This is a genomic window from Pseudovibrio sp. FO-BEG1 (genome assembly GCF_000236645.1).
GTDB lineage: Bacteria > Pseudomonadota > Alphaproteobacteria > Rhizobiales > Stappiaceae > Pseudovibrio.
This window is the reverse complement of the sequence record NC_016642.1, coordinates 1,326,711-1,384,381: the sequence shown is the minus strand read 5'-3', so window position 1 is coordinate 1,384,381 and position 57,671 is coordinate 1,326,711. Positions and strand designations below refer to the sequence as shown.

Below are 57,671 nucleotides of genomic sequence, written 5' to 3'. Positions count from 1 at the left end.
GATGTGACGGCCTTCCAGTCAGCGGTTCAGTTGTTCCTAGGCAAGGAGTACGCAAAGCGCGGTTGGGTGATGCAGATGCACATTGGCGCGACACGGAACAACCGCAGTCGCATGTTTAAAGCACTGGGGCCTGACGTAGGCTGTGACGGCATCGATGACCGCGAACTTGCAAACCCGTTGAACCAGTTCCTTGATACGTTGGATCGTGAGAAAGCATTGCCACGCACTGTGCTTTACTCTCTTGATCCAACGAAGAACGAAGTTGTTGTGACGACTGCTGGGAACTTCCAGGATGGATCTGTTGGCGGTAAGGTTCAGGCCGGAACAGGCTGGTGGCACAATGATCAGCTGGACGGCATGGAACGCCAGATGACGCAATTAGCGCAGATGGGATTGCTTTCTCAGTTCCTCGGCATGTTGACAGACAGCAGATCGTTCCTATCTTTCCCACGACACGAGTATTTCCGTCGCTTGCTTTGCAAGATCGTTGGAGAGTGGATGGATAAAGGCCATATTCCGGGTGATTTTGAGCTAGCGGGAGGCATGATCAGGGACATTTGCTACAACAATGCAGCAAACTGGTTCCTTGATGAAAGTAGGTAGGCTTTAGCCCCTGCTTTATCCCTTGGAAGCCCCTTGGACCATGCCTCTGGACCAAGGGGTTTCTGACATCAGAAGCTACATTAAGCGTCGTGCTTGTAGATGTTTTCCAGCGCATCAGCGTGGTTGTTCAGTACCTTAGCACGACGGATCTTGAGGGTTGGTGTCAGCTCACCTGTCTGGATCGAGAAGCCGTCCGGCAGAATTTCAAACTTGCGGATACGTTCTACACGTGAGTGGCGTGCATTCACTTTGTTGATGCCTGCCTGAATGACACTGCGCAGCTGATCAGATTTCAGAACATCTTCCAGTTTGATGTTGTTTTCTATCGCAAATCGCTGTGCCATCACGCCATCGATTGTAATCAGAGCACTTAGGAAGGTCTGGTTGTTTCCTGCAACAACAGCGTATTCCACCATCGGCAGTTCCATGAGATCTTGCTCCAGCAATGCCGGGGAGATGTTCTTGCCGCCTGAGGTGATGATGATCTCTTTTTTGCGACCCGTGATGAACAGGTAGCCGTCTTTATCGAGATAACCGATATCGCCACTGTAGAGCCAACCGTCACGCAGCGCCTCATCGGTGGATGCTGGGTCGTGCGCATAGCCGGAGAAGTTTGTGCCTGCTTTACAGAGGATCTCACCATCTGCCGCAATCTTGATTGTAACGCCTTCCATCGGTTTACCGACAGAGCCCAGACGGGTTGAACCAATGATATTGATGGTCGCACCGCCACAGTTTTCTGATTGGCCGTAGACTTCACGGATTACGATGTCCAAACCGGTGAAGGCTTCCAAGACACGCTTGGAGACTGGTGCTCCCCCACTCACGAACATGCGCATCTTGTCGAGGCCAATTTTGTGCTTGATCTTATCAAGCACAAGGCGGTTCGCGACCTTCTTCTTGAGGTTAAGCATCAAGCCAGCAGATTTACCGTTGAGGGTCTGGCCGTACCAATCCTTACTGGTTTGCAGCGACCATTGGATGAGCTTACCCTTGAAGCCCTTTTCCTTGTTCAGCTGTTTCTCGACCTTCTCATGGATCTTCTCGAAAATCCGAGGAACACCGAAGGTTACAGTCGGGCGGACTTCCGGCAGGTGTTCGCCAAGGCTGGTGACCGACTTGGCGTAATAGACGGGATAGCCAGTGTCACATGCCTGAATGATGGTGCCACACTGTTCTGCAATGTGCGCCATTGGCAGATAGGAGATATAGCGGTCTGCCGGGGTTGGTTTGAAAGCCAAGTTCAGCGCATCAGATTCAGCTCGGATTGCACGGTGGCTGATCTGAACCGCTTTCGGTAGGCCAGTTGTGCCGGAAGTGTAGATCTGGAGCGCGATGTCTTCGGCTGCAATATCGTTGAGACGCTGGTCCAGCTCTGCATCCAGTCCCGGGCTGTTTTCACCCAGAGACATGAAGCTTGCCCAGGTGTACTGATCTGGGTTTTCTACGCGTCCATCCAGACGGATCACCTTGCGCAAATGGCGCATGTTCTCTGACTGCTCACCAATGCCTTTCAGCTGGGCTTTGGTTTCAGCAAGCAGGATGCGGCCTTGAGAGTGACGCAGGATGTAGTTGATTTCCGGTGCAGCTGCTGTCCAGTAGATGCCTGTAGGAACCGCCCCAATCATCATGGCAGCGACGTCCATGATCGTCCATTCAGGACGGTTGTAGCTCAGAATACAAACAGCATCGCCAGGGTTTACGCCCAGCGCTAGGAGAGCTTTTGCAGCATTGCGCACTTGCTCGCCATATTCGGTCCAACTCGTTGCGTCCCATCCAGTTTCACCGCGCACGAAATATGCCGGTTTATCGGCAAGGCGTTCGACGGATTCCATAAATGCTTTTGGAATGGATTTAAACGCGTCTTGAGCTTGTGTTTGAGCAACGGGCTGGGCCTGCGAACTCATGCTATTCTCTCTATTTTTATTATTTCCAGAGCTTTACATCCTCTGAATTTGCTGGTGTCAAATACAGATACTAAGAATACCCACCAAACCCACAAGAACTACAGGTGTTTTCTCTTATTTTCTTCTCTCTGGTTCATGAGCAGCGAATATTCATTTTTGATTTGACAGAGATTTTACTGAATCACTGATATATCTAATGTGGGAAATACTTTAATGCTTCTTAGAGGCATTAAAGATTATTGAGTTCATGATAGATCGTTGGGGATGCTTCTGATTTAGTCAGGCTGAATCTACAATTTAGCCGTAAACCGATCTAATAGATCTCTTATGGTAAGAGGGATTGAATTCTCGCAGTCGGGCAAGTTCGTTTATGCAGCAGTTTAGTGTTACACGCGGTCTCACACTTCCGGATCCTGTTCGCATCAGTCGCTATAAGCGTCTGCCGGAGCTTGGCCCTGCCCTGCTGTTCTTCAGTGGCGGAAGCGCACTTAATCCCACTGCCCGTGCTCTCAAGCAATACACGCATAACTCGATCCACTTGATGACACCGTTTGACAGCGGTGGGAGTTCTGCTGTTCTTCGCCATGCGTTTGGTATGCCCGCAATTGGTGATCTGCGCTCACGATTGATCGCACTGGCGGACGAGAGTGTGCTTGGGCAATCTGAGATCTATCGCCTTTTCACTCATCGCTTTCCAAAGACTGCCTCACTTGATGAGTTACATGGCGAACTGGTGGACCTTCTGGAAGGGCATGATCAGCTGATTGCGCGGGTGCCCAACCCTATGCGCCGTCTCATTCGGCATCAGCTGGCATTCTTCCATGATGCAATGCCGTCTGATTTTGATCTGCGTGGGGCAAGCATTGGCAACCTAATCCTTGCTGGCGGATATCTGAACAACAACCAGAAGCTTGATCCAATCATCTTTCTGTTCTCCAAGCTGGTGAATACGCTTGGCACAGTGCTGGCGACCGTGGACGCGCGTCTGCACCTCGCGGTGGAGCTGGATTCTGGCGAGATCATCGTCGGGCAGCACAATATGACTGGCAAGGAGACTGCTCCGATTGCCAGCAAGATCAAACGGACTTATCTGACGCGTTCCTTAGCTGGCGGCGATCCGGTGGAGATTGAGGTGTCGCCGAAAAAGCAGCATCTCATTGAGACTGCGGACATGATTTGCTATCCACCGGGCAGTTTTCACAGCAGCCTGATTGCGAACCTGCTGCCCAAGGGCGTGGGCAAGTCCATTGCTCGCAGCCCAAACCCAAAAGTTTATGTGCCCAACCTTGGCAATGATCCTGAGCAGTTTGGAATGAGCCCGAATGAGACGGTGGATGCGCTGCTAAAGCACCTACGTGCAGATGCAGGGGAAGACACACCGACAGACAAGCTGCTCAACTTTGTTGTCACGGATGAGAGGCATGCCGCCGAGTTTGACTGGGCGGAGCTGGAAGCGCAGGGAATTTCACTGATTGGGGCTGATCTGACGAGTACCCATTCGGTTCCTTATTACGATCCGGAAAAACTAGTTTGCATGCTCCTGAGTTTTCTCTGAGCGCATTTTCCAAAGTTTAACCTACTGCAGTGCTGAGTTTTATGGATTGGCCACGCTACACACAGTGTTAGCGAATGATTTGCGATGTCTTCCGCAGCCCTATCAAGGGTTGATATTTACACTTCTAATAGATCACGACCAATAATCTTATATACTTTACTTAAAAGCAGCCCAACGTAGCGCAATATTTTGTTTGCGACACCCTTTAATCAAGAAACTGAACATCAGTTGACGCAAGTATCTACATAGATATTAGGTAGCGGCAGCATGATTACATTCGACAAATAACTAAGCGGAAAAACAAATGTCGAAGTTCAAGTTTCCTACCGCGTTTACAATTCTATTTGCTCTCATCATTCTCGTTGCAATTGCAACCTGGTTCGTTCCCGCAGGCAAGTACGATCGTGTCATTAATCCAGTGCTTGATAAGGAAGTTCCGGTTCCCGGTACCTACCATCTGGTGGAAGCCAATCCGCAAGGTCCGGTTGAAGTTTTCATGGCACCGATTGCCGGATTGTATGACCCGGTTTCCTACACCGCGAATGCAATTGATGTGGCTGTTTTTGTTCTTGTGATCGGCGGCTTCCTGATGGTGGTCACGCGTACAGGGGCAATCGATGCAGGCATTGCCAAGATCATGACGGGATTAAAGGGACGAGAGAACCTTATGATCCCCATATTGATGGCTTTCTTCGCAGCTGGGGGCACGATTTATGGGATGGCGGAGGAAAGCCTGGCGTTCTATGCCCTCATCATTCCTGTGATGATCCGAGCTGGTTATGACTCGATGACCGGCGTTGCCGTGATCATGCTTGGTGCCGGGATTGGAACACTTGGGTCGACCATCAATCCGTTCGCAACAGTGATTGCCTCCAACGCAGCGGGTGTTCCGTTTACCGACGGTATTGGCCTGCGTTTCCTCATTCTCATCGTTGGCTGGCTGGTCTGTGTCGCCTGGGTGATGCGGTATGCCGCCAAGGTGAAAGCAGATCATTCTACTTCCCTCGTTGCCGAGATGAAGGAAGATAACGAAAAGCACTTCCTGCAGGGCGTTTCGACTGACGACATTCCCGAGTTCACCGCAAAGCACGGTTGGATCATGGCAATCTTTGTCATCACCTTTGGTCTGTTGATCTATGGTGTTGCAGTGCTTGGTTGGTGGATGGGTGAGATGGCCGCCCTGTTCCTCGCTGCTTCGATCCTCGTGGGTATTGTCGCACGGCAGGGTGAGCATGAGTTTGTCGACAACTTTCTTGATGGTGCACGTGATTTGCTTGGTGTTGCGCTGATCATCGGCGTGGCCCGCGGTATCGTGGTGGTGATGGATGCAGGGTCTATTACAGATACGATCCTTTACTGGTCTGAGCAGGCTGTCAGCGGCCTCAGCAAGGTTGCCTTCATCAACGTGATGTTCTGGCTGGAGCTGGTGCTCTCGTTCTTCGTACCTTCGTCTTCCGGCCTGGCTGTGCTTTCCATGCCAATCATGGCACCACTCGCAGGCTTCTCCAACGTGGGAGCTGAGTATGTGGTCACAGCCTTCCAGTCTGCCAGCGGTCTTCTGAACCTGTTCAACCCAACCTTTGCCGTTGTGATGGGTGGCCTGGCGATTGGACGCGTGCCTTACGACAAGTGGCTCAGGTTCGCCATTCCGCTCGTGATCATCCTGTTCATCCTGATCTCACTGGCACTGTCATTGGCCGTTTAGAACGACGGACTAACTGGAGGCGAGCATCCGCTTAGCTCGCCTCTACGACACAATACACCTCTGAACCAAACAACGAGATAGCTATCTCGCAAAACATAAGAATTCTGGAACGGAGTCTGCAACATGACTGAATTTGGTGTTCATTCGGAAGTTGGCAAATTGAAAGAAGTGATGGTTTGCCGTCCCGGGCTTGCGCACATGCGCCTTACGCCCGGCAACTGTCAGGAATTGTTGTTTGATGATGTGATCTGGGTTCGCGAGGCACAAAAGCACCACTACGATTTCTGCCTCAGAATGGAAGAACGCGGTGTGAATGTGCTGGAGATGCACAATCTCCTCAAAGAAACGCTTGAAGATCCGGAAGCCCGCAAGTGGGTGCTGGAGCGTCGGATCACCCATAACCGCGTTGGTTATGGCATGGCCGAAGATTTAAGGGCCTGGCTGTATGAGCAGCACGAGAAGTTTCTTGCCGACCACCTGATCGGCGGCATTGCACGTGGAGAATTAGGCTTCAAGCCAACCGGGGTGTTTGGCAGCTATCTGGATGCAAATGATTTTGTCATTCCACCTCTGCCCAACACGCTGTTCACTCGTGATACAACCTGCTGGATCTACAATGGCGTGACACTGAACCCAATGTTCTGGCAGGCTCGGCAGAATGAAACTCTTCTGACCACTGCGATCTACAAGTTCCATCCTCACTTCAAAGGCAAGGTGAATTTCTGGTGGGGTGATCCGGATGAGAACTTCCATGAATCTACCGTAGAAGGCGGTGACGTTATGCCGATTGGCAACGGGGTTGTTTTGATCGGCATGGGTGAACGTACGACACCGCAGGCTGTGGGTCAGGTGGCCCGAGCTCTCTTCCGCAACCATGCGGCTACCCGCGTCATTGCCTGTCAGATGCCAAAGAGCCGTGCAGCGATGCATCTGGATACGGTGTTCACTCTTCTGGACCGCGATAAAGCAACTGCTTTCTCTGGTGTTTGCGATGAAATCATCTGCTTCTCCATCCGTCCAGGCGATAAGCCAGAGAACGTTGATTACCGGCAGGATGAAGGTCATCTGTTCGATGTCGTCGCTAATGCGCTTGGCATTCAGAAGCTGCATGTGGTGACTACAGGTGGCAACGCTTATGACCAGGAACGCGAGCAATGGGATGATGGCAACAACGTTGTCTGCATCGAGCCCGGCGTTGTGGTTGGTTATCGCCGGAACACCTACACAAACTCCAAGCTTCAAAGAGCGGGTGTGGAGGTGATTGCCATTGATGGTTCAGAGTTGGGTCGCGGTCGCGGTGGTGGCCACTGCATGACCTGTCCGACCATTCGAGAACCCGTGGACTTCTAGAGTTTTCAATCTCCGTTGAACAATAAAAACATCCAAGAGATGGAGCGTAAGGAAAATGGCTTTCAATCTGAAAGGTCGCAGTTACCTCAAGCTAAAGGACTTCAGCCAACGCGAAGTGCTTTACATGTTGGATCTTGCCCGGGATCTCAAGCGAGCCAAATACTCCGGAACTGAACGGCAGACCCTTGTGGGCAAAAACATCTGCCTGATCTTTGAAAAAACCTCGACCCGAACCCGCTGTGCATTTGAAGTTGCCGCACATGATCAGGGCGCACACGTCACCTATCTTGATCCATCGGGTTCGCAGATCGGGCATAAGGAGTCCATGAAGGACACTGCTCGGGTGCTAGGGCGTATGTTTGATGCGATCGAGTTTCGCGGTTCTGGCCAAAAGGCTGTTGAGACACTGGCAGACTATGCTGGTGTACCTGTCTACAACGGTTTGACCGACGACTGGCACCCAACGCAGATGCTGGCAGACATGCTGACGATGACCGAGCATACATCCAAGTCTCTGCATGAAATCTCATTTGCTTACATGGGCGATGCCCGCAACAACATGGGCAATTCCCTGCTGATGCTTGGCGCTCTGTGTGGATGCGATGTCCGTATTATCGCTCCGAAAGAGCTGTATCCTGAGCCACATGTTGTGAAGGCCGCTGAGGCCAACGCAAAGCGGTATGGTGCACGCATTACCATCACAGATGATCCGAAGGCTGGTACTGAAGGTGTCGACTTCATCCATACCGATGTTTGGGTTTCCATGGGTGAGCCACCTGATGTTTGGGAAAGCCGGATCAAATTGCTCCGCGATTATCAAGTCAACAAGGCTCTGATTGAAGGTACAGGTAACGCCAACACCTTCTTCATGCATTGTCTGCCAGCGTTCCACAATCGCGAGACCAAGGTTGGCGAAGAAATCTTCCAGAAGTTCGGTATCTCGGAAATGGAAGTGACTGAAGACGTCTTTGAATCCGATCGCAATCTAGCCTTTGAGCAAGCAGAAAACCGGCTTCACACCATTAAGGCCATCATGGTTGCGACGATTGGAGGTCGATAATGCGTGTTGTCGTCGCTCTTGGTGGGAATGCGCTTCTCCGGCGTGGAGAAGCAATGACTGCCGAAAACCAACGTAAAAATGCGCGTATTGCCGCTGAAGCTCTGGCACCGCTTTATGATGATGGTCATGAAGTGGTGATCACACACGGCAACGGCCCTCAGGTTGGCTTATTGGCCCTGCAGGGTGCCGCTTACGAGCATGTAGAACCCTATCCGCTTGATGTGTTGGGCGCAGAAACAGTTGGGATGATTGGTTACATGATTGAGCAGGAACTGGGAAACCTTCTGCCATTTGAAAAACCATTCGCTACCATTCTCACACAGGTTGAGGTCGATCCAAACGATCCAGCCTTCAAAGACCCGACCAAACCCATTGGTCCGCTCTACTCCAAGGAGGACGCTGAGAAGCTTGCCGAGGAGAAAGGCTGGTCTATTCGTGAGGACGGCGATAAGTGGCGTCGTGTCGTGCCTAGCCCGTTGCCGAAGCACATCTTCGAGATCCGACCCATCAAGTGGTTGCTGGATCATGACGTGCTTGTCATTGCCGCTGGCGGTGGTGGCATTCCGACTATGTACAACGAGGAGAAAAAGCTCGTTGGCGTGGAATGCGTGATCGACAAAGATCGCTGTTCTGGCTTGCTTGCCAAGGAGATCGAAGCAGACGTCTACATTATGGCGACAGATGCCGACGCGGTTTATCTGGATTGGGGTACTCCCAGCCAGCGTGCAATCAAATCTGCTTCTCCTGATGCCTTGGATGCCTATGGCTTTGCAGCAGGTTCTATGGGACCGAAAGTGGAAGCAGCGCAGACATTTGCTCGCCAAACCGGCAAGAAAGCAGTGATCTGCACTCTTTCTGAAGTTCCACAAGCGATTGCTGGCAACAAAGGAACCTCAATCAGCGTGGATGCTGGTGACACCAAGTTTTATTGAGACCTGAGCCCCGGAGCGGCATAAGCTTCGGGGTTCGTTTGCCATTGAACTCATTTGATTGTCCTTGGGCGTGATTGTGCCCGTAAGAAAAACAAGAACACAAAGGACGAACAGCTTATGGCCAATGCGCCAGCTCCATATTCCAGAAAAATGTCTCTCATCGGAGCGATCATTCCCGTTGCCTCGCTCATTGTTCTGCTAGCGTTGTCCTACTACCTGTTTGGAGACGAGGCCTCTTCCGGCCCAAACCAGATTGCCCTGCTGTTTTGTGCGTTAATCGCAACGTTTGTTGCGCTGTTTCATGGGTTCAGTTTTGATGAACTGAAGGATGCTGTTGTTGAGAGTGTCAGCACAGGTCTTCATGCGATTTTTATTCTGTTCGCGGTGGGATCGCTGATTGGAACTTGGGCGATGTCCGGTACCATCATGGCGATGGTTTATTATGGGCTGCAGCTGCTTAGCCCAAACTATTTTTACTTCACCACAGTCATCATCTGTGCACTTGTTTCCGTCAGTATTGGTAGTTCGTGGACTGTTGCAGGCACTATTGGCATCGGCCTGATGGGCATCTCAACGAAGATGGGCCTTGATCCTGCAATTACCGCCGGGGCCATCCTTTCTGGTGCTTATTTTGGCGATAAATCCTCGCCCCTTTCCGATGCCACTAACCTCGCTACGGCTGCGGCAGGATCTAACCTTTACATTCACATCAAGGAAAACCTCTGGACCTCTGTTCCTGCCCTGACCATTGCACTTGCGTTGTTCTGGTGGTTGGGGGAGCCCGGAGACTTTGTTGCGCAAGGCACTCTATCCAGTATTGAGCAGCACTATGACATCACGCTGCTCAACTTCTTACCTCTGGTATTGGTGCTGGGACTGGCGATGATCCGGTATCCGCCGTTTACAACCATCTTCATCGGTGCTCTTGCCGGTGGCCTTTTTGCCGTGATCATGGACCCGGGCAAAGTGGTGAGTCTGGCCTCATCTGTGGACCTTCCTTATTGGCTGGTCATGATCAAAGGCGTCTGGATTGCCATGTCCAACGGCTATGTGAGTGTGACGGGTGATCCCTCGATTGATGCCTTGTTGAGCCGTGGTGGGATGGGCAACATGCTGACGACCATCTGGTTGATCATGACGGCTCTCGCCTTTGGCGGAGTGGTTGAGAAAGCTGGTATTCTGGACCGTATTATCGGGCCAATCCTACATGCAGCAAAAACCACGGGAGCGCTGGTATTGTCCTTGGTCACAACAGCCATTGCAACGAACATTCTGGCAGCAGATCAGTACATTGCGATTGTGATCCCAGGCCGGATGTATCGCAAATCCTTCCGACAACGGCGCCTGCGTCCTGAGGTTCTTTCCCGAGCTGTCGGGGACAGTGCGACGGTGACCTCTGCGCTCATTCCGTGGAACAGCTGCGGAGCCTACATGGCTGCCACTCTCGGGGTACCGACACTAGCGTTTGCCGGGTTTGCCTTCTTCAACATTGTCAGCCCGATCCTGACAATTGTGTTTGCCGTGATGGGGTGGCGCATGTTGACGATGACAGACCAGAAACCTGAGCGTATTGTGCTGCCTGATGAAGAGCAAAAAGACTGATTAAAGAGATTTACAGCGCACATGAAGAATTACAGCTGGCACACGATGACGGAAGATGATCTGCCCGAAATTGATCAGATCATGCAGCAGACCTATCCGCATCTGCCTGAGGATATCGACTGCATTCGGGAGCGTGTGCGGCTGTTTCCGCAGGGCTGTTACGTGCTGAGGCGGAATGAGCAAGACGCCATACTGGGCTACATCATCTCGCATCCGTGGGAGAACCGCAGTATTCCGCCGCTCTCCAGTTTGCTGGGTTCTCTGCCCTTTTCAGCGGAAGTCTATTACATCCACGATATAGCACTACTGCCTGCGGCGCAGGGTATAGGAGCTGCACGAGCTATTCTGGCGCAGCTTAGTCAGGTGGCGCGCAGCCTTTACATCAACAAGTTCGCACTAGTGGCGTTGGATACGGCCAACGAGTTCTGGCAGGCGCGTGATTTCAGAGCCATCTATGAGGACGCACTTAAAGAAAAGCTGATGGCCTATGGGCCCGGAGCCAACTACATGCAGCGCAGTGTTGACTAGAACGGGCGATCTTTGACCTGTTCCATGCAAACAAACGTAGAAGTCTGCGCAACATAAGGCATTTCGGAGAGTTTCTCACCAAGGATACGACGGTAGCTTCCGATATCTCTGGTGCGAACCTTCAGGAGATAATCGAACCCACTTGCAATCATGTGGCATTCTTCGATTTCCGGGATTTCACGCGCGGCCGCATTAAAGGCTTCCAGCGACCTTGAGCGGGTGTCATTGAGCTTGACCTGCACAAATGCGATATGCCCTGCCCCCAATTTGGTGTGATCCACCTCTGCCCGATACCCCAGAATATACCCTGCATCCTCCAATTTCTTCATGCGGATCTGGCAGGGGGTTTTGGATAGCCCTACCTTTTTCGCAAGGTCAGTAACGGTGATGCGACCGCATTTCTGTAATTCTTCCAGAATTTTACGATCAAAATCGTCCAATTTCTCCATGATATGCCATTTTTATATTCATAACGACCATGACGACTGAATATCAAAGTCAAATAGTCTTTACCATCAAAAAATACAGGAAACATCCCTATAGGTATTTTGCTAATGTCAGCCCAATAGGTATTTAATAGTAGGGAGCACGGCATGGGTTCAGAGACTGCGCCGGAGAACATCCGCAACAAAATCAGAGATAACTATCTTCCTGATGAAAATCAGGTGGTCCAGGAGCTCATTTCTTCGCTGGAAATGGATGAAGCTGCACGTAAGCGCGCTTCTGACAAAGCAGCAGATTTGATCTCGGATTTGCGTGCGAATACATCTCCAACCATCATGGAGAGTTTCCTCGGCGAGTATGGCCTCTCAACCCAGGAAGGCATTGCACTGATGTGCCTCGCCGAAGCGCTGCTTCGTGTTCCTGACGCTCAGACCATTGATGCTCTGATTGCAGACAAGATCACTCCGAGTGCCTGGGGAGAGCACTTGGGTCAGTCTGCTTCCACTCTGATCAATGCATCCACCTGGGCGCTGCTGTTGACTGGTAAGGTTCTTGCTCCAGATGATCAGGGGCTTGTCGGCACCATTCGCGGTGTTGTGAAGCGCCTTGGCGAGCCTGTGGTTCGTACCGCTGTTGCACAGGCGATGAAGGAACTGGGGCGCCAGTTCGTTCTGGGCCGCACCATTCGTGAAGCCATGCGCAATGCGCGTGCTGAAGAAGGTCAGGGCTTCACGTACTCCTACGATATGCTTGGAGAGGCAGCCCGAACTGAAGCCGATGCCAAGCGTTACCACCTGTCTTACTCCAAGGCGATTTCTGCGCTGGCAAGCAACTGCGTGCATTCCAGCATTCGCGACAATCCGGGCATCTCCGTCAAGCTCTCTGCTCTGCATCCTCGCTATGAGTTTGCGAAGCGTGAGCGCGTAATGAAGGAACTGGTTCCTCGCACGCTTTCTCTGATTATGCTGGCGAAGTCCTCCAATATGGGCTTCAACATTGATGCGGAAGAAGCTGACCGTCTGGACATTTCTCTCGACGTGATTGAGGCGCTGCTGGCTGATCCGGCAACTGAAGGCTGGGATGGTTTCGGCGTCGTAGTACAGGCATTCGGCCCGCGTGCAATTCACGTCATCGAATGGCTCTACGCAGTTGCAGAGAAGTATGATCGTAAAATCATGGTTCGTCTGGTGAAGGGTGCTTACTGGGACAGCGAGATCAAACGCGCTCAGACCCTTGGTATTGACGGCTACCCGGTCTTCACTCGTAAGGTTTCGACTGACATCTCCTACACTGCTTGTGCTGAGAAACTGCTGGGCATGACTGACCGGATCTATCCGCAGTTTGCGACCCACAACGCGCACAGTGTTGCGACTATTCTGGAACTGGCGAAGAACCTGCCGCTGAGCTCCTATGAGTTCCAGCGTCTGCATGGTATGGGCGAAGCGCTGCATGAGCGCACCATGAAGAAGCACGGTTCCAACTGCCGCATCTATGCTCCAGTTGGTGCGCACAAAGACCTACTGGCTTATCTGGTGCGTCGTCTGCTGGAAAACGGTGCGAACAGCTCCTTCGTTCACCAGATCCGCGATGAAAACGTGACACCACAGGCGATTGCGCAGGATCCACTGGCGCATATCGAGAAGTTTGGTGAAGACGTTGCCAACTCCAAGATCCCTCTGCCGCCAGCGCTATTTGGTGTTGGACGTAAGAACGCGAAGGGTTGGGATCTGAGTGATCCACGTCAGGAAGCTGAGTATGTTGAAAGCCTGAAGTCATTCTCCGCGACCAAGTGGGAAGGTCATCCGGTTATTGCCACTTCTGTCAAGAATGCTGAGGCTGTGCAGGTCAAGAACCCGTCTGATCTACGCGACATCGTTGGTAGTGTGGCAACTGCGACCCCTGAACAGATTGAAGCGGCTCTGACAACAGCCCATCATGGCTGTGCCGAATGGTCAGACAAAAGTGCGGGTGATCGTGCGGTTATTCTGCGTAAAGCAGCAGATCTGTTCGAAGAGAACGCCTCTGAGATTTTCGCTCTGCTGACCCGTGAAGCTGGCAAAACCTACATGGATGCCATCAACGAGCTGCGCGAAGCCGTTGACTTTGCTCGCTATTACGCGAATGAAGCAATCCGTTTGGATGAGCGTGATGGTAAAGGACAGCAACGCGGTCCGATCACCTGTATCTCTCCGTGGAACTTCCCGCTGGCGATCTTCTCTGGCCAGATCTTTGCGGCTCTTGCAGCTGGCAACCCGGTTCTGGCAAAGCCAGCGCCACAGACACCGCTGATCGCGACCTTTGCTGTTGGCCTGATGCATAAAGCAGGTATTCCTGTAGAGGCCCTTCAGCTTCTGCCAGGTGCTGGAGAAGTGGGTGCAGCGCTGACATCCGACAGCCGTGTGGCTGGTGTTTGCTTTACCGGTTCCACCGGCACAGCGCAGCACATCAACCGTTCCATGGCGAAAGCGCTTGCTCCGTCTGCGCCACTGATTGCTGAGACTGGTGGTTTGAACGCGATGATCGTGGACTCCACTGCTCTGCCAGAGCAGGCGGTTCGTGATGTGATTGCTTCCAGTTTCCAGAGTGCTGGTCAGCGTTGTTCTGCTCTGCGTATGCTCTACGTGCAGGAAGACATCTTTGATGATTTCAAAGAAATGCTGTTCGGTGCGATGGCTGAGCTGGAAGTTGGTAACCCAATCGCACTGTCGACTGACGTTGGTCCTGTGATCGACGCTGCTGCGCAGAAGAAGATTGCTGATCACTGTAAGAAATGGGCTGAAAAAGGCCGTGTTCTCAAAGAGCTGAAGGTTCCAGCAAAAGGTCACTTCGTTGCACCAACTCTGATCAAGCTGGAAGGCATTGAAGAGCTAGATGAAGAGATCTTCGGTCCTGTTCTGCATATCGCGACTTTCAAGGCGGAAGAGATCGATCAGACTATTGATGCAATCAACTCCAAGGGCTTTGGCCTTACCTTTGGTCTGCACACCCGCGTTGATAGTCGTGTTCAGCACATCGTTGAGCGTGTGAAGGTGGGCAACCTTTATGTAAACCGAAACCAGATTGGTGCGATTGTTGGGTCTCAGCCGTTTGGTGGTGAAGGTCTTTCCGGCACTGGCCCGAAAGCGGGTGGTCCTCACTATGTGGCACGTTTCCGTCTTGCTGACACCTCAGCAGCGGCCAGCGTGGACCTGAACAAGACTGTTACTGCCGAGGATATCTTCAAGGCGAGAGGGGCATTACGCACCAGCACCTGGGAAGGCAACTTTGGTCGTTACACCGAGCTGGCAACCTTGTTTGAGAAGGAAACAGGCCTACTGAACCGGATTGCAGCCGATCATGCACACGACATGCCTGGACCGACCGGTGAATCCAACCGCCTTTACTCTGCTCCACGTGGCATCGTGCTGTGCCTTGGGCCAGACACTGAAAGCCTGAAGCATCAGGTGGTTCTGGCACTGGCAGCTGGCAACGGGGTGATTGCTGTTGGACAAGGTGCAGAAAAACTGGCTGTGAAGCTGCGTTCACTTTCTGCTCCAATCGTCGCGCTGGAAGGCAATCTGGCTGTGGGCGCTCTGAAGGAGCTTCAGTGTGTTGATGCCATTGCAGCAAACCACTCTGACCAAGAGCTGAAAGAGATGAAAGCTGAGCTGGCTGAGCGTGAAGGTGCCTTGATGCAGCTGATCATGGAACGCAACCAGCCTGAGCGCTATCAGCTGGAGCGTCATCTGTGTATCGACACAACAGCTTCTGGCGGAAACGCGAGCCTGTTGGCGGCGACCGAAGACTAAGTAACTACAAAGACAATAAAAAAGCCGCCTCAATCTGAGGCGGCTTTTTTCGTTTTATGTTCTCATCAGTGACTGTGACGTGGCAGTCCTTTTTGCGCGATGCGCTGGTATTTGACTGCTGGCTTCAACACCATGCCTTCATCAAACTGATCCACGATCCCGCGCTGAATTTCCTGCCAAGGTGTCTGGTGCTCAGGGAACTCATAGCCACCGCTTTCAGCAAGCTCCTGCTTGCGCGTCGCAAGTTCCTCATCAGAGATCAGCACGTTCGCTTCACCCTTCTTCAGATCTAGCCGCACAATGTCGCCGTTACGCAACAATGCGAGGCCGCCCATGACAGCTGCTTCCGGGGATGCATTGAGGATAGATGGTGAGCCGGAGGTGCCGGACTGACGGCCATCCCCGATACATGGCAGTGCATCAATGCCTTGCTTCAGAAGCTCATCCGGCGGCTGCATGTTCACCACTTCAGCACCGCCCGGATAGCCAACCGGACCGGTTCCGCGGATTACGAGGATGGTGTTGGCGTCAATGCCAAGGGCCTCATTGTTGATGTTGTGGTGATAGTCCTCAGGACCATCAAACACCACGACCTTACCTTCAAACGCTTCCGGATCATCCGGATTAGACAAGTAACGCGCTCTGAAGTCCGCTGAAATTACAGAGGTTTTCATGATCGCGGACCTGAAGAGATTGCCCGTGAGGTTGAGGAAACCTGCGTCCTTCATCATCGGTTTGTCATAGGGATAGATCACGTCGTAATCTTTGACGGAGCTGTTTCCATAAATCTCATCGGTGGTTTTGCCAGAAACCGTGATCGCATCCTTGTGGATGTGGTCGTGTTTCATAAGCTCAGAGAAGATGCCCGGAATACCACCTGCACGGTGGAATTCTTCCGACAGATAAGCGCCTGCTGGCTGAACGTTTGCGAGTAGTGGGATTTTGTGTCCGTGGTTCTGCCAGTCATCATTGTGCAGCTCAACGCCGATGTGGCGTGCGATTGCGTTGATATGTATTGGTGCGTTGGTTGAGCCACCAATAGCGGAGTTCACTGCAATTGCGTTTTCAAAGGCTTTGCGGGTGAGAACATCTGAAGGCTTCTGATCTTCATGCACCATCTGCACGATACGCTTGCCGGTCTCATAAGAGATCTGACCGCGCTCGCGATATGGCGCGGGGATAGAGGCGCAACCCGGCAGGCTCATACCCAGTGCTTCAGCCAGTGAGTTCATGGTTGAGGCTGTGCCCATGGTGTTGCAGTAACCAACGGACGGCGCGGAGTCCGCAGCCATGTTCATGAACTCTTTGTAGTCGATCTCTCCGGTCGCCAACATCTTGCGGGCTTTCCAGATAACCGTGCCAGAGCCCACACGTTCGCCGTTGTGGTAGCCGTTGAGCATTGGGCCAACCGTCAGGCAGATCGCCGGGATGTTCACTGTGGCCGCCGCCATGAGCAATGCTGGCGTGGTCTTGTCGCAGCCGATGGTCAGCACGACGCCGTCGAGCGGATAACCGTAGAGGGTTTCGACTAGCCCAAGGTAGGCCAGATTGCGGTCGAGAGCTGCAGTTGGGCGCTTACCGGTCTCCTGAATAGGATGGACCGGGAACTCAAAGCAGATGCCGCCCATTTCGCGGATGCCTTCGCGCACACGCTCTGCCAGCACCAGGTGGTGGCGGTTGCACGGGGATAGATCGGACCCCGTCTGGGCAATACCGATGATCGGGCGGCCTGACTGAAGCTCTTCACGCGTTATGCCGTAGTTCAGGTAGCGCTCCAGATAAAGTGCGGTCATATCCGGATTGTCTGGCGAGTCAAACCACTCTTGTGAGCGGAGTTTTGTTTTTGGAGCTTCAGTCATAGCTCTTCAGTTCCTTCCCGAACCAGAGCCACCCCAGCGGGAGGCAGCTCCAATCCATCCAATTCCGCTGCATCAGCAAGACGCAGCGCTTTCAAATTCATCTTATTTTTCGAATAGTTATAATAGAAAGTGCCAATGGACGTTTTGCTTCTTCTCAATCCGTTTGGCAATTCCACCTTATCTATTTTTGCAGCCTTGAAGACCTCATCCAGAATGGCGCTCATCAGAGCTGGGTCTGCCCATGCGGAAACGTAGTAGATGTTGTTTTCGCCCGTAAAGACCGGATGGTCGTTGGTATCTTCGAACAGGATCGGTAGGCCAGTGGTGACCTCTTCTTGCCAGACGTAGGCTTTGCCGCGTTCCTGATCAGCGAGGTCTGAGACGGTGGTTGCGAACTCTTTCGGGCTTGTACCAACGCGCAAAACCTCAATGGCCTCAAAGGGTTTTGGCAGGTTCAAAGTCTTTTGTGAGATCTGATAGTTTTTGTCTTTTTGCGCGAGGCGAGGACCGCCGAGGACGACGCCGCCGAATTCGACATAGGCGGCGAGGTTTTCGGATAGTTCTTCGCTCATTGCGTACAGGGCGGGGACAATCACCAGCTTGTAGGGGGATAAGTCTTGTGAGGCTGGCCTGATGATCTCTACATCAACGCCCTTCTGCCTGAGCGCGCGATAGTAGGCGAGAACGAGCCGGAAGTAGCTAAAGTCTTGACCTTGCTGCTGAGTTTCATGTGCCCAGTGGCTTTCGTAGTCTACGACAAGAGCAACGGGAGCTTCAGAGGGTGTGAATGCACCGAGCTCCTCGATTTCACGGGCAACCTGCGCGGCTTCTACATAGGCCTGTGCTGGTTTGTTATCGGTCTGCTTGAGCCCTGCATGCATTTGCTCTTGCGCGAATGGCGCTTGACGCCAGCGGAAATAGCTTGTGGTTTCAGCACCATGGGCGAAAGCTTCCCAGCTCCACAGGCGCACCATGCCCTTCAGCGGGATCGGATTATAAGGTGCCCAATTCACGGGGCCGGGTTGCAACTCCATGATCCAGAGGCGGCCGTGGCCTGCTTGTCTGTAGAGGTCGTGATGGAAGGCCTGATAATCTGGATCACCTTGCTGGAAGTAATCTTCCCAGTAGCCTTCTGGTGTGCCCAGAGGGTTTTCCATCTGATATTGACTATGGAAACCAATGGGATAGCAATCCCAACTGGAGATATCGAGCTGGTCTCCGATCTTGTAGTGGTCGAAGGAGAACGTGTTACCCATGAAGTTATGGATGATTGGGCGGCCCGGGGAGAGCTTGCGCAGGATATCAACCTGCTCTCCGTTGAACTCGGCGACTTGATCCGATGAAAAGCGTTTGAAATCAAGCCTGTGAGATGGGTTACTCTCTGTCACGGTCAGGTTCGGCAGATCGACCTGCTCGAAGCTGTTGTATTCCATGGACCAGAACACATTGCCCCAAGCTTCGTTCAAGGCTTTGATATTGCCGTACTTTTGCGCCAGCCAGAGCTGGAAGGCTTTGTGTGCAGACGCAGACCATGAGCGGACTGTCTCATGGCAACCGTACTCGTTGTCGGTTTGCCAGGCGACGATGGACTGGTGATTACCGTATCGCTCGGCGAGGATTTCCGTGATCCGGCGAGATTCCCAGCGGTAGCCTTCGTGGGAGAAGCAGTAGTGGCGGCGGCTGCCGAACTTTCGGGGGTGGCCGTTTTCGTCTACGGCGAGCATGTCCGGGTGCTTATCCACCATCCAGCGTGGTGGAGTAGCGGTTGGGGTACACATGACGATCTTGAGACCCTCACTTGCGAGAGTCTCAATGGCGCTGTCCAACCAGTCCCATGAGAAGTGTCCGGGTTCTGGCTCAATGCGGGACCATGCAAACTCAGCGATACGCACATAGGTAATGCCCAGCGCGGCCATTTCTTTGGCATCTTGCTGCCATAAGTCCTCTGACCAGTGTTCTGGGTAGTAACAGATACCTAAGTGTTTCTTATCGCTCATGAGATCACATTTGTAGTTCTGGGTCTGGCAGACCTGGAGTATCAATAGAGACCGCAAAAACCGAACCAGCAAGCGGCTCTCTCGCCAGCTGTTCCTCGCTCAGGTTTTCGCGAGCCGTGGTAATAAACAGCGTTTTGTAGTCAGCCCCACCAAACGCAGGACAAGAAGCCTGACTTGCGTCAATCTCAATAATGCGATCCACCATTCCGTCAGGTTTGTAGCGGACGACTCTGTATCCGCCCCATTGAGCGTTCCAGAGATATCCCTCAGCATCAACCACGGAACCGTCGGGGCCAAATCCTGTCCCGGAGATATCGGCAAATACCTCCGCGGGCCCTTCTGGCAGGCCACTTTGCGCATTTAGTGACCATTTGATGATCTGAGATGTCACCGTGTCTGAAAAGTACGCAGTGCTCCCATCTGGTGAAAAACAAAGGGAATTCGGGATTGTGATGTCGCTGGCGACCTGTGCTAATTCCCCTTTAAAAAAGCGATAAAGGCTGCCTGCGCCTTTTTCTGCTTTTCGGCCCATGGAGGAAATCCAGAAACCGCCGGTGCGGTCGGTGCGGGCGTCGTTGGAGCGGGTGACGGGGTTTTGGTCCTCGACAGGGAGGATAAGGTTGCGGGTATGTGTGCCCGGAGACCAGCGATACAGACCTGTTGCAGAGGATAACATGAAGTCATCACTGTCTGGGATCTGTGCAAAAGCGGAGACCGGCTCGTCGAACTTCCATGTTTCGAGGTCGCCGGTTATGCCCTTCTTCAGCACCAGATGGTTGTTGATGTCCACCCAGAACAGAGCATCGTGGCGGGCACTCCAAAGAGGGCCCTCCCCTAAGCTGCATTCTGTTTTGGCAAAAACATAGGGCTCACTCATGCACTCTCTCCGAGTTTGAGCGCATCATAGGCTGCTACCATTTCCTTCGCATTTTCAGCAACCTGCGCGGCGGTGTGCCCCGGCTTGTACAGGTTGCTTGCCATGCCGAAGCCCTGACAGCCTGCGTCCACGTACTGGGCGAACTCGGCAGGGCCGACACCGCCAACCGCATAGACCAGCGTCTCTTTTGGCAGCACGGCGCGTACGGCCTGAATGCCCTTTACGCCCACTTGGAACGCCGGGAATATCTTGAGTGCATCAGCGCCAGCCTTCAACGCTGCAAAGCATTCGGTTGGGGTGAGAACACCCGGGTAGGATGCCATGCCTTCTGCTTTGGTGGTGCGGATAACGTCTTCATCGTAATTGGGTGAGACGATGAAGGTTCCGCCTGCTGCACGGACCTGTTTGACCTGCTCTGCGGTGAGAACTGTCCCCGCGCCGATGGCGGATAACTTGCCGAACTTGTCCTGCGCCATGGTGATAGATTTGAGGGCGTCTGGTGAGTTGAGTGGCACCTCGATCTGTGAAAAGCCAGCTTCTATAAGTACTTCCACAATATCCAGAATCTCATGTGGCTGCACTCCGCGGAGGATAGCCATGAGGTTGCGCTCTGGTGTTTGTTTAGCTGTTGTCATTGAGTGCCCCTTGTCTGACGGCGGAAAGTCCTTTGAGCGCGGCTTTGTCTGCATCGTGGAGGATTGGCGTGATGCCGAGATGTTGCAGGGCCAGCGCGTAATTTTGAGCGAGTTTGCTGCCACCGACCAGGTGGACTTGCTTGGGTGGATTGTCCCCGCACTTGGCGAGCATGTCGAGAAGCTCTGTTCCGATAACAAGTGCGGAGAGTTTGGAAGCGCCAGCTTGCAGGCTGGTGTCGTTCAGCAGCTGTCCGGCGCGCAGGCCAAACAGGTTGCCGAGCAATGTAGCTTCCTGATTTTTTAGCTGATCCAGCGTGGCGAGGAAGACGTCTTTGTCCAACTCTGCCTCTGTGTCCAATGAGTGACGCAGAATGGACTGCTTGGCGATGAGGGCGAACAACTCACCGCTTAAGAAGGTAGAAGTCCGGGCAACTGTCCCCTCTTCCATCTCCACCCATTTGCTGTGGGTGCCGGGCAGGCAGAAGACGCCGGATTTGTCGGATAACTCGTCCAGAATGCCGAGCAGCAGGGTTTCCTCACCGCGCATAACATCCGGGTGCTGCTCTGATTTTTGGCAGAGACCGGGCACTATGAACGGCAGGATGCGGGCATTACCTGTTTGGGGCGAAACCAGATGCTGGTGCAGTTCTGCCAGTTTGGTTGGCACAGGCACATATTCTGCCTCCAGCCAGCCCTGACGACTGCCAGCCATGCCGCAAATGAACACTTGCGTTGGTTTTGCGTTGCTATGTAACCAGTCCCCGATCAGGTCCAGCAAAACTCCTTCAAATTCAGAAGGTTGCAGCGTTCCAGCGCCTTGCGTTGATTTTGCGCTGTTTTGCGTTGCTCCGTTTTCGTCAATCAGCCATGCCCGAAGACTGGAGGTCCCCCAATCCACGGCGACCCAGCTGCCTGCAGTTGTGATCTGACGGAGGTCGTTATTTGGCGATGCCACTTGGTTCACTTATGCCCCCTGTTCCCTTTTATGTTTATTATTAGCTTCAGGCACTTTTTCTGGCGCCTTTGGCATTGATGGATGTTTTGGAAGCAGGGTTGCTTGGGGCAAACCTGCTTCCGGTATTTGGTTAGCCCTTGGTCGCCCCCAGCGTTAGCCCTGCAATGAAGTGCTTTTGCATGAGAAAGAACATGATGACCGGTGGCATGGCTGCAACGACGGACCCGGCGGAGACCAGATGCCATTGCGCGACCCATTGGCCATTGAGCGAGATGATACCACCGGTGACTGGCATGGCGTGTGTGCCCTGCACCAGAACGGTGGCCCAGAAGAAGTCGTTCCAGATGAACGTGAAGATGAGCACAGACAGTGCCGCGATGGCTGGGCGCATAAGCGGTAGCACCACGTACCAGAAGATCCGCAATTCTGAGACGCCTTCGACACGAGCTGCTTCAATCAGCTCACTTGGCAGGGCCTTGATGAAGTTGCGCATGAACAGCGTGCAGAAACCTGTCTGGAAGGCCACGTGGAAGAGCACCAGACCTGTCACCGTATCGTAAAGGCCCATCTTCAGTGTGAGATCACGAACCGGGACCATGAGGATCTGGAAAGGTACGAAGTTGCCGGCCACGAACATGAAGAACAGCCAGAGATTGGCTTTGAACTTGTAGGTCGCCAGCGCATAGCCAGTCAGGCACGACAGAGCGATGGCGCCGATCACTGTTGGAATGGTGACCTTGAACGAGTTCAGGATGAACAGGCCCATGGGCGTGTTCTGGAAAACGGTCAGATAGTTGCCGAGCTCAAACGAGGACGGCACGCCGAAGTAGTTGCCCATGGCCAAATCTGAGCCGGGGCGAATAGAGGTGACCATGACGCCGATCAGTGGCAGGAGCCAGACCAGTAGTGAGACTGGCAAAGCCACCTTGTAGGCAACACGGGTTGGTGCGGATGCATTTGCGACGGGAGTTGGAAACATCTTAGTAGCCCTCCCTTTCGTCTTTCAGCATTCGCACGATGAAGAGCGTGATGAACACCATCATGATGGCGAAGAGTACAACGGCGATGGACGCGCCGTAGCCCATGCGGAAGCCATACTCGGACAGCGCTTGCTCATACATGTAATAGGAGAGCACGCGGCTTGACCCATAGGGGCCACCGCTGGTCATGATGGAGACCAGATCAAACGAGCGCAGCGCGCCGATGATGGTCACGACAACAGCGATGAAGGTGGCTGGGCGCAGCTGCGGGATGATGACGTACCACAGCATCTTCCAGCCTTTGGCGCCGTCCAGCCGCGCCGCTTCAATCTGATCCGGCGAGACATTGTTGAGGCCGGTGAGATACAGGATCATGCAGTACGCGATCTGCGGCCACAGGCCAGCAGCAATGATGCCGTAGGTGACGAAGCGCTCATCAGCAAGGACAGCGATGCCCTCAAAGCCGAGGAACTCCAGCAGCTTGGTGAACAGGCCGAAATTGGGGGCATAGAACCATGAAAAAATGAGGCCCACCACAATCTGACTGATCACAAACGGGAAGAAGAACAAAGACTTGTAGATGCGAATGCCGGTGACTGTCTGATTGAGGAAAATCGCAATCATCAGCCCTGCGGGCACTGCCAGCATGTAAAGCACAAGCCATAAAACGTTGTTGTAAAGGGACGTGTAGAACGCCTCATCATCCCACAGCTCGATATAGTTTTCGATGCCGATGAAGGTTTTGGCGCCGATGCCATCCCAATCATAAAAACTGATGGCTATGGACTGGCCGATGGGCGCAATCACATAGACCAAAAACATCAGAACCCCGGGCACGAGAAAGAGCCAGGGTGCAAGCTTGCGCTGATTGGCAATCCACTTTGAAGATCTGGTTCTGGCACGCCCGCCCGATGAAATAGGTGGTCTGTTTCCCGGTGAGGCAGGTGCCAAGGCCTGCTCGCTCATTGATGTCCCCCTGCAGAAGGTTTTGTGCTTCTGCTCTATCCATTCCTAGAGCATAGGGTGGCGAATTCTTCCGCCACCCTACGTATAAATTCCGCTTTCCTACTACTTGTAAACGCGGGTGCGGATCTTCTCGAGACGCTTGAGAATAGCGTCTGCACGGTCTGGTTTCACCATGAACTCCTGGAAGCCTTCCATGCCAGCCTTAGCCATTTCTGCTGGAGCATCACGGTCATAGAACTGTGCCAGCGCGTAAGCGTTGGAGAGCATGTCGAAGCCCTGCTGCAGGATGCGCTCTTCAGGACGCTCTGCACCGGAGTTTACCGGCAGCTGACCAAGTGTGATGTTGGTTGCTGTCTGGACATCCGCGCGTGCCATGTACGCGAGGAACTTCTTGGCATCCTCTTTGTTCTTGGCTTTTGCAGGAATGTGAATGGTGTCCGTTGGTGCATCTTCAGCCATTGGAATGCCCGGAGTGATTTCCGGGAACTGCATGAAGCCAATCTGCTCTTCTTTCAGGCCACCGTTCTTGAACACGTCCACCGCGAAGTTGCCCATCAGGTACATGGCGGCTTTGCCCTGTACGAGGTTTGGCACAGCATCCTGCCAGTCCAGCGCCGGGTGGTTGGTATTGTAGTAGCCTGGCTTAACCAGCTCGGACCACTTGTCGAACACCGCTTTCACACGGTCATCAGTGTAAGCCACCTTGCCTGATGTGAGGTCCATGTGGAACTCGTAGCCGTTGACGCGCAGGTTCATGTAATCGAACCAGCCGCCGGTTGGCCAAAGAGCTTTGGTGCCGATGGTGAATGGCGTGATGCCTGCTTCTTTAAGCTTGGCGGATGCTGCAACCAGCTCATCCCAGTTGGTTGGAACAGCAATGCCCTGCTCTTCGAAGATATCTTTGCGGTAGTAGATGCCCCACTGGTAGTAGGTGTAAGGCACACCCCATTTTTTGCCATCTATGGTCATGGAAGCCGCTGCGGATTTTAGCTGCTCATTCAGACCATTTTCTTCCCAGACATCGGTGACATCTTCAAACAGACCGGCATTGACGAATGGTGCCATGCGGTTGCCCGCGTACCATGTTGCCAGATCCGGTGCGTCTGCTGTGAGGAAGTTGCGAATGGAGGTTTTATAGCCCTCCTTATGCATCGTGTTGACGATGACGTTCACGTCCGGGTTCTCCTTGGAGAAGCCAGCCACGATGTCTTCAAATGCTTTTTTTGGAGCCGGATCCGTCTGGTCGAGATTGATGATCAGATCGCCAGCGGCATATGCGGAACTTGAAATCATAAATGCTGCAGCGAAACCACCCGCAGCTACTTTGCTAAAATTAAACACTTAAACCTCCCAATATCGCCAAGATAAAAGTTCCACTGAATGAAACTTTGTTTTGACCATTGAAATAGTTACGTGCTAGTGCATAATTGTCAACCAAAGGAACTAGGAAGGGATCTGTATGAAAATTGCAGATTTCCGGAACGGGTAAGGAAACAACAGGAAATGGGCGCACAAACCCTGAGTATCTCTGAGGAAACCGAACAGGACCTCACTAGCCCCATTTCCAAGGCACTGGTGGTGCTGGACGCGGTTGCGCTGGCAGAATCACCCCCACGGTTCGTAGAGCTTTTGAACGCCTTGCCGCTGAGCCGGGCCACCTTGCACCGTCAATTGCGACAGTTGGTGAAGGAAGGCATGCTGGTTCACGATGAGGTGCATCAGACCTATTCCATCGGCATGCGGGTGTTGCGACTGGCCCATTCTGCGTGGAGCCGGGCAAGCCTTGCCAGTGTGGCACGGGATAGCCTTGACCAATTGAGCGCGCAAATTCCAGAGACCATCCATCTGGCGGTGCTGGACAACAATCAGGTGCTGTACGTGGACAAGCGGTTGCCGCCGCGCAGTGTTTCCATGTTCTCCAGCCCGGGTAAAATTGGCCCTGCCTATTGCACCGGCGTAGGCAAGGCGATGCTTTCGGCTTTGCCTGAGGCGCGGTTGGCAGAGGCTATCCGGGCGCAATCCTTCCAGCGTCATACAGCCAAGACGTTTGTGAACGAGAAGATGCTGCGTGATGAGCTGGCTCGTATTCGCGCACGCGGACATGCGTTTGATGATGAGGAGCATGAGGATTCCATCATCTGCGTGGCCTTGCCGATCCTGAACAAACGCGGGGAGCCGATTGGCGCGCTTTCCGTGACCAGCACGACCTATGTGACCTCGCTGGACACAATGGTCGAGACGTATTTGCCCGCCATGACACTGGCGGTTCAAGAGATTTCAGAAAATGCCCAGATTGCGCTGGGAGTTTGATTTTATGACTTAAATCCTATTGCGTGCGGGGCTTTGGGAGGCCTCCGCGCCGATAGTGAAGACATATTCCGGGAGGGGAACCGATGACCGCAGTTGTGTTGCGCGATCTAAAGAAGAGTTATGGCGACACGCAGGTGATCCATGGCGTGGATCTGGACATTGAGGACGGCGAGTTTGTCGTGTTCGTTGGCCCTTCCGGCTGCGGGAAATCCACTTTGCTGCGGACCATTGCCGGGCTTGAGACCAGCAGTAGCGGAACCATCCATATTGCGGATGAGGATGTGACGGACATCGATCCGTCTCAACGCGGCATTGCAATGGTGTTCCAGAGCTATGCGCTGTACCCACATATGACCGTTGCCGAAAACATGGGCTTTGGCCTGAAGATGACCGGTCACCCCAAGGATGAGATCAAGCGGCGGGTGGATGAAGCGGCGCGTATTCTGAAGCTGGAGGAGTATCTGGCCCGGCACCCGAAGGCGCTTTCTGGTGGTCAGCGGCAGCGTGTGGCGATTGGTCGAGCGATTGTGCGCAATCCGAAGGTGTTCCTGTTTGACGAACCACTTTCCAACCTTGACGCAGAACTGCGCGTTCAGATGCGCATTGAGCTGGCTAAACTGCACAAGGAAGTGGACGCGACCATGATCTATGTGACACACGATCAGGTGGAAGCCATGACGCTGGCGGACAAGATTGTGGTGCTGGAAGGTGGATATATCCGGCAGGTGGGCAAACCGCTGGAGCTTTATGATGATCCGGCGAACCAGTTCGTGGCCGGCTTTATCGGCTCCCCGAAGATGAACTTCCTGAGTGGCAAAGCCGTTCGCTCAACGGATGCCGGGCTTGAGATTTCCGTATCCGGTTTTGAGGGACAGACGTTGGTCATGCCAGGGATTTCGTCTGCTGTGATGGAAGACGCCGTGCTGACCGTGGGCATTCGCCCGGAGCACTTTGTGGTTGGCGCCAGTGATGGTGGTGTTGGTGCAGATGTGAGCGTGTCGCTGGTCGAGAACCTTGGCGAAACCAGCTACGCCTACTGCACTTTGCCGGATGGTGTGCAGGTGATCGCCGAAAGCCGCGGCAACCGCCTTGAGCAGAACAGCGACACTCTGCGGCTGACCCTGCCCGCCTCACGGGCCTTGCTGTTCAAACCCGATGGTGAAAGGTTGCGCTGATTGCTGTTGCTCTTGTTTTGAACAGCTGGAGGGAAAACCTCAGGGCGGCGTGTATAAGCATCCCGCGGATTATGAGTTACGATTATTCGAGTAGTTTCTCAGTACTCATTGAAAAGTATAGGCTATTTATAAAATAGCCTTTTCATTCTATTGGGTTACTCCAAATTTGAATGGCTCCCTGACCAATAAAATGCCTTAGTTTACGCAGAGTACTCTTTCTGGATGGCGCTAGAACATAGCTTAGTGCCCGTCTTTTCTGCGTTATAAAGGCAATAATTTATGAGCATTCATTATGACGTTGGCAGAAAATCACGGGCAAACGTCCAAGGGAAGCCCAGCAAGTTTCACTTCATAATCATCAAGCCTACGCACTACGATGATGAGGGCTATCCCATTCAGTGGCTCCGCTCTGCCATTCCTTCCAACACACTTGCCTGCCTTTATGGTCTGGCGGAGGATTGCCAGAACAGGAACGTGCTGGGTGATGGCGTGGAGCTTAAGCTTCACAGTTATGATGAAACGAACAGGCGGGTGAAGCCTGAGCGTATCGCCAGGATGGTGCGCAAGGACGGTGGCAGTGCCTTGATCGCATTGGCGGGCGTGCAATCCAATCAGTTTCCACGAGCGCTGGATCTAGCGCATCAGTTCAGAGCGCTTGATATTCAGGTGTGCATCGGCGGTTTTCACATCTCAGGCTGCGTCTCCATGCTTCCTGAGATTCCGCAGCAAATTGTCGACGCGCAAAATGAGGGCATCTCGTTTTTTGCGGGGGAAGCTGAAAACCAGCGGTTGGATGAAGTTTTAGAAGATGCGCTGCACGGCACCCTGAAGCCGCTCTACAACTTCATGAATGATCTGCCGAATTTGGACAGTCAGCCCGATCCGATTTTGCCGCAAAAGCACATCATCCGGACGGCTGGATCGCACTCTTCTTTTGATCTGGGGCGCGGGTGTCCCTATCAATGTTCCTTCTGCACCATCATCAACGTGCAGGGCCGTAAGAGCCGCAGTCGGTCAGCGGATGACGTTGAGCGCATTATTCGCCGCAACTACGCGCAGGGTATCAACCGGTTCTTTATCACTGACGATAACTTTGCGCGGAACAAGGATTGGGAAGCGCTGTTTGATCGGATCATCGATCTTCGCCAAAACCATGGATTCAATATCAAGTTCATCATTCAGGTTGATACCCTGTGCCACCGCATTGACCGGTTCATTGAAAAGGCCTGTGCGGCGGGCGTAACCCGGGTCTTTATTGGATTGGAGAACATCAATCCAGACAACCTACTCGCGGCAAAGAAACGCCAGAATAAGATCACTGAATATCGCGAGATGTTGCAGGAATGGCGTGCTCACGGCGCGACAACATATGCTGGCTATATCCTTGGTTTCCCCTCTGACACCCGCGAAAGCATCCTACGGGATATCGAAATTATCAAAAAGGAACTGCCGCTGGATCTGCTGGAGTTCTTCTATCTGACACCCCTTCCCGGCTCTGAGGATCATCTGAATTTATATCGTAAAAACATATGGATGGATGAGGATCTCAACAAGTATGACCTGAACCATCGGGTCGCGCATCATGACAAAATGAGCGATGAGGAATGGGAGAATGTGTATCTGGAAGCGTGGATGACTTATTACTCTCCAGAGCATATTGAGACTGTTCTGCGAAGAGCGGCAACACACCCTAAGGGGCGGCCAAGTAACAAGCTCTTTTTGATGCTGTTTTTCTATCTCATGGTGAAGCTGGAGGGTGTTCACCCTCTGGAAGGCGGCTTCTTCCGCCTGAAGTACCGAAAAGACAGACGCAGCTCTCTGCCCCTGGAAAATCCTTTCGCTTTTTATTCCAAGTACTTTACTGAGATCATCAGCAAATCCTTGAGCTACCTGAAGGAAGGCTCTCGCTACTATTGGCTCTATTACAAGCTCCTCAAAGCACCTGATCGCAAGAGCTACACCGATACAGCCCTTCAAAAAAGCAGCGATGAAGAAGAAGAAGGCCTCCGCCTTTACAAAGACACCGCCGGAGGAGAAGCCGCCGTCGAGAAGAAGAAAAAAGCGCAAGCCCTGCGGGATCGCGTTGCAGCGAAGAAAGTCGGTGCACAATACAATTGATTTGGTGGGTTGCGGGGAACGCGGACCTTAGATGCATTGTGGAGGTTAAGGTAAGTAAGAGCTTGTTGCTCGTGTGGAGAGCCAGCGACGAACCTTCGATTGCTTCGAGTAGGTTTGAGATGCTTTGCCATGGCGGTGAAGTCTCGAACTAAAATGCGCTTTGAGAACTCTCTGATTACCTGAGCAAATGGACACTTTGGATTGGCACAAGCAGCCCCAGCACTCTTGAGAGAGGACCGGGGCGAGGTGTTGCAGTGAGCTGCAATGTTTGGGAGATGTGTTGTCTCAAACAGACTGTAAGTTGAGGGACTTGCAGGCCAGATTTGAGGCAAACTCAGTTTTTGTTGTTATGGGAGTAACAAGTTGCTTTCACGCGGTTGCTGACCAGGTTGCTCTGTTATGAGCGGTGGCCTGCTTCGTGCTTATTGAGGGAAGGCAATGTCGCGGGTGCCGTTGAAGTCGAGCACGTTGATGCAGACTTCCGGGCCAGCACAGCGATCTGAGTGAACATCATCTGCTTTGATGCGGACGAATGCGTTTTGTGCAGTAATAACTTCTCTGCCTTCCTCATCGATATGTGCCCAGTTTCCCTGAACTGCCATACCCCAGTAATCGTTGGAGTGCGTGTGGGGTGGGATGCCGACCCCCGGCTGAATGCGGAAAGCATAAACTGCGCTGCCGTCTTCTTCCTTGCCCCAAAGGACGGCCATTTCAGCCCCTTCGAGCCCCGTTTCCTGCCATGCCACATCGTCAAATTTGAAGATGTGTTTTTCCTCCGCCGCTTGAGCTGATGCCAATAAACTCACCATTGCTGCTGCGGTGAAAATTCCGGTTGTTACTTTCTTCATAAACATGGGTTTGTCTCCATTTTCTGAGAGTTCAGCTGCTCTGACGAGAAAGTACGGACAGCTGTTTGAGGTGCAGGTTGATGGGGCCTGCACATTGTTTGAGAAGGCAAATCAGTGAGGCTGCGCACAAGGCACACTCCTTCATTGGCAGAACACCACTATTGCTGCCTTCCATTCATTTTGTTGTTTTGCGGATCAGTCGCTTAGAGAACCCGTGACAAGAACTCGACTGCCTGTGACACGGTGGCCTTCACGATCTCAGGATTATCGTAGATATCCGTCTGCCCTTCTGACGTAACAACTGCTTGTTCTTTAGGCCCTGGCACTGCCTTGTAGAACTTATCTGCCCACGATGGGTTGAGGGCATTGGGCCCGTGCACCATGAGAAAAGGCGTCCTAATGTGCGGCGCGGCACTTTGTACGTCAAACTCCAGAAAATACTCGCGCGACATGACAGCGAAGCGATTTTCGTAGTTCGGATGAACGGCTCGCTTTGTGTAATAGTCGAATGTGGATTGCATCGTCATAGCAGCATCCTGGCTCAACGCTGCTGCAGGGATGGTTTCGACATAGCTTGTCGCCTCGTAATGCATCCGTGCCTTCTTGCCCTGCGCAACTTTGTCGGCAAAGCCTATTGGATCAGCAGCTTTCATGGCTTCGACATCACGGTAGTATCCCGCAATCCCAACAAAACCGCGAATGTCCGACCGGTTTGCAATTGCATGCGCCATGTAACCACATCCAAGGCAGATGCCGACTGCACCTATCTGATGCGAGGCAACTTCAGGCTGAGCTGATAGGGCATGAAACGCTGCTTCGAGATCCGCAATCTTGTCCTTATAGAACTCATAGTGCCTTGGTTCCCCGGCGCTTTCGCCAAAGTGGCGATGGTCAAACGCCAATGCGGCAATACCCTGTTTGGCCAACTCAGTAGCATAGGTTCCCGTCACTTGCTCCTTTACGGATGTCATTGGGCCGCACGTTACGACAGCGGGGTGAACACCTTTACTGGAAGGCAAGTGGAGATTGCCAATGAGTTGATCTCCTGCAACATCAAAGCTGATCCTTTTAATCGGCATCTTTAGAGCCTCTCATCTAACCACGATGGTACAGAAATGCTGCGTTGGTTCCTCCGCCTTGTCCAACAGCCAGCTCAATATTCAGGTGTGCTATTGCTTCCAGATAACGTCCAACCATCAACTTGTTGGCTGTGACAGGTGCAAAACCGATGCTTTTTGCGAAGTCAGCAACCGTCTTAACCGCATCATCGAGGTCGGAAGCGACGAAGACTGTCACTGCACTGCCATTGCGCGAAAGACCTTCGGTACTCATGATGTCTGCGAAGACTGTGTTGAAGGCTTTTACAATTTTGGAGTTCGGCAAGAGCTTTGCGATCTCTTCTCCGGCTGAGGTATCTTCTCCCAGCATGCGTGGCGACCAATCGTCATTGAGAGGGTTTGTTGCATCAATCACGATCTTCCCGGCAAGCAACTCGCTCAAGGGTTTCAATGCCTCTTCCACGGCGTGGTAATGGACGGCAATGAGGATGATATCGCCGTGTCTGGATGCATCAGCAAGTGAGGCATCTCCTTTACGGCTGCCAACCAACACATCATGTCCTGCTGCGCGGGCCAGTTCTGCAAGGCGTGTGCCGACGTTGCCTGCACCTAAGATTCCGATTTTCATCTGCTGCTCCAGTCTTGCTTCAAGATGGAGTATAAATCTGCAATCTGGTATACATAGTCAATTAGGTACCTGATGGTAACTAGGCGCATTTTTTGGCTTTAATGATAGGAAACGGGAGCAACCAGAAAGCTAAATCAAGGCGCCATCTTCATGATAAAACTAGTTATTTCAATTGGTTATAATGTATGCAAAGCAAGCACTGGAGCGTGTCTATTTTTGAGCTTAGAAGAGCAGGAAATTTTCGCCCACCCCTGTTGTTGCTCGCTTAATGCATCAATTTTCGATGGAGTTGATAGGTGCATCGAACGCGAGTTAGCACCTTATTGGAGGCGTTACTGGGAAGATTTGATTGAGCAGACGCGATGGGCGCGATGTGATGTGCAGCAGTTCGTTTCTGCCTCTCCCATCTCACATGTTACTGCGCCATAATCTCATTGAAGTGGGCTTCACACCACTGCTTTATTTGCTTGATGAGAGGCAACAGGTCTTTGCCTAAGGCGGTCAGCTCGTATTCCACCCGCAGCGGCATTTCATCATAGACCTTCCGCGTGAGAAGCTTGTCCTGCTCGAGATTTCGAAGAGTTTGGGTCAGCATTTTTTGCGAAACGCCTTCCACCTTCCGCTTCAAATCTCCAAAACGTAGTGGCCCACCCTCTAGGGCAACAATCGTAAGCATTGTCCATTTTTCAGCCAACCGCACCAGCACCTGCCTCGACGGGCAAATCGCTACAAACGCATCCGGCTCAACTTTCTCGGCACCGCTCATTTGGTCACCTTTGGGTACTTGGGGAGGAATGGTTACCAGAAGTCCATCTACACCAAGCCGCTATACCGGACAAGAAAAACTGACTGTTTAGTGACAACGCCGCAAGCCACCATCACCACAACCGGATGATATAGCTACAACATTTCCAACTTCGGCATAAATTAAGCGAGTTTATGGGCGGCAGCTGCACTATCTCCCCACTCCACCGGTGGCACGCCTGAGGGTTCTCCTCAGGCTATTTCTTCAGCGTAGAACGGGAGATGTTTGCGGAGGCGGATGTAGGTGATTTCGCAGTGGAGGTCTTCGTCGAACTTGGTTGCCTCGAATACGTCCTCATACTTCATGTGGTGATAGAGGCCTAAGGCCCGATCGTTCTGGATGAGGACCGAGATTTCTGCGGTGTGGTAGCCGCGGGCCGCTATGCGGCGTTCGGCTTCTTCCACCAGTGCGGTGCCCAGTCCGCTACTTTCGTAGTCCGGGTCGATCCAGAGGTCGGTGATGAAATTGTCGGCGTGTTCTGTTGCTGCAAAGCCGAGCACGCGGTCTTCTTTCACGGCCACCACAATCTGATCCAGACAGGCACTTGCAAAATCCGTGAAGGACGCTTTGCTCATGGTGTCATGTGCCACCTGCGGCACATGGGGGCCGATGCCCCGTTTCCATGAGGCCAGACCGACTGTTCCGATCTGCGAGATATCTTTTGAGCGAGCACTACGAATTTCAAAGGTCTTCATCAGACTGATCCACCTTTCTCCGGTCCCTTCAGCATCTCCCGCAAGTCTCGCTTCAGGATCTTGCCGTAATTGTTCTTCGGCAACTGCTCCATAGCGATGTACTGCTTCGGACGCTTGAAACGCGCGATGTTGTCAATGCAGAGCTGGTCGAGCTCCGCGAAATCGACGGTCTTTCCCTTTTCTGGAGAGATGATAGCCACCACCTCTTCGCCCCACTCTTCATGGAACCGACCGACTACTGCGACTTCAGATACATCCGGATGCATCAGCAGAATTTCTTCCACTTCGCGAGGATAGATGTTGGACCCGCCCGAGATGATCATATCCTTCGAGCGGTCGTGCATGGTGAGGAACCCATCCTCATCCAGCGCACCCATGTCGCCTGTTTTCAACCAGCCATCGATGATCGTAGATGCCGTTGCGTCCTCATTGTTCCAGTAGCCCAGCATGACTGCTGAACCGGACACGACAATCTCGCCAATCTCACCATTGGGCAGGTCTTTCATATCCTCTCCTACCACACGGACACGAGACGCGACTTGAGCTACCCCAACTGACTTCAATCTTTCTTGCCATCTGGGATGTTTTCTGTCGCACACTTGCTCACGGCTCAGCACAGTGATGGCCATGGGGCATTCGCCCTGCCCGTAGATCTGCGCGAAGCGTGGGCCGAGAACGTCAACGGCTTCAACGATATCGGCGAAATACATAGGCCCGCCGGCGTAGATGATTGTGTCCAGCCCCTCACCCGTTGCACCTGTGGCTTTGGCGACGTCCACCAGCCTGTGCACCATTGTGGGGGCTGCAAACATGGCGATCCTGCCGATTTTGGGTGCGATTTCCAAAATCTCGGCTGCGTCAAATCCGCCTGAGACGGGGCAGACGTGTCTGCCGCCGGCCACAACGTGCATGAAGCTGTAGATCCCCGCACCGTGAGACATGGGAGCTGCGTAAAGCGTGGCGTCTTCGTGCGTGGGGGTGCCGATGCCCGCATAGTAACCGAACATCATGCTCTGGATGTTTTGCGAGGACATCATCACCCCTTTGGGGCGGCCTGTGGTGCCGGAGGTGTAGAACAGCCAGACCATATCCTGCGCATCAATCGGCACCGGCTCGGCCAACGGCTCAGCCTTGAGCATGTGCTGATAACTGTCCTGGTCCACCGAGATGACTTTGGTTTTGGTCTGATCGATCTCCCTGATCAGATCCTCGCCCACATCATCTGAGATGAAGACGGCTGTGGCTTCGGCATTCTCAATGATCCACGCGGCTTCCTTCGGGTGTAGCTTTGCGTTGATCGGGATTGCTGCGGCGCCAGACCACCAGATGCCGTAGCTGGCTTCCAGATATTCACTGCGGTTTTTCATGAAGATGGCAACGCGGTCGCCTCTGGCCACACCGTACTCCCGCTGCAACGCACCGGCGATGGCTGCGGAGCGTGCGCCAAACTCGCCATAGGTTGCCATCTGCTGCGTTCCATGAAAGAGCGCAGGTGCATCCGGTGTTATTCTGGCTGTACGGGCCAGCCACTCTGCCAGGTTCATTCGGTCTCCCCCCTCAAATCAGATTGCTTCCCTCAAAAGCAATCCTGCTGCCGCCGTCTCATCGCCTTTCAGATCATGGCGATAACGCACTGTTCACTCACGTATTGTTATTGGTCTGGGAGCGTCGTGGTGACGAATTTTGGTTGGCAGCTTCACTCAAACTTCAAGATGCGCATACTATAGTTTTTTGCAAGTCTGGGTATACGCCTCTTGTTTAACGCAATTTCCAAGTTTACGCTGCGGCTTTCTGCACTTTACATCTCTTTGTTGCTCAGAACATCCCATGTTCTGCATAAATTCAACTCATGGTTTTATAAGGACGCCTGTGATGAACCTTCAAAAAGCTGGCGGAATAGCATCTCTTATTGAAGCGGCCACCTACATCATTGGTTTTGCTCTTTTAACGACTTTACTGGCAGATGCGGGCTTTGGAGAAGACGGCAGTGATGCGAACCTGCTGGCATTCATCGTGTCCAATCAGAGCCTTATGTACCTCTGGAATTTCATCATTTACATCGTCAACGCAGTGTTTCTGGTGGTGCTGGTGATTGCTCTGCATGACCGGCTGAAGGCAGCAACACCGGGGCTTTCACAGATAGCCGCCGCTTTTGGGTTGATCTGGGCCGGGTTGGTTCTGGCCAGTGGCATGCTCGCCAATATCTCTCTGGCTGAAGTTTCTGCCCTTTACGCGCTGGACCATGACGAAGCGTTGGTGATGTGGGCAACCCTGAGCAACGTGCAGGAAGGCATTGGTGGTGGGAACGAGATCACCGGCGGGCTTTGGGTGCTGCTGCTGTGCTGGGCAGGCCTGCGGGGTTCCAGCCTCTCGAAGGGCCTGAGCTGGCTTGGCGTAATCATCGGTCTGGCTGGCATTGCCACGGTTGTTCCGAGTATGAGCGAGCCGGGTGGTATCGTCTTCGGCCTCGGCTTTATTCTCTGGTTCATCTGGGCAGGTGTTTATCTACTCAGACATGGTGAGGCTTCCTCGTAGAAAGCGGCTCGCCTACAGCCTGAAGCAATGATCTGCAAATAGCTCTTAGTTGCATTTGTAACGGGTAACACTTACCTGTGATGAATATTCATTTGATCATTGCTGAGGCATTTATGGGTAAAATCAGTAGAAGAGCTTTTCTTCTTGGCGGGGCCGCGTTTGCAGGGGCAGCCGGTTATCATTTTCTTTCACCTTCCCCTCGTTCCTATGGCGGCGCTTTTCCAGTTGAGCCGCAATCCGAGACAACCGGCACCCTATTGAGCGATGCTGGTGAGCTGACGCAGGTTAGTGTTAAGAAGCACGAGACCTTTTCTGGCCTTTCCAGTGATGCGCTGCGCAAAGAGATGGCAGCACAGCTGAAGCAGGCAGCAGATGAGAACCATCCTGTGATGGCAAGCGTTGCCCGGCACTCCATGGGCGGTCAGTCTCTGCCCACCAATGGGGCGGCGCTCTCCCTGCACGGCGGAACCATTGAGCTGCATCCGGAACGCAAGAGCTATACGGTTTCAGGCGGCGTGCGGTGGCATGAGGTTATCTCAAAGCTGGATGAAAACGGCTTTTCACCTGCTGTGATGCAGTCCAACAACGACTTTGGCGTGGCCAGCACCTTTTCCGTCAATGCGCACGGCTGGCCGGTACCATTTTCCGGGTGTGGGTCTACGGTTCGCTCGCTGGAAATCATGCTTGCTGATGGTCAGGTGCAGCGTTGCAGCCCTTCGCAGAACAGTGAGCTCTTTAACGCGGCGATGGGTGGTTACGGGCTGTTTGGCATCATCACCGAGTTGGAACTGGATATGGTCCCCAACAACCGGTTGGAGCCGGAGTATATCGAGTTGCCATCTGCTGAGTACGGCCTGCGTATGCAGCAGGTGCTCGCAGAAGATCCTTCCATTCAGATGGCTTATGGCCGCATGAACGTGGACATTGATCGCTTTTTTGAAGACTCAATGCTGATCGTTTATCGCCCGACTGATGATCAGTCAGACCTGCCAGCTGCAAGCGGTTCCGGTTTTATCAGCAAGGCCTCCCGGCATATTTTCCGCGGTCAGCTGAACTCTGAGGGCATCAAGAAGGTGCGTTGGGGGATTGAAACCGGGATCGGGGCTTCCCTGAACAGCGGTCCTGTGACCCGCAACAGCTTGCTCAATGAGCCCGTTGTTACGCTGGATGATAAAGACCCGACCAGAACCGACATTTTGCATGAGTATTTTGTTGAGCCTGCACGGTTTGTCGAGTTTGTGCAGGCTTGTCAGGATGTCATCCCGTCCTCCTATCAGGAGCTGCTCAACATCACTCTGCGCTACGTTCGCAAAGACACACAAAGCGTGTTGCCTTTTGCTCCGACGGACCGAATTGCAGCCGTGATGCTGTTCTCTCAGGAAAAGTCGAAGCGCGGGGAAGCGGATATGGCTCGGATGACCCGTAACCTCATCGAGCGCACGCTTGCCATCGGCGGCACCTACTACCTGCCTTATCGCCTGCATGCCACGCAGGACCAGTTTGAAAGATCCTATCCGAACCATCAAAGGTTCATTGAGCTGAAGCAGAAGTACGATCCGCAGATGCGGTTCACTAACCAGCTTTGGGACACCTACATGGCAGCAAAGGGGCCTTTGAATGTTTAGAAAAGTCGCATTTGCGTATGCCGTGATCCTGTTTGCTGTCACCTCGCTGAACTACATCCCCGGTATTCCCGATGAGAACGGGTATGTTTTCGGAATTTTTGCGCTAGATCTGTTTGACGACAGTCTTCATGCCGCCAGTGCACTATGGGCGCTTATTGCGGCTTTGATCTCGCAAAATGCCTCCCGGATTTTCCTGCGCTACTTCGGGGCGCTGTATCTGGCTGATGCGGTTTTGGGACTGCTGACAGGGTCTGGTTATCTGGACTTTGGCATCTTTACGCTTGGCTTCCAGTCCTATCCGCTTGGTTTCAAGATACTCGCCAACCTACCGCATTTTGCATTGGGCAGCGTTGCTTTGGCAGTAAGCTTTTGGGGCGGAAACAGCATTGCGAAGGAGAGCCCAAGTGAAGCTTCTTAAACGGCTTTCCATCGGCGTCCTCTGTGTGCTTCTGGTGATCGGCATTGGTGCTGCGGCGCCTGTTCTTTATGTGGAACAGGCCTGCACCTCTGCCGAGATTGCCGATACCTATCAAAGCACCCTGGAGCCTACTCACAAACGAGAGGAAGCCCGCACGTTTCTAACCTATCCTGAATGGCACATCGTTTATGCCTATGAGGATTACGCCACAACGCTGGAAAACGGCATGCCGCATGAGTTCAACTATCTGAACGCCATTGGCAGTTTCTGGTCTAGTCTGTGCGCGCTGAAAAGTGAGGCGGATACACGTGGTGCAGCTCAGTTTGACACCAAGGCCACCATTTACACCATCGGCATCAGTTTCTCTTTCGAGATGCTGATGAAAGCGGCCTATGAAGAAACTCTGGGCCGTCTGGCAGCAATCACCAGTGCGAACAACACTTCTTTGCAGGACCAGCTGGAGTACAGCGTTTCAGCTGAGTACGCCAAGTTCCTGCATCAGACACCCTGGTACAAGTTCGACTTTGACAGTGCGCGTGCAAAACTCAACCAAGCCGCAGCTAATGATGGGGTGCGTAGTTGGGAGCGCTGGTTTGCTCTGAACCTGGAGTGGTGGGCCAAAGCTCAGTATGCCAAAGCCATTGCTGCGGCGGTGGATACGATTGGCCATGACGAGCTGACCATGCGATCCGTCATCAGCAGTTCTCATGGCGCAGATGTTCTTTCAGAGTATGATCTCAAGGTGGTTCAGCAGCTTGGCGATAAGTTTGTCATCGAGACACCTCGGTATCGCAAGTTTACAGAGCTGGCGCTGCGCCTTTCAAAAGACGGGGTTATGTTCCACGAGATTGCGGGCAATGATGATATTCTGATGTCTGTTTTGAAGCAGAGTTCAGCCAAGAACCCAAGTTTGTCAGCAGCTGCAATCCTTTCCGAAACAGAGCGGAATACAGGGGATCAACAAAGGTTACTCATTCAATCAAAGGTTCCAGCCCTTTCCGTCACACTCGATGAGCTGAAACAGCAGGGTATCACCATTGAGCACATCTACGACTACTAGCGAGGTCTAAGTTGAGCAAGTTGAAGCGTGTTGCTCTTATCCTTGCTGCCATCACAGTGGCATGGGGGGCCATCGGGCTCACCGTGCCCTTTGTTGGCGATGCGGACGAGGTCGCTGTGCCCTATCCTCAAAGCTTACAAATGGAGATGCTTCCTGCTTCCGTCAGGATACTGAGCTACAACGACAAGATCGCCGTGTTTGCGAGCGACACCCCAAACCTAGCCGCAAAGCTCTACAAAGCTGGCGCGTGGATCGTCCTCCCCGCCTCAAACGGCAGCTGCCTCAATCTGTCAGAACCGACGAAGCCTGCCCGCAAACGGTCTGGGTCGGAGAGTGTTGGGCTTTCAGAGGGCTGAGATGTGAAAAGGGGAAGGATCGGCACAGCTTTTTCCGGAACACAAACAGGTGCTTGTGCAGAGAACTATCGGATTAGATTTTAGGAGAAAATGGCTGGGGTGGTAGGATTCGAACCTACGATACACGGTACCAAAAACCGTTGCCTTACCACTTGGCTACACCCCATCGCTGTGTGTGGGCCGGGTTATAGCTTTATGATTTGGAATAGGCAACCACTCAATTTCTTTTTGCTGTGAGAAACTTACAAGTGTTCCACAGTTGGGTTTATTTCAGTGTGGCCCAGCAGATTTCTGCTGCTGTGATTTTCAAATGGCTTTGTCTGGTCTTAGGAGGCTGGGTCTGGTTCTCCGTCTTCTTTTGGCATTCCTTCTGCGTTTTCATCAGGTTGGGTCAGTTTTGAACGGTCTTGCGCGATGAGCATGTAAACGTTGGGCACCACGAACAACGTGAAGAGCGTGCCGATGGACAGGCCGGTTGCAATCACCAGCCCCATGTTGAAACGGGAGGCCGCCCCTGCGCCGCTGGCCAGCACCAGAGGGATAACGCCAAGCACCATGGCGGCTGTTGTCATGAGGATCGCACGCAGGCGGATTTGCAGGGCACCGACCACGGCTTCCCGTTTGGTTGCACCCTGGTTTTCCTGAAGTTCGCGGGCAACTTCCACGATGAGAATGCCGTGCTTGGAGATCAGGCCCATGAGCGTGATGATGCCGACCTGCGTGTAAATGTTGATGCTGGCACCGCCCAGCCCGATATTGATGAAGAAAAGCGCACCCGCGATGGACATGGGCACAGAGACGAGAATGATGATCGGGTCGCGATAGCTTTCAAACTGAGCGGCGAGCGTCAGGAAGATGATGAGCAAGGCAAAAGCGAAGGTAACAACAAAGCCGCTGCTTTCCTGCTCAAACTGGCGGGATTGCTGGGCATAGTCCACATCGTACCCTTCTGGCAGTTCTTCAGCCGCAATCTGTTGCAGGACCTGCAAGGCTTCAGCCAAAGGAACGCCGAAGCTTGGTACGCCCGAGAGGGTCATGGAGTTTTGCTGTTGAAAGTGGGGGATGAACTCCGGCGTAACTTGCATATCAAGCGTCGCCACACTGGACAGCGGCACAACAGTGCTTTGCGGGGCGATGCTGGTTGATGAACCACCGCCGCCAGAACCACCTGAGACAAATGTGGTGGTTGTCGTGACAGGAGCGGATGCACTGCTTTGTGCAGCACCACTGCTGCTGTCAAAACCGCTGGCAGCCGGGTTGCTGCCAGAGCTACCGCTGAAAGCTGCACTGCCACCTCCACCGCTTGCCCCACCGCCACTGCCAGAGGCCGCGCCGCTCTGCGCGCCACCGGAGGTTATGCTGGTTTGCGATCCAGCAGATGCGCCGCCACTCGAAGACCCACTGGGTGTGGGCGTGCTGTTGGGTACACTGATGTAGGTGTCGAGAAGCTGCTCCGGGTTGAGGCGGTCGTATTGAATGATCTGCGGAATAACCCTGTAGGAGCGGCCATCAAAATCGAAGTAATTGATGTAGCCACCACTCATCATGGCCGTCAGGGATTGGCCAACATCTTGTAACGTGAGACCGAGTTCGGCGACCCGATCGCGGTCAATATTGATTTTGCCCTGTGGCTTGTCGATCTTCAGATCTTTATCAATGAAGATGAACTTGCCGGAGTTCTGCGCTTTTTCCAGAACCTGTGACCCAACATCGTAGAGCTTATCGACGGGCTGGGTGGTCTTGATGACGAACTGAACCGGCAAGCCGCTACTGCCAGGTAGTGGTGGGTTCTGGAACATCACCGTTTCAAAACCTGTTACCCCTTCCATGAAGGGCTGCATTTCGTACTGTAACTCGGTGGCTGTTTTATCGCGTTCATCCCATGGTGTGAGCAAGACACCGGACAGAACGCTGGAAGAGAGCACCAGCTGGAAGACGCCTTCAACCTCAGAGTACCCATGAGCAATACGGTAGATCTCTTCGGTGTAGAGCATTTTCTGCTGCAAGGTGGCGGAAGGTGCTGGTGTTGATTGAGCCAGGACCAGTCCCTGATCTTCTTGCGGGGCCAGCTCTTGCTGCGACGTGGAGTAGAGGACCGGAATACTGGCGAGGATCAGGAACGCGAAGGTGAGGACGACCGGGCGATTATCCAGTGACGCTTCCAGCGCACGTAAATAGCGTTTGCGGAACCGGTCGTAGATATCGTCCACCGTTCTGGTCAAGGCGTCATCCCAACCGGTAGACTCCTGAGATCTGGCCTTCAGGATTTTGGAACTCATCATTGGTGTGAGTGTGAGCGCGACAATGGCCGAGATGGTCACGGAGCCCACCACTGTGAAGGCAAACTCTGTAAACAGCGCTCCTGTCAGGCCGCCCTGAAATCCGATGGGGGCGTACACGGCAACGAGAACAACCGTCATCGCGATAATGGGTCTGCCCAGATCCTGCCCGGCCTGTACGGCGGCGCGGAATGGTGTACTGCCCTCAGAGATATGCCGTTCTACATCTTCCACCACGATAATCGCATCATCCACCACAAGGCCAATTGCAAGCACCAAAGCGAGTAGGGTCAGCAGGTTGATGGAGTAGCCGAGCACCAGCATGATGAAGAACGTGCCGATGAGCGAGAGCGGGATTGCGATGACCGGAATGGCAACGGTGCGTGGGGAACCAATGAAGAGGAAGACCACGAAGGTCACGATCACCAGCGCTTCAACAAGTGCGCTGATCACCTCATCGATTGCAGCATTGATGAAGAGGCCGGAATCGTAAACGATCTTGGCTTCCAATCCCGGTGGCATGGCTGCCTGAACATTTGGGACAAGCTGGCGAACCTCCTCCAGCATAGCGAGCACGTTTGCGGAAGGGGCAGCTTGGACGCCGAGGTAAACGGCGGGTTTTCCTGAGTAGAGAACGGCTTGGTCATAGTCCTCGGACCCCAGTACTACTCTGCCAACATCACGCAAACGGATGATGGCACCATTGTTTTGAGTAACCGCCAGCTCTCGGAACTCCTCGACATCGGTCAGGTTGGTGTTGGCCGTCAACTCCACCTGCACCATCTGCCCTTTGGTGTTGCCGACCCCGGAAATGAAGTCGTTTCGGGCCAGAGCATTTGAGACATCAGTGCCCGTCAAACCGTAAGCTGCCAGCTTTTCCGGATAGAGCCAGACGCGGATGGCAAAGCGTTTTTCGCCATACAGCTCAGCGTTCTGTACACCTTCAATAGCCTGCACCTGCGGCTGGACCACGCGGACGATGTAGTCCGTGAGCTGGTTCCGGTCGATCACGTCTGAGGTGAAGCCAATGTACATGGCATCGATGGTTTCACCGATCTGAATGGTCAGTACCGGGTTCTGGGTTTCCTGCGGCAGCTGGTCGAGCACCGAGCTGATCTGGGTGTTGATCTCCGTTAGTGCTTTGTCAGCATCATAGTTGAGCACCAGATTGACCGTGATGGTGCTGACGGTGCTGGCGCTGGTGGAGGTCATGTAGTCGATGCCATTGGCCTGTGCGATGGCTTCTTCCAATGGGGTGGTGATGAAGCCTGCAACAGTTTCAGCACTGGCACCAAAAAGTGTGGTGGAGATGGTGATGACGGCGTTTTCTGTTTTGGGGTATTCCAGCACAGGCAGCAGGAAGATGGCACGCAGGCCCAGTGCCAAAATCATCAGGCTGATGGTGGAGGCCAGAACGGGGCGACGAACATAGATCTCAGTGAAGCTGTTCATGGCCCCTCCTACTGCTCAACTGGTTTCGGGTTAGGGTCATTGAGCGGCAGTACGGAGTTGTCGATCACCACCTTGGAGCCATTGCGCAGTTTAAGCTGCCCAGCGCTTACCACCAATTCGTCCGCCTTAAGACCCTTGGAGATGACGATCTGATCGCCGCGTTTTGAACCAGTTTCGATGAAGCGCTGTTTGGCGGTGTAGACCGGCTTGTTCATGTGCATTTCGTCTGTCTTGGTCAGCACATACACCGTGATGCCGTAGGAGTTGTAAGTGACAGCTGTTTGCGGCACCGTGACTTGCTCTTTTGGCGCTGAGACCACAGTCTCTACGTCCGCGAACATGCCCGGGATCAGCTCTTTATTGGGATTGGCAAAGCGTCCGCGCACTCTGGCATTACCGTTGGTCACGGTTACCTGCGCATCAACAGCAACCACTTTGCCTTTGATCGTCAGGTCAGGATAGGTATCGACCGAGACCTCGATCTCCTGTCCCTGTTTGATCGTGCTGAGAAAGCGCTGCGGGATGTAGAAATCAACGAAGAGATCATCGAGCTGCTGAAGGTTGACGTAGGCCTGACCCGGATTGAGAAGCTGCCCGACACTCACTTGCCGAATGCCCAGTCGGCCTGAGAATGGCGCGCGGATGTTTTTCTTCGCGATGATCGCCAGTTGGTTCTGAACCTGTCCCTGCAGGTTTTTGAGGTTCGACCAGTCGACATCGATCTGCTGCTTGCTGACGGCGTTGACTTTGTATTGCTTCAGATCCCTATCGAGGGTCTGACGAGCCAGAGTTTCCTGAGCTTGCAGGGATTTCAGCTGTGCCACTTCCTGCGTGGTGTCCAGCTCAATCAGCAACATGCCTTTTTGGACATCCTCGCCGGAGGAGAAGTTGATATGTGTGATTGTGCCTGGCAGCTCAGGGGTCAGGTCTGTTCCCATGATGGCAATGAGTGTGCCCACGGCGGAGACTTTGTCCGTCCAAAGCTGCTTGGTGGCTTTGTAAGAGGAGACGGTTTCGATCTTGTTCTGCAGGCCTGAGACGATCTTGCTGAGGACCCGGCCTTTGTAGAGCTGGAATGCATAGAGACCCCCAAACGCGATGCCCACGCAGATCAGCATGATGATCATATTCTTTTTGATGTTGGGCTTTTTGTGTTCACTCATGGCTGGTTCACCGGCTGTATCTGCTTGCGATTAAACGGCGGTACAGCCGAGATGATGGTGAGAGGTCTTCCGTCCCTGATTGGTGCGGCATTCGGGCGATTCCACCAACCACCGCCCAGCGCGATGAAAAGAGCGACTGTGTCTGTGAAGCGGGCGGCCTGAGCCCGCACCAGATTGATTTTCGCTTGCTGATAGGTCTGCACTGCGAGCAGGAGTGTTGTCAGATCGATGGCGCCCACATTGTATTGCTGCTGTGTCAGGCGCAGGCTCTTTTGGGCGGAGCGTTCCGCTGCCAAGCTGGCTTTCAGCGCACGGGCATCATTCTCCAGCGCGCTGATGGCATTGGCCGTATCTCCGAATGCGGTCACAACGGTTTCGCGGTAGTTGGCAGCTGAGGCTTCAAAGGCAGCAACAGCGGCCTTGCGCTGACTGTTAAGCGCTCCAGCATCAAAAATAGTTTGCGCGATTGATGTGTTGATTTGCCAGGCACCTGTTCCAGAAAAGAACAGGCGATTGAAGACATCAGATTCGTTGCCAACATTCCCAGTGATTTGAAAACTAGGAAGCTGGGCTGCCAGAGCAACGCCGATATTTGCACTAGCCTGCCAGAGCTGCGCCTCTGCAGACCGCACATCGGGGCGTTGAGCAACCAGTTCTGACGGCAAGCTCAAAGGCAGCTTTCGTGGCAACTTCAGATCCGAAAGATCAAACTCCTTCACGATGTTCTGGGTCGGATAGAAACCACCCAGCGTCTTGATCTGGTTCTTCTGAACAACCAGTTGTTGTTGCAGGGGTGGCAGCGTCGCTTTGGTTTGCTCCAGTGTTGCAAGCTGTTGCAGGACCTGACTTTCATCCACACCACCCAGCCTGAACTGCGCCCGCAGAATGGAAAGCTGCTTCTGCTGGACCTTGATGATTTCTTCCGTTGCACGGATCTGGCCCCTTAGGGAGGCCTCAATAATCACTGCATTCAACAGGTTGGATATCAGCATCAGATGCGCTGCCTCCACCTGAAACTGCGTGTATTGGATGTTCGCGACTTGCGCTTCAATGTTTCGGCGTGTGCCTCCCCAAACGTCGAGCGTATAAGAGATGGCCAGTGATAAGCTGTAGGTCGTGAAGAACGGATTCAGGTTTGCCACGATCTCACTGGCACCGCCCCCACCAATTGGGAACTTCTGTCGGTTGCGACTGGCATTGCCAGTGACTGTTGGGTAGAGCGCAGCACCCGCAGCATAGGCGTTTTCCTGTGCCTGCCTGAGATTGGCTTCTGCCTGCGCGATTGTGGGACTGTTGGCGACTGCGAGACTTACATAAGTGTTGAGGGCCTCAGATTCGAACAGTTCCCACCACTCTCCGGGCAGGTCTCTTTGAGTGGAGAAGTTTTGTGAGGCCCCGCCTTGTATGTCTGCGGAAACTGTAGCGCCAGGATCATTGCGGACATAACGGGCTTCAGGGGAGAGTTCAGGACGCTTGAAGTCCGGGCCAACCATACAGGCGGAAAGCAAAAAGAGCAGCGGCAGTCCTGAACGCCCACGCAACGCAGGCGCAAGAGACATTGTCTTCTTGCTGCTTAACCCGTACCAGAAACTCAACAGTGGTGCTCCAATGACCTGCATCTTTTATTGGCGGAGAACGAAGCTGTACGCACACTTAAACACTGGCCAAGAACACGGCTTACCTAAGGGTACTTGATGCTGATTTTGCAGGTCAAACACGCTTGTGATGTGGGATGGGTTATCCCAAACTAATGGCGTGAAGCATCCTATTTTACCTAGTTATATTAGATGGTTAGGTTGCGAAATCCTATGGGATGCGGATTTTTGATGTGGCTTAGTGCAGGTCTGACACACGCTCAGAAATCATGGAGAGGAGCAGCTTCTCATAGGCATCGATCGCACGCTCCTGAGAGAAGTCGCGGGCTCGGGTCGCCAGTGTATCATCGGAGCGGTCGCACTTAACGGCTGCAAGGATTGCTTCTGAGAGCTTATCGGCATCTCCAGCAGGTACGAGCCAACCGTTGCGGACGTCACTGAGCACTTCCCTCGCCCCTGCCCCACTGTCGAGAGCAATGACTGGTGTGCCGAGTGCCATGGCACGGACCATCTCTCCGGGGACGCTGTCTTGCTGGGAGGTAGAGACATAAACGTTGGCAGCGCGCAGAAAGCGTTCCGGTTTCTCTACCTCTCCCGTCATGGTGACGATGTCATCCAGCGCAAGGTTTGAGGCCAGCAAACGCATCTCTTCCTGATCCTCACTGCGCCCGAGAAGATAAGCCCGCAGGTTATCTTTGTAGCGGCTGAGGGCCATGGCGCGCAGGAGTTGGTGGTTGGCATTCTGGCTGGAAGTGCCGCCAACACTGATCACTTTGCTGGCCCCATGGGGATCGAACCAATCCTCCTCAATGGGCTCCGCCGCCGTTTCAAACACGTTCATTTCGACAAGAGGATTGTAGATGATGCAGGTTTTTTCTTTGGGCACTTGCTCGCAAAGATCAACCACATGCTCAATGGACTTTAACGTGCAGATTACCCTGTCAGCATCGCGATAGAGCAAAGGAACTGCGATGGTTGCGGCACTCTTTTGCGTTTCTAGCGCCAGATTGCTGGAGATGGTCACTGAAGAATGCAGCGTGATTGCAACGGGCACTTTGAGACGAGAGCGGGTTTTAACGGCACTGAGGCAAGCGATGTTGCTGCCGGTGCCGTGAGACAGAATGATGTCCGGCTTTTCTTTCTCCACCATGCGGGCAACACCAGCAGCAGCTGCTGCAGCTCTGGCTTTTTCCAGAAAGACTGGTGTAATGCGCGGTGAGTAGTGGGAGAGATCTCTTGGTTTACCGGTAAGGGTGATCAGCGTGATGTTGTGTTGGCGCGCGGCAAGACCGTTGGCGACCACCTCAGTGATCTCTGTAATGTCTTCATCAAGGAAGCTTTCCTGAACAATAAAGAGCTTCATGACGCGCCCCCGGCCCCCCGGTCGATCTGGTGCGTCTTCAGACACCCAGAAACCTGGTTCAGAGAGCTCGCACCGAAGCTCAATCTAGAAATCTACGGTGTTGTTCTCAATCTGGTTGATTTGATACCCGGTTATCTCCCAATGCAATTATCAGGGTAATTTCGTACTTGGCACCCCATGTCCGGCACATCTGGATCTGTCCGCACAAGCTTAGTGGTTTTATTGGTTTCTACCGCTGGTATGAAAATGAATCACATTGCTGCAGCACAACACTTTTTTCTGCATTTCAATGATGATTTGCCCTTTAAAAATTAGGAGCTCCCGCCTATTGTGCGCGGCAGCAAATTCAGTTCAAACGTGTAGATTAAGCCTCCTATGAACACTCAGGCAAACTATGTGCTCACCCTTTCCTGCGGAGACAGAAAAGGGATCGTTGCAGCGGTTGCTAACTCAATCGCTTCTCAAAACTGCAACATCTGCGAGAGCGCCCAATACGGCGATCCAGAAACCAACCGCTTCTTTATGCGCATTTCCTTCAATGCACCTGAAGGGATGACCAAAGAGCAGTTTGAAGAGGGCTTTGGCCCTGTGGCAACGGGCTATGGTTTTGACTGGAAAGTACATGACCTTTCCAAGAAGCCACGTGTTCTGGTGCTGGTTTCCCAAATGGGTCACTGCCTGAACGATCTGCTCTACCGTAATTCCACCGGTCAGCTGCCGATGGACCTGGTGGCGGTTGCTTCCAACCACACCAAGTACCAGTCCCGCGTTGAGCATGAGCAGATTCCATTCCATTATCTGCCGGTGACCAAAGAGACCAAGGCTGAGCAGGAAGCCCAGATTGTTGAGCTGGTGGAGCGCGAAAACATCGATCTGGTGATCCTTGCGCGTTACATGCAGATTCTCTCCAACGAGCTTTGTGAGAGGCTGGCTGGCAAGGTGATCAATATCCACCACTCTTTCCTGCCTAGCTTTATAGGTGCAAAACCATATCACCGGGCCCATGCACGCGGCGTCAAGATGGTTGGTGCCACAGCGCACTATGTGACCGCTGACCTTGACGAAGGCCCGATCATCGAGCAAGACGTGAGCCGGGTTGAACACTTCCATTCGGTGAACGAACTCATTGCCCAGGGGCGTGATACGGAAAGTCAGGTTCTTGCTCGCGCTGTCCGCTATCATCTGGAGCACCGAATCCTCCTTAACGGTGACCGTACCGTGATCTTTAAATAGGACTTGCCATGAGTGAGGCTCTTATTATCGACGGCAAAGCCATTGCTGCATCTGTAACTGACGAGATCACTGCGCGTGCTGCGCGGCTTGAATCTGAAACAGGTGTTAAGCCAGGGTTGGCTGTTGTGATTGTGGGTGAAGACCCTGCCAGTCAGGTTTATGTACGCAACAAGGGCCGGACTGCAAAAGCATGTGGTTTCAACTCCATCACGCACACCTTGCCGGCTGATGTGAGTGAAGAAGAGCTGCTCGCTCTTGTGACGAGTTTGAATGAAGACGAAGCTGTGCACGGCATTCTCGTGCAGCTGCCTCTGCCAAAGCACATCAACGAGAACAAAGTTCTTGATCTGATCAAACCAGAGAAAGACGTCGATGGGTTCCACCCGATTAACGTTGGTCTTCTGGGCAGCGGCAACACAGATCGTGCACTGGTGCCATGTACACCGGCAGGCAGCGTGCTGCTGGCGAAGAAGGCATTGGGCGACGACCTCTCCGGCAAAACTGCTGTGATTGTTGGCCGTTCCAACATTGTCGGTAAGCCAATCGCACAATTGCTGCTGCAGGAACACTGCACTGTGACCATCGCGCACTCTCGCACAAAGGACCTGCCTGATGTGGTCCGCAGTGCGGATATCGTGATTGCTGCTGTTGGTCGTCCGCAGATGATCAAAGGCGATTGGCTGAAGCCGGGTGCTACTGTGATTGACGTTGGTATCAACCGCATTCCTGCGCCTGAGAAAGGTGAAGGCAAGACCCGTCTAGTTGGTGATGTGGCGTTTGATGAGGCGCTTGGTCACACAGCGGCGATTACGCCAGTTCCACGCGGTGTTGGGCCGATGACCATCGCAATGCTGATGAGCAACACGCTGACCGCTGCACGCCGCCTGATGGGCTTAAGCGAAGAGCCGCCGCTCTTTGAAGCGCTGAACAGCTAAAACAGGTTTTCAGGTAAGGCTCCGACACTCCATCGGAGCCTTTCTTTTTTCGGCAGCGCTCCTATCCTGCGCGCCTTTGTGCTTTACAGCACTTTGTTTTTATTTGCACTTTTCTCACTAGTTGTAATTTCTGGCACATCACACGCTTTGGTGCATCGCTAGCTTCTTCACAAGCAATGTGATTGAGGAGATGCAAATGCATAGTGCGGATCGTGTCACCGCAGTTATAGGCCAAACACTTGGCTTGCCTGAGTTGGCCTTTGATGGTTCCGGTCATGCAGAGCTGGTGTTTGAAGGCAGCTTTTCTGGCTTCCTAAGCCGCGTTGATGACAGCAATCTGGAGTTCAGTTTCTATCTGCCGGATCTAAATCTGAGTGATCCAAACATCTCAACAGCAATGCTCGCGGCGAACTGCCGTGGGAACGCAACAAGCTCTGGCCGGCTGGCGATTGATGAAGACAGTATGCAGGCGCTTTATTGTGAGCGCTGGAGCGTTGCTGATGTGCAGGACCACAAAGTCCCTGAACGACTGATTGATCTGGTTTCAACCGCAGCCTTCTGGCTTGCAGAGGGCACACACTCCGTGCTGCAGAACACCTCCGCAAAAGCACTTACCGCCGCCTCTTAGTGCTGAAAAGAACAGAGCTTTCTGACGTGAAACACTAATCTGATCACAACAGTTAAATAAATCCGAGCAGCACGACTTGGATGCCTCAAGTAAGGCGGGGGAGCGATGCGCCAGTTATTAGATGAACTTCTGAACGAGATCGGTCGAAGAATTGGCCTTGATGGCCTGTCTTTGAATGAAGACAACACGCTTCTGCTTGGGCTCGAGAAAGAACTCTTCATGACGGTACAGTGGCGCGAAGACACGCAGACCCTGCTGTTTAATGCGGTCGTGAACACGCAACCTTGCGATGACCCGGCAAAGCTGAAAGCGCTGATGCAAACGAACTGCGTGCTGACGCTTGGCCATGGCATGAGCTTCAACCTCGATCCGGCGTCAGACCGTATCAACCTGTCTCAGGTGGTCGACATTGCCGACAAATCTTCTTTCACACTGCAGGAAAAGCTGGAGCAGTTTATCAGCACTTCTGCCTCCTGGCATGAGCGTCTGAGCAGCTCAGCCCCGCTTGAGATGGACTGGCAACACTCTGCACCTGCAACAACAGAACATTCATTTGAAACATTGGGTATGAGAGTATGACTGCAATTAACCTCGCACATTTTCAAAACGCCATCGACAGCCATGTTGCTAGCGGTAATTTGGACCAGAAGCTTACTGTGACAGATAGTGGCGCTTTGCAAACCCGCGAAGCAAGCTCCACACTGGCAGGAAAGTTAGTGTCCTGGCACAATCTCAGTTCCTCTGAGAAAACTGAAAAAGCTCAAGATCAAGGCGCATTTCGTACAGCTCTGCAAGACAAGTTTGGCAAAGAGCTGGGCGAGCAGGCCTACAAATATGCCTGCAATGCCTGCGGATACACCGATGGAAAGTTTCATAGCCTGACGGTAAAGCAGATTTCTACAGGTATCGATTTCGCTGTGCTTCATAAGCATGAAGCTGAGGTGCAGAACAAAGCGATTATTCAGCACTTTAATAGCCATCCTGACGAGCTGAGTACTCAGGGTATCGTGCGTATCCCAGGAGCTAAGTCGACGATCAACAGTTTGATCAGTTCCAGAAACCCGGATGCACTTGAAGGCACATCACCTCACGCGCTTGCGTCTACCTTCAGACAGAATCTGCGTGATAACCTGACTGATGATGACTCACGGATCGTTCTTGGCTTTGTTGAACAGTTTAGGCAAGACAACAGCCAGTTGCCTGAACCAGGCGATCTGCCTGTACTTGTTCAGGACGCTGTGACGTTCGCCAAAATGGTCGAAGGGCATAAGGCCGACAACGACATGAACGCAACCAACCTTGGCATTTGCTTTGGTCCAAGCATTTCGAAGAATGAAGACTTAAAGCTTGCAGGTACATTGAATCAGTTCTTTACCACACTGATCAATCGCCCAGACTAATATTGCTTCCCAACAAAAAAGGCCGCTGAGTAGAATACTCAGCGGCCTTTTTTGCGTATCGCAGGCTGGATTAGTTGCTCAGTTTTTCAGCCATGATCTGGATAGTTTTGACGTACACGCCAGCGCGGTTCCAGGAGCGGATCACTTCGTAGTTTGGTGTGCCCGGTCCCCATGGTTGGCCTGGTTGCCAGCCGTAGGACATGAGGAAGTGCGCGGTGGATGCCAGAGTGTCCGCTGTGTTGTACAGCAGGTCGCGTTTGCCGTCGCCGCTATAGTCAATCGCGAACTTGATGTAAGAGGAAGCGAGGAACTGGGTCTGGCCGAGTTCGCCTGCCCAAGCGCCCTTCATTTCGCTTGGCTGCAAGTCGCCTTTCTGGACGATCAACAGAGCATGATACAGCTCGTTGCGGAAGAAATCTGCGCGGCGGCAGTCATAGGCCAGCGTTGCCAGAGCGCGAATGGTATTCATCTTACCGATGCCACGGCCGTAGCCTGTTTCAAGGCCCCAGATAGCGGTGATGATTTCACGCGGAACGCCAAACTCATTCTCAATGCGGGTGAAGAGCGCATTGTGCTTCTTCATCAACTTGCGGCCTTTGTTGATCAGCGCATTATTGACGCGAAGCTTGTAGAATTCTTCGAAGCTGAGTTTGAAGGATTTCTGATTGCGATCGTAGCCAATGACCTTGCGGTTATACGTAATTCCGCTCAGTGACTTGTTAATAGTTGCCTTGGAGATCCCCTGGGATTGCAGCGTATTTTTGTAGGATGCGAGCCAGCGGTCAAACCCTGCTCCTGTATCCCCACAGGTCGCTGCCTGGGCGGATGATACGCCTACAACTAACAGACCAGCGCCAAGTAATAGCCCGGCTTTTCTAGTTTTGACCTTTACAGTCTCAATAAATGATTCGAACACCCCAAACTCCTGCGTGATCACTAAGCAATTTTGATGGTTCTAACGAACAATATTAGCCAAATTGGCGGATAACTGAAAAATTTTGCAGTCCTAATATATTTATTCGCATTTTAACCTTGATCCTAACACCGGCATGTGTCCAACTAAAGGCCGTACACAGAACTGTTTTCAACATGCCTGATCGTTTTGGACAACCTATAGGCGCATAATTAAGGACAAGCTAACACTTAGCTGGACTTACGCAGGGGAAGGTATGCACTTAGACGCTAACCTCAATGAGGTGAGTCTCCAGGTTGGGAACTTGTGGTGAAAACAGACTTGGCGACCGGGCAACGTGAAGGTTTCCCATTGGGATATAACGGAGGAATGGGTATGAAATCCATCAAAACCATCGCTGCAACCGCAGTATTGGCAGCAGCAATGAGCACAACTGCTATGGCAGCGGACTTTAAACCTGCAGTTATCTTTGACATGGGCGGTAAGTTCGACAAGTCATTCAACGAAGCTGCTTACAATGGTGCTGAGGCTTTCAAGGCTGAAACCGGTATCGAATATCGCGAATTTGAGATCTCCAACGCTTCCCAGCGTGAGCAGGCTCTTCGCAACTTTGCTCGCCGCGGCATGAACCCAATCGTCGCAATGGGCTTCGCACAGGCAGCTCCAGTTGAAAAAGTTGCTAAAGAATTCCCAGATGTAAACTTTGCAATCATCGACTCCGTTGTTGATCTGCCAAACGTTCGCTCTGTTGTCTTTAAAGAGCAGGAAGGTTCTTACCTCGTAGGTATGATGGCAATGCTCGCTTCCCAGACCGGCAAGATCGGTTTCGTGGGCGGCATGGACATTCCGCTGATCTCCAAGTTCTCCTGTGGCTACAAGCAGGGCGCACTGACCACCAACAAAGACGGTGAAGTGTTCGCTAACATGACTGGTACTACTCCAGCTGCATGGAACGACCCAGTTAAAGGCGGTGAGCTTGCTAAGTCTCACTTCGCACGTGGCGCAGACGTGATCTTCGCTGCTGCTGGCGGCACCGGTCTTGGTGTTCTTCAGGCTGCTGTTGATGAAGACAAGAAGTTCATCGGCGTTGACTCCAACCAGAACCACCTGGCTCCAGGCAAAGTGCTGACCTCCATGGTTAAGCGCGTTGACGTTGCTGTTGCAAACGCATTCATGGATGCGAAAGAAGGCAAGTTCACCACCGGCATCCAGTCTCTTGGTCTGGCTGAAGACGGTGTTGGCTACGCTATGGACGAAAACAACGCTCCACTGGTTAGCGAAGAGATGAAAGCAGCTGTTGAAGCAGCACGTGCAAACATCATCGCAGGCAAAATCACCGTTCATGACTACATGAGCGACATGTCCTGCCCATACTAAGATCTCTTAGTATGCTGGCTTAGGTCAGATTCCGGCCCCTGCCTGAACTTCAGGCGGGGGCTTTTTTATTGCCTAGCCTAGCCGACCATTGGGCGCGGTGTTTGGTTGCTGCCCAATTGATCTATGGAGTCTTTCAGCAGGGATATGGCCTCCTCAAAGTGAGCATCCTGCGCGATGGTTGAAAGACTGATGCGCAGCGCGTTGGTATCTGTGCGAGGTGCAGCCTGAAAATGGCGATGGGATAGCACTTCTACCCCGCGCAGGAGCGCAGCCTGCTCCACCAACTCCGCATTTTGCTGCTCCGGCAACTGCATCCATGTAAACAGCTTTTCCTCACCGCCTTGCAGCGTGACTGCCGGGAACATCGCCTTCAGGGCATGGTAGCGTCGCTTGAGAAGATCCCGCTTTATTTGCAGTGTTGCTTGCAGCTCTCCACCCATGATCCATCTGGAAACGATCTCCACGTTGAGCGGAGAGGCCATCCATGTGCTTTCCCCAATGGCATTTGCAAAGGCTGTTTTGACGTTGTTTGGAACATGGATATAGCCGGTCCGAAGACCTGCGGACATAACCTTGGACGGTGAACCAATCAGCACGGTGCTTTCTGGCAGGAGTTCCAGAAAACTCTCCTGCTTTTGCGATATGAAAGGCGTATAGGGATCGTCTTCAATGACGGTGAGATTGTGCCTCTCAATGACGGCGGCCAGCCTTTGTCGCTCTTTGCTGGTCATCGTGTGGGTGGTTGGGTTCTGAGCGTTCGGAATGAGGAAGACACCGCGAATATCGTGTTTACTGCAAGCGTCCTCCAATGCATCGGCGGACATTGCCTCCATATGCCCGTTTGCATCACGCTCTGCATCAATCGGTACAATCTGAAGCCCAAGAGCTGGCAGGACAGACAGTATGGGTGGGTAGATCATTGCATCAACTGCAATGGCGTCCCCGCGGTTGAACATGGCTTGCAGAGCGATCTGAATGCCGTGTTGGGCACCACATGTGACGAGCGTTTGGTTGGGCCTGGCAGGTGCGCCGTAGAACTCAAAGAGGAAGTGTGCGCCTATCTCACGGTGCTGTGGCGTGCCCTCTGACGGGCCATACTCGTTGAGCGATTTGACGAGCGGATCTTCGCTCAGTTCTCGCAGCATGCTGCCCAGATCCGGGTTCAGGTGAGCCATCCCCAAATTGCGAGCAAGATCATAGCTCTGAATGCCTTCAGTGTTAGGCATCAGGCTCAGCGGAGAGTGCGTGCTGCTGGTTTTGGCGATATACGTGCCCCTGCCCGTTTCACCGCGCACCAGTTTCCTGCGCTCAGCCTCAGCATAGGCGCGAGTGATTGTCCCAAGTGTCACACCAAGCTGGTAAGCCAGCTCGCGTTGGGGCGGTAGACGGTCGCCTTCCACAAGGCGGCCTGTCTGGATGTCGTGTTCCAAAGCCGTTGCAATGCTTAGGTATTTTGGGGAGGTGAGCTTGTTTGGGTCGGGCTTCCACATTGTATTCATAACAATAAAGCAATTGATAGATACGATCGATACAATAACTTAGCACGCTGTGTAGATTGTATCAATTGACTGGAATGACAATATGGATTGGGCATCACTCAGCGCCTTTGCGATTTTTGTAGCCATTATGACCGGCACACCGGGACCGGGAAACCTGACCTTCATGGCAATCGGCGCCAGCGCCGGTTATCGTACCGCCTTTCCGGTTATTGTTGCGGCGGAAATCGGTAGCCTTGTGCTGAACCTATGTGTGGCCTTTGGGTTGGGGCAGCTGATGGCACGCGGTGGCCCGTTGGTTACATTCTTCAAGTTCGCGTCTATGGCTTACATGACTTATCTGGCATGGCGCATCGTGCAGCTGAACATCAAGCCAAAGGGCGAAGTCAGCTTGCCAACCTTCTGGGAAGGTTTGCTTATTCACCCGCTTAGCCCGAAAACGTGGGCCATGAGCCTTGTGGCGTTCACAAGCTTCTTCGCAGCTAATGGTATGGGGCTTTATGAAAACGCCGCGATCCTGACTGCCGGGTTTCTGATTGGCGGCATGATCTCTCACAGCATGTGGGCGATGGTTGGGGTTTCAATTCTGAAGGTGATCGGAGAAGGCACCTTGATGCGCGGCATTACGATTGCCATGGCTGTTGCAATGCTTGCCGCCACAGCATGGTCTCTGCTTCTTTGATGATATCACTGGTGGCGTGATGCAAGCGCTGCCAGTGTACCTTCCAGAATACGCTCCATTTTCGTGCGATCGGCTTGCTCCATAATGCCGATGATCGGAGCCTGTGATTTGCCTTCATGATCCAGAATGGTTGCGCCGCGGGCAAATTCACCGCCAGTTTCAACCAGAACGCCGCAGACAATTGTTCTGGCGATCACTTCCGGATCCAACAGGGCCGCAGCCGCCAGAGGGTCAGGTAGAATGAGAAGATCTTCGTGGTACCAGGTCTGACCACGCTGGCGCATGAAAGCGCACATGTGTTCAGCAAACTTGGCGGGGATCGTATCCCCCAGACGATCAAAGATGCCATCAACCACATCCCCCGGGAGGGCATCATGAAGGCTAGGCTCCCACGGGATCATGGTTGTGTTAACCGCCTGTGAAAGCACCATTTTAGCGGCTTCCGGATCGCATAGAATGTTGAACTCGGCTGCTGGTGTGACGTTGCCTCTGCCATGACAAGTGCCGCCCATTGTCCATATGCGGTCGATCCCTGCCCCTAGGTCCGGTTCTTCTCGCAGAACCTCTGCCAGATTGGTCAGCGGCCCAATGGTCAGGATCTGGAGTTTGGGGCCACCAAGCTCTGCTTTTCGCAGGACATCTCTCAGCGCATTATGGGCTGTTTCACCTGAAGGTTTAAGCAGATGCTGTGGTCGCTCGACACCGCCTAAGCCATCTTGACCATGCACATAAACAGCATCAATCCGTTCACCAACGGTGGGATCAGACGCGCCTTTGTGGACGGGAATGTCTGCATTGCAGATGGCCAGCGTATCCAGAATGTTTTGTGTGGCTTGTTCCACATCCACATTGCCAAATGTAGTGGTGATGAAGTCGATCTTCTTGCCAGCGCCGATCAGCATCATGAGTGCGATGGCATCATCAATGCCGCCATCCGTGTCCACTGCAAAAACAAAATTATCCGGCACGTCACTCTCCCGGCGCACCTAACTGGCAACGCATATCCATTAATCAGGTTCAGTTTCAGCATTCTGAGTTGGCAGACAAGCCCTCGTTTCCGCGGTCCTGATGCCAAACAGCCGACTTTATTGTGAAGCGGAGCATATCATGAAGGGTTACTGAAATGATTTATCCGCGGTTTTGCGATCTGAAGCCTTCTTGCAATATCCCCCTAGGGGGGATACAAGCGAGTCATGACTGAGAAGCATACACACCAGTCCCATCCGGGAATTGTTAATCGCCTGAAACGCGCCAATGGGCACCTGCGCTCGATCATTGACATGATTGAGGATGGTCGGCCTTGCGTGGAAATAGCTCAACAACTTCATGCGGTTGAGAAAGCAGTGATGCAGGCGAAAAAGACCCTGATCTACGATCACCTCGACCACTGCCTTGATGATGCTGTCGATAATCCGGAAGCAAATTCCGAGCAAACGATTGAAGAGTTCAAGGCAATCTCCCGTTACCTGTAGGGGGATATACTCAACTCAAGAAAACAAGAAGCCAAAGGAGTTTCCGCGTGCTTTCCGTACTCGCGAACCGTACCTATCGCCACCTGTTTCTTGCCCAAGTTATTGCGCTGTTCGGTACTGGCCTGGCCACTGTCGCGCTGAGCCTACTTGCGTTTAACATCGCCGGCGATGAAGCAGGCTCAGTGCTTGGAACCGCATTTGCGATCAAGATGATTGCTTATGTTGGGCTAGCTCCCATCGCCGCGGCTTTTGTTGAGCGTCTACCACGGCGTGCTGTGCTTGTGGGTCTCGACCTTATCCGTGCGGCGG

General features: G+C 53.0%; 49 protein-coding genes and 1 tRNA gene (2 of these 50 cut by a window edge). 26 read left to right on the top strand and 24 right to left on the bottom strand.

The window, feature by feature from the left end; translation table 11 throughout:
• A protein-coding gene (uxaC, locus tag PSE_RS06365) for a glucuronate isomerase (protein ID WP_014284104.1) crosses the window boundary here: on the top strand, positions 1-603 show its 3' portion. The gene continues 816 nt to the left of window position 1, outside the view; the window shows 603 of its 1,419 coding nt (coding positions 817-1,419); its start codon lies beyond the left edge, outside the window; the stop codon is at positions 601-603.
• Positions 604-683: 80 nt separating this feature from the next.
• Here uxaC and PSE_RS06360 read toward each other — a convergent pair whose 3' ends face one another.
• Positions 684-2,510 (bottom strand): long-chain fatty acid--CoA ligase, encoded by a 1,827-nt coding sequence (locus PSE_RS06360; protein WP_014284103.1) that lies wholly within the window; start codon positions 2,508-2,510, stop codon positions 684-686.
• 370 nt (positions 2,511-2,880) lie between these two features.
• On the opposite strand from PSE_RS06360, the gene PSE_RS06355 reads away from it, so the two are divergent.
• The 7 genes from PSE_RS06355 (at position 2,881) to PSE_RS06325 (ending at position 11,242) form a co-directional block, all read left to right on the top strand.
• Positions 2,881-4,065 (top strand): GAK system CofD-like protein, encoded by a 1,185-nt coding sequence (locus tag PSE_RS06355; RefSeq protein WP_014284102.1) that lies wholly within the window; start codon positions 2,881-2,883, stop codon positions 4,063-4,065.
• Between the two features lie 304 nt (positions 4,066-4,369).
• Positions 4,370-5,770, top strand: coding sequence for a YfcC family protein (locus PSE_RS06350; RefSeq protein WP_014284101.1), 1,401 nt, complete (start codon positions 4,370-4,372; stop codon positions 5,768-5,770).
• Between the two features lie 123 nt (positions 5,771-5,893).
• Positions 5,894-7,120, top strand: coding sequence for an arginine deiminase (gene arcA, locus PSE_RS06345; protein WP_014284100.1), 1,227 nt, complete (start codon positions 5,894-5,896; stop codon positions 7,118-7,120).
• A 55-nt stretch (positions 7,121-7,175) separates the two neighbouring features.
• Positions 7,176-8,180, top strand: a complete 1,005-nt coding sequence (gene argF, locus PSE_RS06340; protein WP_008552688.1) for an ornithine carbamoyltransferase — start codon at positions 7,176-7,178, stop codon at positions 8,178-8,180.
• Positions 8,180-9,112 (top strand): carbamate kinase, encoded by a 933-nt coding sequence (arcC, locus tag PSE_RS06335; protein WP_014284099.1) that lies wholly within the window; start codon positions 8,180-8,182, stop codon positions 9,110-9,112. Before argF ends, arcC begins: the two co-directional genes overlap by 1 nt.
• Positions 9,113-9,229: 117 nt before the next feature.
• The gene (nhaC, locus tag PSE_RS06330; RefSeq protein WP_008552791.1) at positions 9,230-10,714 is read left to right on the top strand and encodes a Na+/H+ antiporter NhaC; all 1,485 of its coding nucleotides are present in this window, start codon (positions 9,230-9,232) and stop codon (positions 10,712-10,714) included.
• 21 nt (positions 10,715-10,735) lie between these two features.
• Entirely contained in the window at positions 10,736-11,242 is a 507-nt protein-coding gene (locus PSE_RS06325) for a GNAT family N-acetyltransferase (protein ID WP_014284097.1), read from the top strand.
• Here the strand turns inward: PSE_RS06325 and PSE_RS06320 are convergent.
• Complete coding sequence (locus PSE_RS06320; RefSeq protein ID WP_008552722.1) at positions 11,239-11,691, bottom strand: Lrp/AsnC family transcriptional regulator; 453 nt, start codon at positions 11,689-11,691, stop codon at positions 11,239-11,241. The genes PSE_RS06325 and PSE_RS06320 overlap by 4 nt on opposite strands.
• 144 nt (positions 11,692-11,835) lie before the next feature.
• Between PSE_RS06320 and putA the strand changes: the two genes are divergently transcribed.
• Entirely contained in the window at positions 11,836-15,474 is a 3,639-nt protein-coding gene (putA, locus tag PSE_RS06315) for a bifunctional proline dehydrogenase/L-glutamate gamma-semialdehyde dehydrogenase PutA (RefSeq protein ID WP_014284096.1), read from the top strand.
• 65 nt (positions 15,475-15,539) lie between these two features.
• Here the strand turns inward: putA and PSE_RS06310 are convergent, their stop codons facing one another.
• The 8 genes from PSE_RS06310 to PSE_RS06275 form a co-directional block, all read right to left on the bottom strand.
• A complete protein-coding gene (locus PSE_RS06310) occupies positions 15,540-17,333 on the bottom strand; it encodes an IlvD/Edd family dehydratase (protein ID WP_014284095.1) in 1,794 nt (597 codons plus the stop codon).
• Positions 17,330-19,330: a beta-galactosidase gene (locus PSE_RS06305; protein WP_014284094.1), complete on the bottom strand. Its 2,001-nt coding sequence runs from the start codon at positions 19,328-19,330 to the stop codon at positions 17,330-17,332. Before PSE_RS06305 ends, PSE_RS06310 begins: the two co-directional genes overlap by 4 nt.
• A 4-nt stretch (positions 19,331-19,334) precedes the next feature.
• A complete protein-coding gene (locus PSE_RS06300) occupies positions 19,335-20,207 on the bottom strand; it encodes an SMP-30/gluconolactonase/LRE family protein (RefSeq protein WP_041768059.1) in 873 nt (290 codons plus the stop codon).
• A complete protein-coding gene (locus PSE_RS06295; protein WP_014284092.1) occupies positions 20,204-20,842 on the bottom strand; it encodes a 2-dehydro-3-deoxy-6-phosphogalactonate aldolase in 639 nt (212 codons plus the stop codon). Before PSE_RS06295 ends, PSE_RS06300 begins: the two co-directional genes overlap by 4 nt.
• Positions 20,829-21,806 carry a 2-dehydro-3-deoxygalactonokinase gene (locus PSE_RS06290; RefSeq protein WP_208998099.1) on the bottom strand — a complete coding sequence of 326 codons (978 nt, stop codon included), beginning with the start codon at positions 21,804-21,806 and terminating at the stop codon, positions 20,829-20,831. The genes PSE_RS06295 and PSE_RS06290 overlap by 14 nt, the downstream gene beginning before the upstream one ends.
• 121 nt (positions 21,807-21,927) lie before the next feature.
• Positions 21,928-22,776 (bottom strand): carbohydrate ABC transporter permease, encoded by an 849-nt coding sequence (locus PSE_RS06285; protein WP_008552799.1) that lies wholly within the window; start codon positions 22,774-22,776, stop codon positions 21,928-21,930.
• Position 22,777: 1 nt separating this feature from the next.
• Positions 22,778-23,599, bottom strand: a complete 822-nt coding sequence (locus PSE_RS06280; RefSeq protein WP_008552779.1) for a carbohydrate ABC transporter permease — start codon at positions 23,597-23,599, stop codon at positions 22,778-22,780.
• Positions 23,600-23,845: 246 nt separating this feature from the next.
• The gene (locus PSE_RS06275) at positions 23,846-25,036 is read right to left on the bottom strand and encodes an ABC transporter substrate-binding protein (RefSeq protein WP_008552698.1); all 1,191 of its coding nucleotides are present in this window, start codon (positions 25,034-25,036) and stop codon (positions 23,846-23,848) included.
• 210 nt (positions 25,037-25,246) lie between these two features.
• Between PSE_RS06275 and PSE_RS06270 the strand changes: the two genes are divergently transcribed.
• The 3 genes from PSE_RS06270 to PSE_RS06260 all read left to right on the top strand — a co-directional run bounded on the left by PSE_RS06270 (position 25,247) and on the right by PSE_RS06260 (position 29,346).
• On the top strand, positions 25,247-26,053 hold the full coding sequence (locus PSE_RS06270; protein WP_014284089.1) for an IclR family transcriptional regulator: 807 nt from the start codon (positions 25,247-25,249) through the stop codon (positions 26,051-26,053).
• An 83-nt stretch (positions 26,054-26,136) separates the two neighbouring features.
• Positions 26,137-27,228: an ABC transporter ATP-binding protein gene (locus tag PSE_RS06265; RefSeq protein ID WP_014284088.1), complete on the top strand. Its 1,092-nt coding sequence runs from the start codon at positions 26,137-26,139 to the stop codon at positions 27,226-27,228.
• A gap of 279 nt (positions 27,229-27,507) precedes the next feature.
• Positions 27,508-29,346: a radical SAM protein gene (locus tag PSE_RS06260; RefSeq protein ID WP_014284087.1), complete on the top strand. Its 1,839-nt coding sequence runs from the start codon at positions 27,508-27,510 to the stop codon at positions 29,344-29,346.
• Between the two features lie 422 nt (positions 29,347-29,768).
• On the opposite strand, the gene PSE_RS06255 is transcribed toward PSE_RS06260, so the two are convergent.
• The 6 genes from PSE_RS06255 to PSE_RS06230 form a co-directional block, all read right to left on the bottom strand.
• Positions 29,769-30,200 (bottom strand): cupin domain-containing protein, encoded by a 432-nt coding sequence (locus PSE_RS06255; RefSeq protein ID WP_014284086.1) that lies wholly within the window; start codon positions 30,198-30,200, stop codon positions 29,769-29,771.
• Between the two features lie 197 nt (positions 30,201-30,397).
• Positions 30,398-31,273, bottom strand: a complete 876-nt coding sequence (locus PSE_RS06250; RefSeq protein ID WP_014284084.1) for an alpha/beta hydrolase — start codon at positions 31,271-31,273, stop codon at positions 30,398-30,400.
• A 16-nt stretch (positions 31,274-31,289) separates the two neighbouring features.
• A complete protein-coding gene (locus tag PSE_RS06245; RefSeq protein ID WP_014284083.1) occupies positions 31,290-31,880 on the bottom strand; it encodes an NADPH-dependent F420 reductase in 591 nt (196 codons plus the stop codon).
• A gap of 415 nt (positions 31,881-32,295) precedes the next feature.
• Positions 32,296-32,646, bottom strand: coding sequence for a helix-turn-helix domain-containing protein (locus PSE_RS06240; protein ID WP_014284082.1), 351 nt, complete (start codon positions 32,644-32,646; stop codon positions 32,296-32,298).
• 230 nt (positions 32,647-32,876) lie between these two features.
• On the bottom strand, positions 32,877-33,380 hold the full coding sequence (locus PSE_RS06235) for an N-acetyltransferase (RefSeq protein WP_014284081.1): 504 nt from the start codon (positions 33,378-33,380) through the stop codon (positions 32,877-32,879).
• The gene (locus tag PSE_RS06230; RefSeq protein ID WP_014284080.1) at positions 33,380-34,924 is read right to left on the bottom strand and encodes a class I adenylate-forming enzyme family protein; all 1,545 of its coding nucleotides are present in this window, start codon (positions 34,922-34,924) and stop codon (positions 33,380-33,382) included. The genes PSE_RS06235 and PSE_RS06230 overlap by 1 nt, the downstream gene beginning before the upstream one ends.
• 328 nt (positions 34,925-35,252) lie before the next feature.
• Between PSE_RS06230 and PSE_RS06225 the strand changes: the two genes are divergently transcribed.
• The 5 genes from PSE_RS06225 (at position 35,253) to PSE_RS06205 (ending at position 39,374) form a co-directional block, all read left to right on the top strand.
• Positions 35,253-35,915, top strand: coding sequence for a DUF4386 family protein (locus tag PSE_RS06225; protein ID WP_041768056.1), 663 nt, complete (start codon positions 35,253-35,255; stop codon positions 35,913-35,915).
• A gap of 113 nt (positions 35,916-36,028) precedes the next feature.
• Positions 36,029-37,540 carry an FAD-binding oxidoreductase gene (locus PSE_RS06220; RefSeq protein ID WP_041768054.1) on the top strand — a complete coding sequence of 504 codons (1,512 nt, stop codon included), beginning with the start codon at positions 36,029-36,031 and terminating at the stop codon, positions 37,538-37,540.
• On the top strand, positions 37,533-37,958 hold the full coding sequence (locus PSE_RS06215; RefSeq protein WP_014284077.1) for a DUF4383 domain-containing protein: 426 nt from the start codon (positions 37,533-37,535) through the stop codon (positions 37,956-37,958). Before PSE_RS06220 ends, PSE_RS06215 begins: the two co-directional genes overlap by 8 nt.
• Complete coding sequence (locus PSE_RS06210; RefSeq protein ID WP_014284076.1) at positions 37,945-39,018, top strand: hypothetical protein; 1,074 nt, start codon at positions 37,945-37,947, stop codon at positions 39,016-39,018. Before PSE_RS06215 ends, PSE_RS06210 begins: the two co-directional genes overlap by 14 nt.
• Positions 39,019-39,029: 11 nt before the next feature.
• A complete protein-coding gene (locus tag PSE_RS06205) occupies positions 39,030-39,374 on the top strand; it encodes a hypothetical protein (protein WP_014284075.1) in 345 nt (114 codons plus the stop codon).
• Positions 39,375-39,465: 91 nt separating this feature from the next.
• Here the strand turns inward: PSE_RS06205 and PSE_RS06200 are convergent.
• From PSE_RS06200 to PSE_RS06180, 5 genes are all read right to left on the bottom strand, one after another.
• Positions 39,466-39,540 (bottom strand) — tRNA-Gln (locus tag PSE_RS06200).
• Between the two features lie 160 nt (positions 39,541-39,700).
• Positions 39,701-43,105, bottom strand: a complete 3,405-nt coding sequence (locus tag PSE_RS06195; protein WP_014284074.1) for an efflux RND transporter permease subunit — start codon at positions 43,103-43,105, stop codon at positions 39,701-39,703.
• An 8-nt stretch (positions 43,106-43,113) separates the two neighbouring features.
• Positions 43,114-44,268 carry an efflux RND transporter periplasmic adaptor subunit gene (locus tag PSE_RS06190; protein ID WP_014284073.1) on the bottom strand — a complete coding sequence of 385 codons (1,155 nt, stop codon included), beginning with the start codon at positions 44,266-44,268 and terminating at the stop codon, positions 43,114-43,116.
• Positions 44,265-45,827, bottom strand: a complete 1,563-nt coding sequence (locus tag PSE_RS06185) for an efflux transporter outer membrane subunit (protein ID WP_014284072.1) — start codon at positions 45,825-45,827, stop codon at positions 44,265-44,267. Before PSE_RS06185 ends, PSE_RS06190 begins: the two co-directional genes overlap by 4 nt.
• Before the next feature lie 274 nt (positions 45,828-46,101).
• Positions 46,102-47,226 carry a glycosyltransferase gene (locus PSE_RS06180; RefSeq protein WP_014284071.1) on the bottom strand — a complete coding sequence of 375 codons (1,125 nt, stop codon included), beginning with the start codon at positions 47,224-47,226 and terminating at the stop codon, positions 46,102-46,104.
• Between the two features lie 375 nt (positions 47,227-47,601).
• On the opposite strand from PSE_RS06180, the gene purU reads away from it, so the two are divergent.
• The 5 genes from purU to PSE_RS06155 all read left to right on the top strand — a co-directional run bounded on the left by purU (position 47,602) and on the right by PSE_RS06155 (position 51,422).
• On the top strand, positions 47,602-48,459 hold the full coding sequence (gene purU / locus PSE_RS06175) for a formyltetrahydrofolate deformylase (RefSeq protein WP_008552676.1): 858 nt from the start codon (positions 47,602-47,604) through the stop codon (positions 48,457-48,459).
• Positions 48,460-48,467: 8 nt separating this feature from the next.
• Positions 48,468-49,394, top strand: a complete 927-nt coding sequence (locus PSE_RS06170) for a bifunctional methylenetetrahydrofolate dehydrogenase/methenyltetrahydrofolate cyclohydrolase (RefSeq protein WP_014284069.1) — start codon at positions 48,468-48,470, stop codon at positions 49,392-49,394.
• Positions 49,395-49,590: 196 nt separating this feature from the next.
• Complete coding sequence (locus tag PSE_RS06165) at positions 49,591-50,022, top strand: type III secretion system chaperone (protein ID WP_041768052.1); 432 nt, start codon at positions 49,591-49,593, stop codon at positions 50,020-50,022.
• A 105-nt stretch (positions 50,023-50,127) separates the two neighbouring features.
• Positions 50,128-50,601: a type III secretion system chaperone gene (locus PSE_RS06160; RefSeq protein WP_014284067.1), complete on the top strand. Its 474-nt coding sequence runs from the start codon at positions 50,128-50,130 to the stop codon at positions 50,599-50,601.
• Positions 50,598-51,422, top strand: a complete 825-nt coding sequence (locus PSE_RS06155; protein ID WP_014284066.1) for a Rho GTPase-activating protein — start codon at positions 50,598-50,600, stop codon at positions 51,420-51,422. Before PSE_RS06160 ends, PSE_RS06155 begins: the two co-directional genes overlap by 4 nt.
• Before the next feature lie 70 nt (positions 51,423-51,492).
• Here PSE_RS06155 and PSE_RS06150 read toward each other — a convergent pair whose 3' ends face one another.
• Positions 51,493-52,359 carry a lytic transglycosylase domain-containing protein gene (locus tag PSE_RS06150; protein WP_008552726.1) on the bottom strand — a complete coding sequence of 289 codons (867 nt, stop codon included), beginning with the start codon at positions 52,357-52,359 and terminating at the stop codon, positions 51,493-51,495.
• A gap of 351 nt (positions 52,360-52,710) precedes the next feature.
• Between PSE_RS06150 and PSE_RS06145 the strand changes: the two genes are divergently transcribed.
• Positions 52,711-53,712, top strand: coding sequence for a BMP family ABC transporter substrate-binding protein (locus tag PSE_RS06145; protein WP_041768050.1), 1,002 nt, complete (start codon positions 52,711-52,713; stop codon positions 53,710-53,712).
• A gap of 77 nt (positions 53,713-53,789) precedes the next feature.
• On the opposite strand, the gene PSE_RS06140 is transcribed toward PSE_RS06145, so the two are convergent.
• On the bottom strand, positions 53,790-55,202 hold the full coding sequence (locus PSE_RS06140) for a PLP-dependent aminotransferase family protein (RefSeq protein ID WP_014284064.1): 1,413 nt from the start codon (positions 55,200-55,202) through the stop codon (positions 53,790-53,792).
• Positions 55,203-55,293: 91 nt separating this feature from the next.
• On the opposite strand from PSE_RS06140, the gene PSE_RS06135 reads away from it, so the two are divergent.
• Positions 55,294-55,890 (top strand): LysE family translocator, encoded by a 597-nt coding sequence (locus PSE_RS06135; RefSeq protein WP_008552745.1) that lies wholly within the window; start codon positions 55,294-55,296, stop codon positions 55,888-55,890.
• A gap of 5 nt (positions 55,891-55,895) precedes the next feature.
• Here the strand turns inward: PSE_RS06135 and PSE_RS06130 are convergent, their stop codons facing one another.
• Positions 55,896-56,858: a nucleoside hydrolase gene (locus PSE_RS06130; protein ID WP_041768048.1), complete on the bottom strand. Its 963-nt coding sequence runs from the start codon at positions 56,856-56,858 to the stop codon at positions 55,896-55,898.
• Positions 56,859-57,083: 225 nt separating this feature from the next.
• On the opposite strand from PSE_RS06130, the gene PSE_RS06125 reads away from it, so the two are divergent.
• Together PSE_RS06125 and PSE_RS06120 are read left to right on the top strand one after the other, a co-directional pair.
• Positions 57,084-57,362 (top strand): metal-sensing transcriptional repressor, encoded by a 279-nt coding sequence (locus PSE_RS06125; RefSeq protein ID WP_008552792.1) that lies wholly within the window; start codon positions 57,084-57,086, stop codon positions 57,360-57,362.
• A gap of 47 nt (positions 57,363-57,409) precedes the next feature.
• Positions 57,410-57,671: the beginning of an MFS transporter gene (locus tag PSE_RS06120; protein ID WP_014284062.1), read on the top strand. 1,058 nt of this gene lie beyond the right edge of the window; only the first 262 of its 1,320 coding nucleotides appear in the window; it begins with the start codon at positions 57,410-57,412; its stop codon lies off the right edge, out of view.

What these genes read in the sequence shown, in the direction of transcription:
- PSE_RS06360 (WP_014284103.1), bottom strand. Translation starts at nt 2,510, where the DNA reads ATGAGTTCGCAGGCCCAGCCCGTTGCTCAAACACAAGCTCAAGACGCG.
- PSE_RS06355 (WP_014284102.1), top strand. Translation starts at nt 2,881, where the DNA reads ATGCAGCAGTTTAGTGTTACACGCGGTCTCACACTTCCGGATCCTGTT.
- PSE_RS06350 (WP_014284101.1), top strand. Translation starts at nt 4,370, where the DNA reads ATGTCGAAGTTCAAGTTTCCTACCGCGTTTACAATTCTATTTGCTCTC.
- arcA (WP_014284100.1), top strand. Translation starts at nt 5,894, where the DNA reads ATGACTGAATTTGGTGTTCATTCGGAAGTTGGCAAATTGAAAGAAGTG.
- argF (WP_008552688.1), top strand. Translation starts at nt 7,176, where the DNA reads ATGGCTTTCAATCTGAAAGGTCGCAGTTACCTCAAGCTAAAGGACTTC.
- arcC (WP_014284099.1), top strand. Translation starts at nt 8,180, where the DNA reads ATGCGTGTTGTCGTCGCTCTTGGTGGGAATGCGCTTCTCCGGCGTGGA.
- nhaC (WP_008552791.1), top strand. Translation starts at nt 9,230, where the DNA reads ATGGCCAATGCGCCAGCTCCATATTCCAGAAAAATGTCTCTCATCGGA.
- PSE_RS06325 (WP_014284097.1), top strand. Translation starts at nt 10,736, where the DNA reads ATGAAGAATTACAGCTGGCACACGATGACGGAAGATGATCTGCCCGAA.
- PSE_RS06320 (WP_008552722.1), bottom strand. Translation starts at nt 11,691, where the DNA reads ATGGAGAAATTGGACGATTTTGATCGTAAAATTCTGGAAGAATTACAG.
- putA (WP_014284096.1), top strand. Translation starts at nt 11,836, where the DNA reads ATGGGTTCAGAGACTGCGCCGGAGAACATCCGCAACAAAATCAGAGAT.
- PSE_RS06310 (WP_014284095.1), bottom strand. Translation starts at nt 17,333, where the DNA reads ATGACTGAAGCTCCAAAAACAAAACTCCGCTCACAAGAGTGGTTTGAC.
- PSE_RS06305 (WP_014284094.1), bottom strand. Translation starts at nt 19,330, where the DNA reads ATGAGCGATAAGAAACACTTAGGTATCTGTTACTACCCAGAACACTGG.
- PSE_RS06300 (WP_041768059.1), bottom strand. Translation starts at nt 20,207, where the DNA reads ATGAGTGAGCCCTATGTTTTTGCCAAAACAGAATGCAGCTTAGGGGAG.
- PSE_RS06295 (WP_014284092.1), bottom strand. Translation starts at nt 20,842, where the DNA reads ATGACAACAGCTAAACAAACACCAGAGCGCAACCTCATGGCTATCCTC.
- PSE_RS06285 (WP_008552799.1), bottom strand. Translation starts at nt 22,776, where the DNA reads ATGTTTCCAACTCCCGTCGCAAATGCATCCGCACCAACCCGTGTTGCC.
- PSE_RS06280 (WP_008552779.1), bottom strand. Translation starts at nt 23,599, where the DNA reads ATGTTTTTGGTCTATGTGATTGCGCCCATCGGCCAGTCCATAGCCATC.
- PSE_RS06275 (WP_008552698.1), bottom strand. Translation starts at nt 25,036, where the DNA reads ATGATTTCAAGTTCCGCATATGCCGCTGGCGATCTGATCATCAATCTC.
- PSE_RS06270 (WP_014284089.1), top strand. Translation starts at nt 25,247, where the DNA reads ATGGGCGCACAAACCCTGAGTATCTCTGAGGAAACCGAACAGGACCTC.
- PSE_RS06265 (WP_014284088.1), top strand. Translation starts at nt 26,137, where the DNA reads ATGACCGCAGTTGTGTTGCGCGATCTAAAGAAGAGTTATGGCGACACG.
- PSE_RS06260 (WP_014284087.1), top strand. Translation starts at nt 27,508, where the DNA reads ATGAGCATTCATTATGACGTTGGCAGAAAATCACGGGCAAACGTCCAA.
- PSE_RS06255 (WP_014284086.1), bottom strand. Translation starts at nt 30,200, where the DNA reads ATGTTTATGAAGAAAGTAACAACCGGAATTTTCACCGCAGCAGCAATG.
- PSE_RS06250 (WP_014284084.1), bottom strand. Translation starts at nt 31,273, where the DNA reads ATGCCGATTAAAAGGATCAGCTTTGATGTTGCAGGAGATCAACTCATT.
- PSE_RS06245 (WP_014284083.1), bottom strand. Translation starts at nt 31,880, where the DNA reads ATGAAAATCGGAATCTTAGGTGCAGGCAACGTCGGCACACGCCTTGCA.
- PSE_RS06240 (WP_014284082.1), bottom strand. Translation starts at nt 32,646, where the DNA reads ATGAGCGGTGCCGAGAAAGTTGAGCCGGATGCGTTTGTAGCGATTTGC.
- PSE_RS06235 (WP_014284081.1), bottom strand. Translation starts at nt 33,380, where the DNA reads ATGAAGACCTTTGAAATTCGTAGTGCTCGCTCAAAAGATATCTCGCAG.
- PSE_RS06230 (WP_014284080.1), bottom strand. Translation starts at nt 34,924, where the DNA reads ATGAACCTGGCAGAGTGGCTGGCCCGTACAGCCAGAATAACACCGGAT.
- PSE_RS06225 (WP_041768056.1), top strand. Translation starts at nt 35,253, where the DNA reads ATGAACCTTCAAAAAGCTGGCGGAATAGCATCTCTTATTGAAGCGGCC.
- PSE_RS06220 (WP_041768054.1), top strand. Translation starts at nt 36,029, where the DNA reads ATGGGTAAAATCAGTAGAAGAGCTTTTCTTCTTGGCGGGGCCGCGTTT.
- PSE_RS06215 (WP_014284077.1), top strand. Translation starts at nt 37,533, where the DNA reads ATGTTTAGAAAAGTCGCATTTGCGTATGCCGTGATCCTGTTTGCTGTC.
- PSE_RS06195 (WP_014284074.1), bottom strand. Translation starts at nt 43,105, where the DNA reads ATGAACAGCTTCACTGAGATCTATGTTCGTCGCCCCGTTCTGGCCTCC.
- PSE_RS06190 (WP_014284073.1), bottom strand. Translation starts at nt 44,268, where the DNA reads ATGAGTGAACACAAAAAGCCCAACATCAAAAAGAATATGATCATCATG.
- PSE_RS06185 (WP_014284072.1), bottom strand. Translation starts at nt 45,827, where the DNA reads ATGTCTCTTGCGCCTGCGTTGCGTGGGCGTTCAGGACTGCCGCTGCTC.
- PSE_RS06180 (WP_014284071.1), bottom strand. Translation starts at nt 47,226, where the DNA reads ATGAAGCTCTTTATTGTTCAGGAAAGCTTCCTTGATGAAGACATTACA.
- purU (WP_008552676.1), top strand. Translation starts at nt 47,602, where the DNA reads ATGAACACTCAGGCAAACTATGTGCTCACCCTTTCCTGCGGAGACAGA.
- PSE_RS06170 (WP_014284069.1), top strand. Translation starts at nt 48,468, where the DNA reads ATGAGTGAGGCTCTTATTATCGACGGCAAAGCCATTGCTGCATCTGTA.
- PSE_RS06165 (WP_041768052.1), top strand. Translation starts at nt 49,591, where the DNA reads ATGCATAGTGCGGATCGTGTCACCGCAGTTATAGGCCAAACACTTGGC.
- PSE_RS06160 (WP_014284067.1), top strand. Translation starts at nt 50,128, where the DNA reads ATGCGCCAGTTATTAGATGAACTTCTGAACGAGATCGGTCGAAGAATT.
- PSE_RS06155 (WP_014284066.1), top strand. Translation starts at nt 50,598, where the DNA reads ATGACTGCAATTAACCTCGCACATTTTCAAAACGCCATCGACAGCCAT.
- PSE_RS06145 (WP_041768050.1), top strand. Translation starts at nt 52,711, where the DNA reads ATGAAATCCATCAAAACCATCGCTGCAACCGCAGTATTGGCAGCAGCA.
- PSE_RS06140 (WP_014284064.1), bottom strand. Translation starts at nt 55,202, where the DNA reads ATGTGGAAGCCCGACCCAAACAAGCTCACCTCCCCAAAATACCTAAGC.
- PSE_RS06135 (WP_008552745.1), top strand. Translation starts at nt 55,294, where the DNA reads ATGGATTGGGCATCACTCAGCGCCTTTGCGATTTTTGTAGCCATTATG.
- PSE_RS06125 (WP_008552792.1), top strand. Translation starts at nt 57,084, where the DNA reads ATGACTGAGAAGCATACACACCAGTCCCATCCGGGAATTGTTAATCGC.